The organism is Corynebacterium sp. HMSC14H10, from assembly GCF_001807105.1.
GTDB classification, from domain to species: Bacteria; Actinomycetota; Actinomycetes; order Mycobacteriales; family Mycobacteriaceae; genus Corynebacterium; species Corynebacterium jeikeium_D.
Genome location: NZ_KV787441.1, coordinates 89645 through 139518, shown reverse-complemented (window position 1 = coordinate 139518; position 49874 = coordinate 89645). Strand labels below are relative to the sequence as shown.

The window sequence follows — 49874 nt, the reverse complement described above, 5'->3', positions numbered from 1 at the left end:
TTTGCCACGAAAGTGTCATAAACCTAGTCAGTAACTTGGGCACTAGCTCGGCCTCAAGCTCAGAAGGACCGTGGGGCACGGTCACACGGGTCCCGTAAACCACGCAAACTACAAAAACCACGCAAGGCCCAAAAGTTTTCCCCCGACTGGGTGCTCAGCCGAAAAGGAATGGAACCGCGAGGGCAATTTCCGCGCCTTATTAAATAGGGGCCACAAAACAGTGCCACAAGCCAAGGCCACGAAATAGAGCCACAAAACAGCGCCACAAAAATAAGGACGAAATAACTACCACGGGGCAACAGCCACAGGACAACAACCACGGGGCGGGGGAGAAATGGTCAACAAGAAACGCAAGCAACTGGTGGCGGACCAGTTTGGAATCATTAGGCCGGATGACCAGCCGGGGAATGGATACCGCGAGGTCGCAAGGCAAGCGCGGGCCGGTTATCTGGAGCGGCTTTGCCGAGGTCACTATGTAGTCGCGCATGCCTGGGAGGGGCTCCACCGCGAGAAACGCCTGGCTATTACTGCTTTGGCGGTGGTCTCCGAGACGTCGTCAGGCGTCATTTCGGGAGCTGCAGCGCTGGCCTTGCACGGTTCGTGGGTGCTGGTGCGCGATGCGAAGATTGTGGTCGTGGGCGGGAGTCAGGAGTTCCACGGCATCGACTATTGCATGCGCCTGCGCTCGGAGATCCATCTGGATCACACGCAGGGGCTCGCGGACCGGCGGGTCGCGGTGCTCGCGCGTGCGGCCTTCGATGAGTGTCGCGTCCGGTTCAGGCAGAAGGGGCCGGAGTCCGTGTCGTGGCGGGCGGCGGTGTTGGCTGTCGAAGGTGCGCTGCGGCATGGCGCCACGCGCGATCAGCTTGAGGAGCTCCCGGCGCATTATCCCAGCGTGCGGGGCCAAGAGCTGTTTCATCGTGCGCTCGCGGTCTGTCATGGTCGTTGCGAAACGCCCGGTGAGGCGCTGACTAAAGCCGCTCTTCTCGAACTCGGCCTGAAGTTCCACGAGCAAGCCGAAATCTGGACTCGCGGCACCAGCCACGATCCGCCGCACTTTCTCGCCCGCGTGGATTTTTATATCCCTGAACTGCTGCTTGTCGTGGAGTTCGACGGCCACATCAAGTATTCGGCGAGCGAGGTCGCGCCGACGCCCGCGGCTCAGTCCAAGCTGCTCACGCGGGAGACTTACCGCGAGCGTTCGCTGCGCGCAACGGGGCTGGATGTCGCGCGGGTGGTGTGGAAAGAGGTGGAATTGCACGCAGTTCGCTTATCGACGCTCCGTTCAATCCTGATCGAGCGCGAACGCGTGGTAGCCGCAGGTGGGGTGACTTTCCGTGCGGATGTGCGCAATGCCGGCCCGTTGATTGGGTAGTTGGGTAATTGGGTAGCGGGGCCGAGGGGCCGCTGGATAGTTTGCCTCAAAAAGAAAGTGACTAGGTTTATGACACTTTGAGCACAAATTTTGCCACGAAAGTGTCATAAACCTAGTCAGTAACTATGTGGAGTTTAAGCCAGTGCGCGGTTGACCGCGCTGGTGACTGCCTTCAGCGACGCGTAGGTGATGGAACCAGCGATGCCGGAGCCCCAGACCTTGGTGCCGTTGACATCTGCGAGGACGTAGGCCGCAGCCTCGGCGTCGTCACCTGCGGTGCGAGCGTGCTGGACGTATTCCTGAACCTCGACGTTGATGCCGAGCTTCTCCAGGGCGTTGGCGTAAGCGGCCAGCGGGCCGTTGCCGACACCCTCGACGGTCTGCTCCTTGCCCTCGTAGACGATGTGAGCCTTGATCTTGGTGGCGTCCGACTCGTTCTGAGGGGCATCAACAGTCAGGGCAATCTGCTCGAGTGGAGCCTCGCGGTCCAGGTACTCACCTGCGAAGATGTCCCAAATCGCCTTGGAGTTGACCTCGCCGCCCTCGGCGTCGGTGACTGCCTGCACGACGGAGGAGAACTCGACCTGCATGGAGCGCGGCAGGTTCATGCCGTGGTCCGTCTTCATGATGTAGGCCACGCCGCCCTTGCCGGACTGGGAGTTCACGCGAATAACGGCCTCGTAAGAACGACCGACGTCCTTCGGGTCGATGGGCAGGTAAGGAACCTCCCAGGTCACCGCGCGCAGGTCCTCGTCGGAAAGCTCCTTGACGGCAGCGCCCGGGCGGACCTTGTCTGCCATTGCGTCGAGGCCCTTGTTCACGGCGTCCTGGTGGGAACCGGAGAAAGCGGTGAAGACCAGGTCGCCGCCGTACGGGTGGCGCTCCGGCACGCGCAGCTGGTTGCAGTACTCGACGGTGCGGCGGATCATATCGATGTCGGAAAAGTCGATTTGCGGGTCGACGCCCTGGGTCAGCATGTTCAGGCCCAGGGTGACCAGGCAGACGTTACCGGTGCGCTCGCCGTTGCCGAAGAGGCAGCCCTCGATGCGGTCAGCGCCGGCCATGTAGCCCAGCTCGGCGGTGGCGATGCCGGTGCCGCGGTCGTTGTGCGGGTGCAGCGACAGAATGATGGAGTCGCGGCGGTTGAGGTTGCGGTGCATCCACTCGATGGAGTCTGCGTAGACGTTCGGAGTGATCATCTCCACGGTCGACGGCAGGTTGATGATGATTGGGTTGTCCGGAGTCGGGTCGATGACATCCACCACGGCGTCGACAACTTCCTTGGCGTACTCAACCTCGGTGCCGGTGTAGGACTCCGGCGAGTACTCCCAACGCCAGTTGGTGTCCGGGTAGTCCTTCGCGATGGTCTTAATCAGCTCCGCGGCGTCGGTGGCAATCTTCTTGATTGCGTCCTTGTCCTTACGGAACACAACATCGCGCTGCAGGATCGAGGTGGAGTTGTAGAAGTGAACGATGACGTTCTTTGCTCCGGCACATGCCTCGAAGGTGCGGCGGATCAGGTGCTCGCGAGCCTGAACCAGAACCTGGATGGTGACATCGTCCGGGATCATGTTCTTCTCAATGATCTCGCGCACGAAGTTGTAGTCAGTCTGGGAAGCGGACGGGAATCCGACCTCAATTTCCTTGTATCCCATCTGGACCAGCAGCTCGAACATGCGGCGCTTGCGCTCCGGGCTCATCGGATCAATCAGCGCCTGGTTGCCGTCGCGCAGGTCGACGGCACACCAAACCGGTGCCTTAGTAATGCGCTTGTCCGGCCAGGTGCGGTCCTTCAGCTGGAAGTCCTGAACTTCCTGGTCGTAAGGCAGGTAGCGGTTGGTTGCCATCTGGGAGTTGCGCTGCTTATTCCAAGCAGGCTGTCCTTCCGGAATCTCGCCAGCAGGAGTGGAGATTACAGAAGGAGCGGAAATAAAAGCGTCGGAAGGAGACATGTTGTGGGCCTTTCTAATTCGGACTTTTCTTGTAGGCCGGCACAACTTACCCCGCGACGGGGAGCCGGCCTTAAACCCAAGCCCCGCCGCGGCATAGAAGCAGTAGTCCGCGTTGCATGTGATGTACCTTACCCCGATGGTTATATGAATTTCATCATTCGGGGGTTTTAGTGGGGGAAATGTGCTCAGCCATCCACACGCCACCCACCCCACCCATCGATAGTTGTAAAACTAGTACCAATGTATTTAGCGGATTAAAGATGATAGCGTCCTTAAGGTGCAAACTAGCTGGTCTATTCTTAAGCGAGACTTGCGCCGTCTCCGCAATAGCCCAAGAGTGTGGGTAATCATCATCGGCGTGATGATCACCCCTGCCTTGTACTCCTGGTTCAACATCCCGGGCTTCTGGGATCCGTACGAGCACACCGAGAACATCGGTGTGGCAATTGTGAATGAGGACAAGGGCGCGAGTTCCTCGGTTACCGGAAGCCTCAATATCGGTAACCAGGTGGTCAAACAACTAAAACAAAATCATGAACTGGGCTGGCAGTTCCCCGATGCCGAGAAGGCAGACCGGGACCTAAAGCGCGGCAGGGTCTATGCCGAAATCACCATTCCGCCGAATTTCTCGCAGGAAATGGTTGACCTGATTCAAGGGCAGGGGCATCCAGCAAAGCTGAAATACCGCGCTAACCAGAAGATCAACGCGATCTCGCCGCACATCACGGCGCAGGGCGCGTCCGGTATTGATGGTCAGATTTCCGCTTCCTTTAATAAGGAGATTGCGAAGGCGGTCACCGAGGAGGTTAAGGAAGCTGGCGGCCTGCTGCAGGGGCGGTTCGATGCGGCTCGTCTCAATTCCGCTGACGCTTTCCAGGATGTCGCCGATGCGGTTGCCAATAGCCGCGATGAAGTCGGTGCTATCCAGGAGCAGATTGGCGATCTGCAGCCGACGATTGCGCAGATCAAGAAGACTCTCGGCAGCGTGGACACGGCCCTCGATGACGCCCAGGATGCGTTGACCCAGGTGCAGGCGATTACTGGTGAGCTCAGTAATGAGGTCCTGAATTTCTCCGCAGATCTCAACGACGCCTACTTGCAGGGCAGCACCGCTCTGGTGGAGGGCACCGGCAACGCCAACGCCGCGATTGGTGCGATGACTGGCAATCTGCAGGGCGCAATTTCCCGTTCGGATTCTGCGACGGCTGCGGCGGAGGACATCGTCAACCAGGCGGATCAGGTCATTGGTGGGCTGAATTCCCTGCTGGAGGCCAACCCGCTCAACGGCCCGGATAAACAGGCAATCCAGCGCACAATCGATGCGCTCGACGAGAGCAACGCCACCAATAAAGAGCTGGTGGAGGGCCTGAAGAATGTCTCCGGCTCGGCGCAGGGAACTCTCGACTCCCTCAACGCCACCAGCGAGGCGTTGGCGCAGGCCACTAAGGACGGCAAGGCTGCCTCGGATCAGATCCGCCAGGCGTCCCAGGACGCACTCCCGCAGTTGAGCAGGGCCCTTAATCAGCTCAACGCGCGCGTGGGTTCGTACGCGGCGGCGCTTGGCGCGCAAAAGGACACCGTCCGGGAAACGTCCGCGCTTCTCGACGCTACGAGTGGGCAGCTTTCCGCTGCGACTCAGGTCCTCGAGAGCTTCAAGGCTGACCTTGATGGTGTGCGCGATGGTCTGGAAACTGCGCGTCTCGATGTCCTTACCCTGGGCACCACCGAAGAGCGCGAAGCCATGAACATGGTCAACGACCTCGATCCTGAGGGTATCTCGCAGTTCCTGAGCGATCCGGCTGAGGTTAAGACCGAGGCCGTGTTCCCGGTGGATCACTACGGCTCGGGTATGGCGGCGCTGTTTACCAACCTGTCGTTGTGGATTGGTGCGTTCATTCTGATTGTGATTTTCCGCGTGGAAGTCGACGCGGAAGGTTTCAAGGAAATCACGGTGGGCCAGGCGTACATGGGCCGCACATTGCTGCTGGGCATCATCGCTACTTTCCAGGCGCTGATTGTCTCTATCGGTGACATCGTCATTGGTGTGCAGCATGTCAGCGCGGTTGCGTTCGTCCTCACCTGTGTCGTGGTGGAGTTGTGTTATCTCGCCATTATTTACAGTTTGGTGGCGGCGTTTGGCCACGTGGGACGTGGTATTGCCGTAGTGCTCGCGTTTATTCAGATTCCTGGCGCCGCCGGTCTCTATCCAATTGAGATGACCCCGGACTTCTTCCAGGCGCTGAATCCGTTCTTGCCGTTGACCTACGGCATTGATGCTCTCCGCGAGACCATTGGTGGTTTCTACTCGAATTACTACCTGAAGAACATGCTCACCTTGATGGCCATGGCAGTGGTCGCCTACGTGGTCGGTTACTGGCTGCGCCGCAGCCTGTCCTCGGTCAATGTCTTGGTTAACCACCAGCTTGAAGAGGGCGGACTGGTCAACAACGAAGAAGTCCACCTGGTCGGTAGCGGATACAAGCTCAGTGACCTCGTCTTTGCGCTGCGTAACCGCGAGGAGTACCAATCGCGAGTCGACGAGCGGATGGAGAATCTGCGTGGCAGCTACACGCTGTTCATGCGCATGGCCATTGGCATCGCCGTGGCCGCCCTGGTGGTGCTGGGTATTTTGGCCCGTAACTACCCGGATCAGAAGGCCCTGTTCTTCGGTCTGGCTTGCCTGTTTGTGCTGCTCTGCCTCGCCTACATCGCGGTGCGCGAGTACGTCAAGCAGTCTGTGATTCACGCCCAGGAGCTCAGCGAGATGTCGGAGGAGGAGCTGCGCGCCTACATGGAGCACCAAACTTCCCATCCGCATGCGTACTCGCTGGAAAATGCTGGTGATTCGTTTGAGCCACAGGCGAAGGTGTCGTCGGCAAGCGTGAAGACTTCCCCAGAAGGTGAAGCCTAATGAGAAACGTTCTTGAAATTGTGCGGAATGACTTTCGGGTGATCCGCCAGAACACGATGACCGGCATCATGGTTTTCGGTCTGGTGCTGATTCCGCTGCTGTTCACCTGCTTTAATGTGCTGGCCAGCTGGGAGCCGTTTGAGAACACCGAAAAGCTGAAGATTGCGGTCGCCAGTAATGACCGTGGTCATCGCACGGATATCGGTGCGATTGACGTCAACTTGGGCAATGAGGTGCTGTCGAAGCTGAGCCGTAACCACGAAATTGACTGGCAGATTACGGATTCTGAGGACGCCATCGACGGCACTAAGTCCGGTGACTACTACGCGGCAATCGTGCTTCCGGAGAACTTCAGTACTGAACTGATGACCTTCTACGTCCGGGGCACCAAGGCGCCTAAGCTGACGCTCTATACGAATGAGAAGAAGAACGCGCTTTCGTCAATCATTACGAGTAAGGGCGCGAGTGGCGTTATTCAGGAGATTGACAAGAACTTCACGCAGGTCGTCGCCAGTGTTGGGCTGGGCGTGATCACCTCGCTGGATGAGTATCTAAACACCTCCGACTCCAAGCAGGCACTGACGCGCGTGCAAAACCGCGTTGATGACACCGCCGCGCGGCTGCGCTCCGGTGCGCAGACTGCTCGTTCGCTGTCCACGCTGGTGGAGACCACCGTGCCGCTGGTGGAGACCGCGGATTCCATTTTGGAAAACGCTGGTGCGCGGATGGACATTCTGCGCAATGGTTCGGGTGACGGCAACGTCGCAGGCGATCTGGAAGCCGCGGTCGGCAATGTTCGCGACTCGGTTAGCACGGCGCTCGACGCAACGCAGTCGAGCTACGAAGGCGTGCGCGACCGCGTCAACGAGCTTGTCGACGGCACCCAGGCCACCAGCGGCGCGACCGCAGATACCTTTGACGCGATGGCGGCCAAATTCGGCCAGCAGGCCGATGGCCTGACTGCGATGCGCGACCGCCTGGAGGACACCGTTGGGGCAGTGGTTCCGGGTGTCGCTAAGCCGGGCTATGACCGCGCGATTTCCGATCTGAACACCTCGATTGCTCGCACCCGTGGGCTGCAGGAGAGTTTCTCCGCCGTGGCGGCGGATTTGCGCGGTGGCCGGGATACGGGATCGTCGATAAGCCAGGCGAAGGACGCTTTCACGGCTGCGATTGCCGCTGTGGAAAATGCCAAAAACTCCTACGAGCAGAACCTGCGCCCGCAGATCGACGCACTGTCGGAGCCGGTGTCGCGTCTGAGCAACGACATCGAGGTCATTGGCGAGGACATTCGCGGCATCCGCGGTACGATTTCCGGCTCGCCGGTGGATACGCTTCGTAAGACTAGCGCCGCCACGATGGGCCTGAGCAACCGTTTTGATGATCTGGCGGCTCGCTTCGACGAGATTCACAACGCGCTGGAAGAGGCGAAGGACACCGGTGACCTCTCGCGAATTGCTGAGGCCGTCGGTGATGACCCAAGTGCCCTGGCAGCGCAGTTGGCCGCGCCGGTGCAGGTCGAGGAAGACCCCGTCTTCCCAGTCCAGAGCTTCGGTGCGGGTATGGCGCCGTTCTATGCGACCCTCGCGCTGTGGATCGGTGCGCTGCTGTCGTCGGTGCTGATCCGCACCACGGTCCGTAGCCGCGACGGACAGAAGGTCGGCGATGATGAGGCCGAGAATGTGGTCAGCGATGCAGTCGATGATGCGCAGGGCGATGCAGCCAGCGATGAAATCGACGAGCCGACCAGTGACGCACAAATCAACGCTGCGCAGGCCGATGACTACACCCGCGTCGAGAAATACTTCGGCCGGTTCGCCACCTTCGCCAGCGTAGGCCTGGTTCAGTCCACACTGATGGTGTTGGGACTCCAGGTGTACGTGGGCATCGATCCCGCACACCGATTCCTGATGCTGCTGGCCGGCTGGGTGATTTCGCTGGTGTTTATGATGATCGTCTTCTCGTTCGTCTTCACCTTCGACAACGCCGGCAAGGCCATCTGCGTGCTGTTGCTGGTGATGCAGGTCTCGGCCGCAGGTGGCGCGTATCCGCTGCCGCTGGTGCCACAGTGGGTCCAGAACATTAGCCCTTGGCTGCCGGGTACCTACGCGATCGATATGTTCCGCAGCTCCATCGCCGGTATCTATGAGGCAGACTACTGGAAGCTGATGTTCATGTTGGCGCTGTTCATCATCCCGTCGCTGATTCTGGCGCTGGGCCTTCAGCGCATCTTTGAAAAGGGAATCAACGAGATCAAGAACGCAATCGAGGAGACGAAGGTGATGGCGACTTCGTAAGGGGGCCTAATCCTCCGCCTCGTCATTCTCTGTCTCGTCGCTCTCGCGCTCGGCTTCCGGCTCGCCCTTGCCGTCGCGCGAGAGCTTCCGCAGCCACCAAATCAGCAGCGCAATGATCACCGCCGCTGCTGCCAGGATGGCCCACATCCACCACTGCCACTGCGAACCGCTGCCGTCGAACACGGACTCCTCGTCAGGATCCATCGGCACCTGATGCCCCGTCACCAGCAGTCGGTGCGTGTTAATGCCGTAAGGCGTGCACGTAATCAGGGTGATCAGGTCTTCTCCGGGGACGCGTCGTAAAGCATCGGTTTCATCCGGCTTTACGACGGCTACGTCGTGGACCTCATACTTCAACTTGTGACCCGCGACTGCGATGTAGAACGCGTCGCCCTTCTTGACCTTGTCGAGGTTGTCCCACAGCGTCGCATTCTGCAGACCCGTATGCGCCGACAGCGACGCGTGACGACCTTCACCCTCGCCCACGCCGCCGACCGGGAAGTCGGTGCCGTAGAGGTGACCGACACCGCGCGAAAGCGACTTTTCCGACGTGCCGTGGAAAATGGGCAGGTCAGAGTTGATGGACGGGATGACGATGCGACCGAGCGCGTCGGTCTCGCCAAGCACGTCGAGGTAGTGGCGGTAGCGCTGGTACTCCGGGGAAGACTCGTCATCGGAGGTGGTCCAGGCATCGCCGGGATTGACCTCGCCGAGGCTGGCGTTGTACTCGTGGGCCTCATTCCAGGCGGTGTCCAAGACCTCAGGAGGAGCGGATTTCTCCAGCTTGGAGTACTCATCTGCGGCGCGGGCCTGCAGGAAGTTGTTCCACTGCGTTGCGACAACCGGGTACAGCAGCACGCCCAAACCGCCAATGATCAGCAGCAGGGCGATGATGGTGTTCGAGTTGAGCTTCTTGCCCTTTTGGGGCTTTGCTTCGGTGTTGGTTGCCCGCTTGGAATGGGAATGACGCCCCATCGAGTCCTACCTTTGGTGACCTTGTGCATAGCGGCCACGGGTCTTTCTCACCAGGGACAGTTCCCGGGCAGGGATAGCCAGGCCGACAAATCGCTAACGACTTAATAAGTGCAAATACCAATTTATGTCATGCGGCCCGGGAGAGTTGAACTCTACTTACCGCGCGGCGGCATCGGTGGAGTCTGTGGTGGTGATTTCGGTGCTTGGGGCGTCGGTGCTTGGGGTGTCTGCGGTGCTTGGGGTGCTTGCGGCGGTGGAGGTGGCCTCTGCCGGCCGAGCCGCCAGGGCAATAGTGGCAGAAATCATGGTCACCAGTGCGATAAACAGCGCCACCCACTGCACACCAACTGCCTGGAAGCGCTCACCAAGAACGATGTATCCCAAGCTGAAGGCAACGATCGGCTCCACGACGGTCATAGCTGGTAGCGAAGCTTGCAACGGTCCCGCGTTAAAAGCCGCCTGCTGCAGGCCGACGCCAATAACCGCCAGTGCCACCAGCAGCCAGAGTTCCCAGGAGAGCAGGAGTTGGACGAGTCCGTCATTGACATAAGTATCGACCACCGACTTAGACAGCAGCGCGACGAAGCCGTACAGCCAGCCGGTTGCCGTGCCGAGCAGCAGGGCCTTCGGGTTCTGGCGCAGCACTCCGCGCTGTTTGGTGTCTGAGCCGCCACCGGCGCCGGTGCCGGTGTTGGGCCACTGAACTGCAGCGGCGTAAAGCCCGCAGGTGACCACGCCACCGACGGCAAGAGCCCATCCCCACAGGTAAGTGGGGATATCGGTGGAGCCGGCAGTCGGCTTGCCGAGCAACACCAGCGTCGCCACCGCAAAAGTAAGCGCCACGGACCAGATCATCTCTGACTGCGAAATCCGCCGACCGTTGACCTTCGCCGCCAGCGGGAGCGTGAGCATCAGCTTCATGACCAGCAACGGCTGCACCAGGAGCAACGTGCCAAATGCCAACGCCGCGACTTGAAATGCATACCCGGCAATCGCCAAGGTCGAGCCCAGCCACCAGCGCGGCAGCTTCAGGGTTTTCGCCACTCCGCGAAGTGTGCTGGTGCCCTCTTCCAGTGTTCCGGAGAGGTTGTGGCGGATGACGGTTCCCCACGCGATGCTGAGTGCGGACAGCAGTGCCAGTATCGCTGCGAGAAGGTCATTGTTCACGTAGGGAATGCTAGGCATGCAACACTTGTCATGTCCACTTCGCAGGGGTTGAGCGGGGCAGTGCTTGGTGTCTTCAGCGTCTCGGGAATCAGCTGGTTCGGCTAAGAAGCTGACTGAGCTCGGAGCCCGGGAGTTAGGGAGTGGAGCTGGCTGAGCCCGGGGTTACTGGCACAGTACCGAGAGTTACTGACTAGGTTTATGACAGTTTCGAGGTATTTTGAGGCATATTTTTGTCATAAACTTAGTCAGTTTCACATTTGCAGCCCGCAGCAGCGTCCGATCCACACCCAACCGACACCCCAAACACCCCAAACACCCAACCCACACCCGAATACCGGCCACGATACCCCACAACCCCCTACGCAACCCGATCCAAACCCTCCGCACAACCTCCGCAAGCTACGTTTTGGTAACCCACTATGTAATTACGAATGCGACTCAAGTAAATTGAGTCAATAATAGTTACGTGCATATAGTTGCCTAGTTTTTGGAGGTTGCCGACCATGGCACTGGTTGTGCAGAAGTACGGTGGTTCATCCCTGGAGAGCGCCGAACGCATTCGTCGTGTTGCAGAACGAATTGTGGAAACCAAAAAGCAGGGCAATGACGTCGTGGTTGTCTGCTCGGCAATGGGCGACACCACCGATGAGCTTCTGGACCTCGCTGAGCAGGTCAACCCGGTCCCGCCGGGACGCGAGATGGACATGCTCCTGACCGCCGGTGAGCGTATTTCCAATGCGCTGGTCGCTATGGCAATCGCAAGCCTCGGCGCCTCGGCCCGTTCTTTTACCGGTTCGCAGGCCGGCGTAATTACCACGGAGCGCCACGGTAACGCCCGCATTGTCGAGGTCACTCCGGGCCGTGTCCGTGAGGCTCTCGATGAGGGCCATATCTGCCTAGTGGCCGGTTTCCAGGGTGTAAACCGCGAGACCAAGGACGTCACTACGCTGGGCCGTGGTGGCTCGGATACCACTGCGGTTGCCCTCGCGGCAGCCCTAGAGGCGGACGTCTGCGAGATTTACTCCGACGTGGACGGCGTGTACACCGCGGATCCGCGCATTGTGCCGGACGCACAGCGTTTGGACAACATTTCCTTCGAGGAGATGTTGGAGATGGCCGCGGTTGGCGCGAAGATTTTGCAGCTGCGAAGTGTCGAATACGCCCGCGCGTTTAATGTTCCGTTGCGTGTGCGTTCGTCGTATAGCAATGAACTTGGCACCCTTGTTGATGGATCGATGGAGGATATCCCTATGGAAGAAGCAGTGTTGACCGGTGTGGCGCATGACCGCTCCGAGGCGAAGGTGACCGTGCTGGGCATTCCGGATGATCCGGGCCAGGCGGCGAAGATGTTCCGTGCTGTTGCGGATGCGGAGATCAATATCGATATGGTGCTGCAGAACGTCTCTACCATCGCGGATAACCGCACTGACATTACTTTCACCTGCCCGCGCGAGGACGCTCCGAAGGCGATGGCGTTGCTGAAGAAGCTGCAGGCTGACAATGACTGGAAGGACGTGCTTTACGACGATCACGTGGGCAAGGTCTCCTTGGTCGGTGCTGGCATGAAGTCCCACCCGGGTGTGACTGCGACGTTCTGTGAGGCGCTCGCTGATGAGGGTGTGAATATCGACCTGATTTCCACTTCTGAGATTCGTATCTCGGTGCTGGTTAATGACCAGGATGTCGATAAGTCTGTGAAGGCTCTGCACGACGCTTTCAATCTCGGTGGCGACACCGAGGCTGTTGTTTACGCTGGTACGGGACGTTAAGGAGTTCTTATGACCACGATTGCTGTTGTTGGTGCCACTGGTCAGGTTGGCCGTGTGATGCGCACCCTGTTGGCGGAGCGTAATTTCCCGGCCGATAAGGTTCGTTTCTTCGCTTCTGCTCGTAGTGCGGGCAAGGAGTTGGAGTTCCGCGGCGAGAAGATTGTTGTCGAGGATGTCGCGGCTACTTCGGATGAGGATCTGAAGGGCATTGATGTCGCGGTGTTCTCCGCTGGCGGCACGCTGTCGAAGGAGCAGGCGCCGCGTTTTGCGGCTGCTGGCGCTGTTGTTGTTGATAACTCGTCGGCGTGGCGTAAGGATCCGGAGGTCCCGTTGGTGGTCTCCGAGGTCAACCCGGATGCTTTGCAGGACATCCCGAAGGGCATTGTCGCGAATCCGAATTGCACCACCATGGCCGCGATGCCGGTTCTCAAGCCGCTTCACGACGAGGCCGGGTTGCAGCGTCTGCGTGTGTCCTCCTATCAGGCGGTCTCGGGTTCGGGCCTTGCTGGTGTGAATACTCTGGCTGGCCAGGTGCGCGAGAACATCGACAACCTGGAGAAGCTGACCACTGATGGTTCGGCTCTGGTTGCGGAGGACTTTGGTCCGTATGTCGCACCGATTGCTTTCAACGCGCTGCCGGTGGCTGGAAACTTTGTTGATGATGGTTCGCTGGAGACTGATGAGGAGCAGAAGCTCCGCAATGAGTCCCGCAAGATTCTGTCTATCCCCGAGCTGGCTGTTGCTGGTACTTGTGTGCGCGTTCCGGTGTTCACTGGCCACACGCTGGTGATTCACGCTGAGTTTGAGAATGCTCTGTCCGTAGAGAAGGCAACCGAACTGCTGGAGTCCGCGCCGGGCGTGAAGGTCGTCGACGTTCCGAATCCGCTTGCCGCCGCTGGTGTGGATGAGTCCCTGGTGGGTCGTATCCGTGTCGATCAGTCGGTTCCGGAGGGGCGTGGCCTGGTGCTGGTTGTCTCTGGCGACAATCTGCGTAAGGGCGCTGCTCTGAATACCATCCAGATTGCGGAGTTGTTGGTCGCTGACCAGTAGTTGAGCGCAGTACTTAAAAGCGCAAAAAGTTAAGCCTCGGCACTTAGCGAACTTCGTGCTCTCAATGACAACTACTCCCCACTAGTCGGTAACTGATTTCTCAGTCCAACTAATGGGGAGTAGTTCACATTGTTGCGGTAGGGGGCCTATTTTTTCTTATTGACGCCCACGCTTTCCGCTTGGCTGCAGCGCCAGCGGAATGTGAGATTGTGCGAGCGCAGTGCTGGGGGGGATTGCGTCACGGGAGGCGCCGGCGCCCTATTTGGCGGCGTGAGGATGTGCAGATGTCGCTAGACCGGGGATGCGTGGCCTACGGCGCCGTATTTGGGGCGCTAGCAGGGGTGAATGTCGCTAGAACGGGAATGCGTTAAAGACACTGATTTGCAGCTCCGCAAAACTGCAGGTCAGGGAATTGTCGCAAAATTCGGAGGCGCGCCTGTGCTGACAGATTCCCGTTCTAGCGACATTTCGACCTTCGAAGTGCAACTTTTCCGACAGTTGGTGCCACGAGTTGCAATAGCGCGAGCATCTCGGCATTGAGAGCCAGGGTGGCTAGGGTGGCCAGGGCGGTGACAGTGGCCAGGGTGGCTAGGGTGGCCAGCGTGGCGACGGTGGCCAGGGCGGCGATGGAGTCGGTAGCGGCCGAGCAGGAAGCGGACTAATTTAGGGTAGCCTGTTGTGTGGTTAGCCTTACCTGTGTAATATAGGCTCGATTGCTGTGTTGGCCGTAGCCGAAAGAGGCCATCAGTCTCTTGGGGCTACGGGTACTTTACAGCGTTTCAAAGAGTTCCTTACGCGTTAGGTTTTCACATGTTTCGAAACAATTCGCTGACCCGTCGAGCGGCGCTGAAGACCGCCGCTGTCTTGGCAGCATCCACTCTTGTTCTGTCTGGTTGCTCCCGAGGCGACGACGCGGCGGCGTCAAAAAATGAGGGCACCGGGGACGAGCGCATCGCCGCAGTTGGCCTGGGAGACAGCGATACCTTGCTCGCTCTAGGCATCCAACCAGTCCTCGTAGCGCCCTGGGGTGCTGAGGGAGATGTTGATGCATCTGGCGTCGGCCCATGGGCTACCGAAAAGCTCGGCGACAACAAGCCTGAAGTGGTTTACGGTACTGCCAACGGATTCACTGCTGAAATCCTGGAGAAGATCTCCGCCGCTGATCCGGACAAGATCATTGCGGTGAACTCTGCCGTAGACGCGCAGGCGAAGAAGGCGCTTAATGACATCGCCCCAACCACCGTTAAGCCAGACGGTGCCACGGACTGGCAGATCCCCTGGCGGGATCAGGTCAACCAGATCGCCGGCGCTGTAGACAAGCAAGAAGAAGGCGACAAACTCGTCGAAGAAACGCAGAAGGCCTTCGATGATTTCCAACAGCAGCACCCTGAGCTCAAAGGCAAGCGTGCGGCTATCGTCATGCCTTATCAGGGAAAGATCGGCCTGTACACCTCCGGTGACGGTCGCGGGCAGTTTATCAAGAGTCTGGGCTTCGAGATCCCGAAGGAGCTCGAAGGTAACGGGGGCGAGTTCTACCGCGACATCGCACCTGAGAACTACAGCGACCTCAACAACGTCGATTACCTCTTCATCCTTGATTACCAGGGTGCCGCCGATACCTTGAAGAAGGATCCAACATTCAGCAAGCTGGACGTTGTTCGCGAAGGCAAGGTCCGCTGGATGGACGAAAACGTGGGCAATGCAATGAGTATGCCGAACCCATTGACCATCCCCTGGGCAGTCGACAAGTTCTCTGACGCAATTTAATTGAAAGTGTCCGTTTCAAGAACTCGACATTCTTTGGTGTTTTCCCGGCGTTTGCTTACTTCGGCCGCACTCGTTGGCTTGGCTTTGCTGCTGCTTGCCTCCCTGTACTTGGGTTCCAAAGATCTTTCCATTGGCGAAGTGACCAGCATCCTCATGCATGGTCCGCACCCATCTACGCAATCCGGCATCATTTGGGACTTGCGCGTTCCGCGCACCCTCTTGGCTGTGATCACAGGCGCAGCCCTGGCTATGGCGGGTGCCATTGCTCAGAGCTGGACCCGCAACCCCCTGGCAGATCCCGGCATTATCGGCGTGAACGCTGGAGCAAGTTTCGCAGTCGCTGCGGCACTGACCTTGGGCTGGGCAACGACGGTCGGGGAGCGGACACTTGTAGGGCTCGTCGGGGCGGCCGTCGCTGCCTCAATCGTGCTGTTGATTTCCCGCGTATCGCGTAACCCGCTAACTCTGGTACTCGTGGGCGTGGGAGTTACCTTCGCCCTGCAAGCGGCCACGAATATGCTGAGCCTCTATTCTTCCGACACCCTGGAAGGGCTCCGCCGCTGGACCGTTGGCTCTACAGCTGGGCGGGGTATGGAAGACGTGGCCTTAGCTGCTTTAGGTCTAGCACTAGGTGCTCTATGTGGTGCGCTTGCAGCACGCCCGCTGGATCTACTTGCGATGGGAGAGGACTCCGCCCGTTCCCTTGGCAGCTCGCCCACGAGAACCCGCTTGTTGGCTGCCGCAGCGGTGATCATCCTCGCCGGCTCGGCGACAGCCACTGTGGGGCTTGTGACATTCGTGGGCTTCGCCGTGCCACACCTACTACGCCCGTTTACCGGCCCGTCCCTGACTCGCCTCTTGCTGCCGACCGGCATTGTTGGTGGCGCGGCTGTGTTGCTAGCCGATATTGTGGGCCGCTTCGTCCTGCAGCCTAACGAGCTGGAAATGTCCATTGTCTTAGCTATTGTCGGTGCCCCAGTGATGATTCTGGCGGTGCGACGTAAGAAGAGTTCACCGACCTCGAATGACTCGGAGCTGACGATATGAGCGATATGACGTCTATCCGTAGTATTAAGCGTTCACGAAGCAGACGCGTCCTGGCGGCTTCGGCAGGGTTCGCCCTCATAGCGGCTCTTTGTTACTGCTTAATCCTGGGGCAAGGAGCGGTGAAGCTCAGCCCGATGGAAGTCATCGAGGTTCTCACCGGTGGGGGCACACAGCAAGCAATCAACGTGGTGTGGGATCTCCGCCTGCCTGTAGCAATCGCTACCGTTCTGGTCGGCGCGGCTCTAGGGCTGGCAGGTGCGTGGACTCAGACCATGGCCCGCAATCCGCTGGCCAGCCCGGACATTCTCGGTGTATCCGGCGGCGCGGCGGTTTTGGTTGTGGCGGGCACCGTAGTTACCCGCCCTGCATGGAGTGAGGGGGTGCCGACGTTCTGGTGGCGTGCTGCACTCGCTTTGCTTGGCGCACTAGTGATCGTTGGTTTGCTCGTTCTACTCGGTGGCTTCGGGACGTCGCAGCGCGTAGTGGTCATCGGCCTGGCACTGTCTTTCCTCACGCAGTCTTTAGTGCAGTATCTCCTGCTCCGGGCTGACTTAACTCGTGCCACGGATGCCCAAACTTGGCTCGCTGGGTCTACCGGCTTTGTGCGTATGGAAGCTTTGTTTCCTATGGTGTTGGGCCTGTTGCCCTTCGTAGTTTTAGGCCTTTGTGTTACGCGCGATGTCCCTCTTCTTTCTCATGATGACGCCACCGCGTCCACACTTGGGGTAAATGTCACGAGGGTGCGCGCTATTTTGCTCATTGCCGCAACGGGCATTGTCGCGGTGGTGGTTTCCTTTGTCGGCCCAATTGGATTCGTGGCACTATTGGCTCCTCAGCTGGCCAAGCTGGTGGCCGGAACGCCCACGCCCCATCCGTTGTGCTCTACTTTTGCAGGCGCTGCTCTATTAGCTGCGTGCGCCGTCGTGGCGGGCGCACTGCCATTTACATCCCCTGTGGGTTTGGTTACCGCCATCATCGGTGGCCCCGCGTTGGTGTTGCTTGTGTGGTTGGCGGCCCGTCGCGGAACTCTGAAAGGAATGGTTCAATGAACGTTCAAGTTGATCACGTCACCGTGGGCTACAACGACGGCCCAAGCATTGTTAAGGACGTGTCTTTCACTGCAGAGCCCGGGAAGGTCACCACGCTCTTAGGCCCCAATGGTTGTGGCAAGTCGACGTTGCTCAAGACGCTTTCTCGGCTGCTTGCTCCCGCCGAAGGACGGGTTCTTGTAGAGAAAAAGGACGTGCATAGTTTGCGGTCGCGCGAAGCCGCCCAACTAATTGCGCTTTTGCCACAACACCCGCTGTGTCCGGCGGGATTGACCGTTGGAGAACTTGTGGAGCGCGGACGGCACCCTTATCGTCGATCGCTCTGGGGTGGGGGAGCGACGGCGTCAGAAGATAAAGAAAAAGTGCGCGAGGCGCTGAAGAAGACGAAGGTTGACCATCTTGTTGCCCGCGACGTGGCGGAGCTTTCTGGCGGCCAGCGGCAGCGGGTCTGGATGGCGATGGTGTTGGCGCAGGATACGCCAATTGTGCTGTTGGACGAACCGACTACCTACCTAGATCCGGCACATGCGATAGAGATTCTAAGTATCGTGCGGGAGCTCGCTCAAGAGGGCAAGACGGTGATTACCGTACTTCATGATCTTGGCCTGGCGGGAGCTTTTAGCGACGAGATGATCGTCATGAAGGAAGGGGAAAAGATCGCCGAGGGTTCTCCAAAGGAGGCTCTGACGGTGGATGTGTTGCGCGAGGCATATGGCCTGAATGCCGAGGTGTGGGAAGATCCCCGCGGTATGGCTCCGATTATTGTGCCGCGAGGGATTGTGGCTAATTAAGGCCGTGCCCTGCCTAGGAACCAATAGGGGCACCACTGCACGGATTCGCTATTGAGGCCCCAGGTGTGAATTGCGTGGCGCCGTACTTCCTTGCAGAGCTGTCCTTCACCCGCGACCCAGACGTACTTCGACTGTGTTGCGGGGTGTTCGGCACGGTCCAGTTGCTGTAGGTGGGACATCACTGCCGTGCTGAAGTCCGTTGTAGCGCTAAACAGCACTTCTAGGCTGCCCAGCTTGCTCTCCCAGTCGGCGACGAGGGATGGCTCGAGGTCACCATGGTTCTCGGCGACCACTACGAGGTGTATGTCGCGCAACTGTTCCGGGGCAAACGCATCCGCGTAATCCAAAATGGCGCGAACGGAAGGTACGGCAGATGGGTCTGCGATAAGTGTTTGTGAACTTTGCGCGCGGTGCCAGAGGCCCTGGCATGTCCAGATGCCTACCTGGTCGCCAACACGAGTTGCAAGAGCCCAGGCGAGCCCTGGTCCGACGTGCTCATCCTTTGGATTTTTGACGCCATGTGTCGCCACGTCGAAAGTTATCTGTCCGCACTCGGGATCGAGTGAGCGTACGGTGTACCAACGTAAATTTGGGCGTTGGGTCTCCGGCATGGCTGTAACGCTTGCGCGGATATTGGCGCCACCTCCGTGGAGGGGTAAATGGAGATTCTCGCCGGGCTTAGCCGGCATAAAGAGGCCAAAGAATTCGTCCGGGCCGGAAAGCTGAAAGCCGACTAGCTCGGGGGAGCGGATGACAATCCTCTGCAGGTTTTCTGCCGGGGCGCTGACGTCATAAACAGTGGCGCGGATGATTCGATGGTGCGGTTCAGAAGGGGCGGCCAAGAGTAGGTGGTCAGAAAAGGCCGCGCGGTAGGCGGAAGTGTTCGTCGGAGTGTTCAGGGTAACTGGGTTCGAGGTCATAGTGGGAGTTAACTTACCCTTACCTAAAGCAAAAGTGAAAGGGTGAGGGGCAGAAAAAGCCCCGCGGGGATCCGAGGTGAACTGGTCCCCGAAAGTTGGACTGGTTTAACTCTAGGCGGTTAGGGCTTCAAGGGTCTGATTTCGATATTGCATCGGGGTCAGGCCCTTGAGTCGTTGTTGGACGCGTTCGGTGTTGTACCACCCGATGTACTCATCGATCGCCTGGTTGAACTCTGCGACCGTGTCGAAGACTTCACCGTGGTACATCTCGGTTTTCACGTGCCCGAAGAAGTTCTCCATGACCGCGTTGTCGTAACAGTTGGCTTTACGCGACATCGACTGAACACCACCGTTGTCGCCAATCAGGTCACGCCACGAGGCATGCTGGTACTGGAAACCTTGATCGGTGTGCATCATCCACCCGGGTTCAGGTGCCCACGCCGCGATCGCCTTGGACAAAGAATCGGTGGTCAACGCTGTCGACGGCGATGTAGCCACAGTGTGGGCAACGATTGAACGGTCGAACAAGTCCATCACCGGTGACAGGTAGACCTTGCGGCCTGCAACCCTGAACTCGGTGACGTCGCTGACAAAGACGGTATTTGGCTGATCCGGGGTGAATTTGCGGTCAAGCTTGTTGTCGGCAATGTGGCTGATCGTCCCGGTGTAGGAAACATAAGGTCTACGTTGGCGGATCTTAGCTCGAAGCCCCATCTCGCACATGAGTTTGTAGACGAGTTTGTGGTTGACCACCCAGCCCTGGTTACGCAGGTCAAGTAGCACTCGTCGGTAGCCGTAGCGATGCTTGTTACGCTCGAAGCTTTCCCGAATCGCTTGCTTGAGAACGGCGTGGTTATCTGGCTTACTGAGTCGTTGTTGGTGGTAGAAGAACGTCGACCGTGGGATACCTGCTGCCTCTAGGAGGTACTCCAAGCGGTGGTGCGACTTGAGGATGACAATCGCCTGGACTTTCAGGCGCGTCCCTGATTCCTCAAGTCCCGCAATTTTTTTTAGATAGGCATTTTCGGCCCGCAACCGTTCGTTTTCGCCACGCAGCTTGTCTTCCTCCGACAGCGGCTTCGGCGTGACCGATCCTTTGGGCCTGCCCTTCGGCTTCGGTTTCAACGCGTCATCGCCGTCTTTGCGCCATTTCCACGACCACCCGCGGACCAGCTGCTGTGATGACAGGCCAAATTCACGCGCAAGATCCATCGCTGTCTAGCCAGCAAGGTGGCGTTGGACAACTTCCTTCTTAATCTCAAACGAATACTGCTGCTTAGTCGGTTTCTCCACAAGACATAGCCTGCCATGCAGCACAAACCGACAATAGAGCCGGCGCACAGCGTGTTTGGAGACACCCAGAGCATTAGCAGCGGCTGTATAACCCATGCCCTGCTCAAATAGTTCAACCAACTGCTCGCGCTGATATTCACTTAGCGAACTTCGTGCTCTCAATGACAACTACTCCCCACTAGTCGGTAACTGATTTCTCAGTCCAACTAATGGGGAGCAGTTCATTAGGTGCCGAGGCTTTTCTGCTGGAAAAGGCGAGCCTGGCTTGGGGTGACCAAACGGCTAGCAATGTGACCCGTGACATGCGACGTTTGGGCATAAGTGCAGGTTAAATTTTGCCGTTATTCTGTTTCCAATTTCCTGGCTGAAGTGGGTCGAATTTCTATATTGTGACCGTTTTTCATCACCGGTACGGTTTTCGTGTGAGCACGGCAGTGGCCGCAAAGGAGAAGGCGAGAAGCCCTTTACCTTCAGCTCTGGGCATCGCGCCACACCATTTATCTACACTTCATTTTTCTAAAGGATCATCATGGATAACCTGTGCAATATCTGCGAACTGATTTCCTCCTTGCCAGCACCGGCTCCGCTGCCGGTACCTGAGTTCAACGTGAACTTCCCGGAGGGCCCACTGGTTCAGGTCGACTCACTGTTCCCGAACTTCCACTCTCTGACTGAGGGCGGCAACCTGGGTCTGCAGAACGTCGGTGGCGATCAGGACAACGCTCTGCAGAACGTTGGCGGCAACCAGGGTCTCCAGAACGCTGGCGGCGATCAGCTGAACGGCGGAGACCAGATTGGCGGCGACAAGCTGGACAAGGGCGACAAGGTCGGCGGCGACCAGGTTAACGACAAGGGCCAGATTGGTGAGCGTCAGTCCGGTTTCCAGACCGGTGGCCAGGACCAGAGCCTGCAAAACGTCGGTGGCGACCAGGGTCTGCAGAACGGTGGCCAGGAGCAGGGTCTCCAGACTGGCGGTAAGAACCAGAACGGCCTTCAGACTGGCGGCCAGGAGCAGGGCCTGCAGACCGGTGGTAAGAACCAGGGTGGCCTCCAGACTGGCGGCCAGGAGCAGGGTGCCCAGACCGGCGGCAACAACCAGGGTGGCCTGCTGGCCGAGGACGGTGCGGGTGACAACCTGCCAGTCGACCTGGACCTCACCGGTGCAAAGGCTATCTAAGGCCGTTTAAGCTGACTTAGGCACTGCACTACAATGACACTGCGCAGCTATTAGCTCTCGCGGCTATTAATACGTAACAGCGCACGAGCGCCTTCTCACTCCTTGCGGAGTGGGGAGGCGCTTTTTTGTGTTTATAGCTGGCGACGTTGGGCCGATCCGAGTTACTGACTGCGTTTATGTCAAAAATGGCCCGAAAAATGGCCTGAAAGTGTCATAAACTCGCACAGTTTCACATTTGCAGTCCCCTATTCAGTCGCGTTTTACATAACGTGATCTGTTGGAATGCCGTGAATCAGACCCATTTTTGTCTATTAACCGCGGATGGAGAGGTTGGGGCGGAGAGGCGATTATTTATGCAGCCGCAATTAGCACACAATTATGTGGCTTATTAAATGATGTCCGGGGATTCTTTTGTAAATAGTCTTGAGACATCATTTTTGCTCTTAGAGATTTATTGGCTTGCATTTTCATCAGGTGGGGGTGGGGTGTCATTTGTGCCGTAACTCACAATTATGAAAATCGTGACATGGGAGACATTCTAACCCAAATTAATGGGCGGGGATTCATTGAAAAAACTTCATATGCGCAGGTTAATCGTGATTTTATGGGTTGAATGGCTAGGTGTCGTGGCGAAAGGTGGAACTTCGGCATGTGTGTGGTGTCCAAATGTCCACCCCAGAAAAAATATGCAAACAACAATTATTGACATTGAAATAAAAGACAATAGGGGTGGCAATTAAATGGCTCAACAAACATAAAATGTATTTGTTATATTCGGGGACGGCCAACGCTATAAATGAGAATTAGAAGGCGATGTCAACTGGGCTACCTGTGATGGGGGCTGGAGACGCTTATGCGTGGTCATTGATTGTTAATTGAAGGCTGGAAAGGTAGCGAAAGGTGTATAACGCACTGAAATCGAAGGAAGGGGGAGGGCTCATGTTCGGTCGTTTTACAAACGAGAAGCGCTGGTTGGCGCTTTTTAGCTTCGTGGCTGTGCTCGCTCTTTTCTTCGCTAAATCTCCAATAATTGCGCATGCGCAGGAGGCAGAAGACACTGGCGAAACCCTGACGATCCAGAAGATTTTGAGTGTTCCTGGAACAGTTAAGGGTGTTGAAGCCAATGGAAATGTCCGTGATTTTGGGCCACTCATTGCGGCATTTGACGAGGCGGCAACTCCATTTGGTAGCCACAAAATGGGTTACTGCATTGAGGCCAGCGTCGCCGGTGATCTTTATGACACCGGTCGTGTACAGAACTTCAGTCAGTTCTCGCGCAGTACAGATACCAATAACAAGCTGCGGAACGACTTTGACCGATACCGGAAGCTCAACTGGATTGCGCACCACGGTTCTCCAGCTGTTGGTTTGGATGAACTGGGGAAGGCGGCTGGAGTTAAAGGACGTCTGAAAGTGCTGGACGCCAATAACGCAACTCAATTCGCTCTGTGGCACTTCTCCGATGGCATTGACTTCTCCCAGGGCATTCACAACCCATCGACGAAGGCTGTCTACGACTACCTCACTGGTCCGGCTAACGTCGGTCAGGGCACTGTCGATGGCACGAACCGCACTGGCTACATTTTCAACAATGGTAAGAAACAAGACATCATTGTGATTGACAATGTCACTCCGTCTTCCGGTGAAGTTCCGGCAGAGCCGACGAAGCCGTCTGAACCGGAGCAGCCAACCGAACCGGAAAAGCCGACTACTCCGACCACGCCTGCGGAGACCACGACCCCGTCCGAGTCGACCAAGCCGTCCGAGCCGGAGAAGCCGACCACGCGTAAGCCGTCGATCTCCACTCAGGCTCGCCTGAACGGCAACAAGATTGTTGCGGGCGCTGTGGTTAAGGACATCGTGAAGTTCACCGACCTGGTTCCGGGTAAGAACTACCGCCTGGACGCCACCCTGGTGGACAAGACCAATGCTGATCGCATCTTGGGGACCGGCAGCGTGGAATTCACTCCGGAGACCTCTTCGGGTGAGCAGGCTGTCATGATTACCGTCTCCGATGATGTAGATGAGCCGGTTACCGCTGCTGTTGCATTTGAAAAGCTGACCTCGACAGAGGTCACCGCCGATAGCCAGGACAACACCGATGGTCAGCGGGTAGAAATCGCTACCCACGAGGACATCAACGACGCAGCTCAGACCGTTCACGGCGAAAAGCCGGAGCAGCCGTCGACCTCCGAAGAGACCCCGACGAGCGAAGAGACAACCGAGGAGACGACCGAAGAGACAACGGAGCCGTCGTCCAGCGAGACCACTACTTCTGAGACCAGTGAGTCTGAGACTCCGACGACGTCGGAAAGCGAAGAGCAGCCGAGCTCATCGACGACTACTCCTAACACCTCCGAGTCCACGAAGCCGGCCGCTCCGACGGAACCGACCGAGCCGACTGACAGCACTGAGTCGCAGACCACGGAACCGACGGAGCCGACTGAGACTACCGAACCGTCTAAGCCGAGCGAACCCGCTGATACGCCGCTGGAGCCGGAGCTGCGCACGGTAGCCGAGCTTCAGGGCAACCGCATTGAGGCTAATGCCAAGGTTGTCGACACCGTGCATTTCGAGGGCCTGGTGCCTGGTAAGAACTACACCCTCTCCGGTGAACTGGTTAATAAGGCTGATGGCTCTGTGATTGGTCATGGCGAGGCGACGTTCAAGCCGACGTCGGCAAGCGGTACTGTGACTGTCACTCTTGAGGTGTCTGACTCTGTTAAGACTCCTGTTGCTGAGGCTGTCGTGTTCGAGCACCTGACCTCTGATGAGGTCGACTCGACTGGTAAGGAAAGCGCTGGTCAGGTCAATGAGATCGCTGACCACGCAGATATCAATGACGCAAGCCAGACCGTGACTGGAGAGGTTCCGGAGAAGCCGGAAGACACCCCGACTGAGGAAAGCGAAACTCCGTCCGAGGAGACGACCGCACCGGAGACCAGCTCGACTGAGCCGACCACGTCCACCGTTCCGGTAACTCCGAGCGAGGATGAGCCGTCCGAGCAGCCGGAGACGACACAGCCGGAAGAGCCGTCTGAGACGACAACTCCGTCTACGTCCGAGTCCGAAAAGCCGAGCAAGCCGACTAAGCCCGCTCAGCCGAGCAAGCCGAGCAAGCCGACTAAGCCTGCCCAGCCGGAAAAGCCGAGCAAGCCGAGCAAGCCGACCAAGCCTGCTCAGCCAGAGAAGCCGAGCAAGCCGACTAAGCCTGCCCAGCCGGAAAAGCCGAGCAAGCCGATCAAGCCTGCCCAGCCGGAGAAGCCGAGCAAGCCAAACCACCCAAGCACCCCAGCGCAGTCTGAGGACAACCCAGCCATCACGACTACTGCCGGTATTGCCGGCAAGGGTCTGGTTGAAAAGGGCGCTGTCGTCATCGACACCGTGCACTTCACCGGTCTGAAGCCGGGTACGAAGTACACCCTGACCGGTGAGCTGATGTGCAAGGAGACGGGCAAGTCCACTGGCGCTAGGAGCCGCCTGCACTTTGTGCCAACGGCATCCGCAGGCACGGTTGATGTTCCGATCATCATCACTGACGCCGACTGCGCTTCTCAGGTTGTCTTCGAGACTCTGACCGATGCCAATGGCAAGGAAGTTGCTGTTCACAAGGACATCAACTCTGCTGAGCAGACTGTCTCGAATGGCAAGACCCCAGAGAACACGCCATCTGAGCAGCCGAAGGATGAGGGCGAGCAGAACACGCCTAACGACGATTCCTCCGCACCGACCAGCGACACTGCCACCCCGAACACTGTGATTAATCAGCACTCGGAGCAGAACAACACCAACGTCACCATCATCGGAGGCACTGGCCAGGATAAGCAGAAGAACCACGGAAAGCCGTTGGCTCCGAACTCGGAACGACGTGCAATTAGTTCGGTTCCGTCTGGCCCGACCGGTTTGGCTACGCACGCTCTGCCGACGGTAGCCACGAACTAAGGAGATTCCATGACCGATCAGTTTGGCTCGGACGAGACCGGAAAGGAACCTGGAAATGCTCCAGGTTACGAGCCCGGCATCGATCCGGAGGCCGAAACCGGCGCACTCAACCACGTTGATCCGTTTGGCCAGGACGAAGACCAGGCCGACGGCCAAGCCGGAGACCTGCAGGACGTGCCTTGGTGGAAGCAGCCAAGGGTGTATATCGCCGCTATCGCATTGATCGGCGTTATCGCTCTGCTGGTGATTGGCCAGATCAATCGCAATGATTCGACGCTCGATGGTGCGCAGGAGAATCTGCCCACTCCAGCACAGGGTTCTCGGGGAGCTGTGCACGAGATGGAGATGCTCATTGATGGTAAGTCGGCTCCGATTGATTTCGTTCAGCTGACTGATCAAGGATCTCTGATTCCACCGACCGATGTTTCGCGCCTTGGCTGGTACTCGGCTTCCGCAATCCCGGGTGAGAAAGGTGCAGCTGGATCGTCCGTCATTACCGGTCACGTCAATGAGGTGGACCAGGGCGATGGCTACGCTGCACGTTTCGCTGACCTGAAAGCTGGTGACACTGTCACGGTGAAGGTAGATGGCGAAAGCCGAGACTTCACCGTCAGCAAGGATCCAATCCAGGTGGTCAAGGGCGCTCAGATGCCCGAGGCTGTCAACGATGCAGTTGGTGAGAACCGCTTGGTCCTCATTACCTGCGGAGGCGAGTTCGTCGGCGGCACGTTGGGATACACCGACAACATCATCGTCGAGGCCACTCCAGTGCGCTAATCCAGTGCGCTAGGGCACTAGGGCACTGGGGCGCAGCCTCAATTCATTGACCAATTTCATTGGCTGCGGCTGTTGAACGCCGTCGAACAACAGCGGCGCCGACAGTCGCAGAAAACACAAATCAAATCTGCAGAAACACTGCAGAAACACTGAAGATAAGGAAGTACCTATGAGCATGTTGAAGAAAATCGGTGTCTGGGGTGTGGGCGCACTCGTGCTTGCCGCTCCGGTTGCTACTGCCGCACAGGCGGTAGCTGCACCTGCAACCTCCGCTGACACTGCAGTTGTCGCTCCGGGCAAGGGCGGGTTCCTGCACTCGGGCAAGCTGGCCGTCAATCGCTACGTCTTCGAGCTTGAGCATCGCGATGGCAAGGACTACGTCAACATCACCTTCACCGGTGACCACAGCGCTGACGTGCAGATCATGCCGGATGGTATGACCCCCGAGGGCAAGAAGAAGGTCGATCAGGTTGGTGACGTCCTCAAGCTCAACGGCTACAACGATGTTCACTACTGGGCGGTTCTCTAAACGCCTCTTGTGACGCCACAGCGCGCCCCGTGTCGCTTACTGTCTCTGTGCTTTTACAGGTCCTAGCACAAGGCGGTGGGTCGCGGGGCGTTACTTGGTTTTTGAGGGTGTCCTTTTGCTTTCGCTTGACGACGTTGTCGTGACAGCAAATACGAGAAGGTTGATGAGCCCTCATTTGCCCGGCGTGCGCTGCGACGATAGCGGTAGGGGGTAAAAGCTATTGATACAAACCAACTGGTTAGCCCTGATTGGGGGAAGGGGGATAAATCGAGGAAATCTTGACGCTTTTTTGGGTGAATGGGCAAAAGCCCGTCGCGAACAGTGCAAAGAGCTATCGCGGAGGTAGTACGAAGTGTGAATGCGAAGGGTTTTCATGCCCAGGTGTCGCGGCCCGTTCTCCTTGGGGTATCGGTCAGATGCTTAAGCGGTTAGGTTATATATAAGCGGTTCACTGAGCGCTGTTAACCGAGCGGGCAATGGGCTTGAGCTGGAATGTTTCAACATACAAACATAAAAGTTCATGACGCTGAAGCTTAGAAGGTTAGACAGGCTGGTCTTTTCTTAAGGAAAATATCAGTTTTGTGCGGTCGGAGAATATCGATGTCGCCGTCTGAAGTGAATCGCGAGACGTATTGAAGCGTGCCGCTTCATTTTGGACCGTTGTAAAGGACCTGTTTCCGTGAATAAGTTCTCTCGTACCGCTCGTTCGGTAACGTTCGCCGCAATCGTCGGCCTGTCTATGGGTATCTCTGCTCCTGCTGTTATTGCTCAGCCTGAAGGACCTGCTGTTGAGCAGGGGGCTGTGAACAAGGCAAACATCGATTTCAGCAAGAAGGGTTCGATCACCCTCTACAAGAAGAAGGGTAATGAGTCGGGTACTGCGGCTACCGGCCAGGAGATGGAAGGCGTACCGGGCGAGCCGCTCGCTGGCGTGACCTACAAGATCACCAAGCTGAACTACGACCTGCAGAATGGTGACTGGTCAACCTTCCCGAAGTCGGCTGCAGACGTCAAGGATGAGAATAAGACTGGTGACGTCAAGGAACAGACCACAGGTGCCGATGGCAAGGCTGCCTTCGATGACCTGGATCTGGGCATCTACCTGGTCGAGGAAACAGACGCTCCGGCCGGCATCGTTACTGGTGCTCCGTTCATCGTTTCCGTTCCGATGGTCAATGAGGCATCTGACGCGTGGAACTACAACGTCGTTGCTTACCCGAAGAACACGGAGACCAAGACTGAGAAGACCGTCAAGGATGCGGATAAGCACATCCAGGATGGTTACACCTACACCATTAACGCCGACGCTCCGACCTGGGGCGAGGGCAAGAGCCTGAAGGCTTTCCGCTTCGAGGATCAGCTGGATCAGCGCCTGGACTTCCAGCAGGTTACCGAGGTCAAGGCTGGTGACACGGTTCTGGGCGCCGGTGACTACGATGTCAACAATCCGGCTGAGAACGGAAACAAGCTCGTCGTTAAGCTGACCGATCAGGGTCTGGCCAAGGTTCAGCCCGGTGCCAAGATGTCGCTGACTTTCGAGGTTAAGCGCAAGGAGGTTGGCGACACCACTGTGCTGAAGAACAAGGGTGAAGTTTTCTTCAATAACCCGAATACCGGTAACGAGGTCAAGAACGAGACCAATGAGGTCGAGACCTACCACGGCAAGCTGAAGGTCGTGAAGAAGGACGGCGAGGAAAAGGGCAAGGTCCTGGAAGGCGCTGAGTTCGAGCTCTACCAGTGCACCTCGGCATCTGACCTGGGTGCACAGGTAACTGTCAAGGACGAGAAGACCTGGACCACCGGTGAGGACGGCACAATCACCATTGATGGTCTGCACCTGACCGACTTCGAGGATGGCAAGGAAGCCCCGGCAACCAAGAAGTTCTGCCTGAAGGAGACCAAGGCTCCTGCTGGCTACGCACTGCCGGAAAAGGATGTCACTGAGATTGAGTTCACTCGAGCCAACGTATCTGCAACCGGTGAGCGCGAGGGTGACGATGAGGTCACTTTGGTTTCTGAGATTGAGAACATCAAGCAGGACACTCCAAACCTGCCGATGACTGGTGGCGCCGGTGTCGGCATCCTGGCTGCCATCGGTGCAGCTATCGTCGCAGCTGGTGCATGGTTCGCTCGCCGCGGATCGAAGAACTAAATCCGAGTTTGTACTCGGTGCCTTAGAGCGAAAGCCGCTCTAAGGACGGTGAAGCAGGGTACGCGTTGTGTACCCTGCTTTGCCTAGCGCACTGTGGTCAGTGCGCTGCTGTTGTGATTGATTTTGGTTGTCTGCGCAGTGGCAATTGGCGGCGGGTTTGGTGTATCTGGCTGTTGAAGGCTGTGCGTATTTAGGAATCTTTGGGGAGTTGTCCCGTGGAACAGTCGTCTGCTTCGGTAGTCGAGCTGGATGCTAGCCAGCAATCAGAAAAGCCGGCCCGTAAAAGCCTTACGCTGCCCGCAATTATTGTTGTAATCGGCTTGTTGGTCATGCTGTACCCGGTGGTGTCGACAGCATGGAACAACATGAATGCGTCGCGTGCCGCGCGAGCGTATGCGCAATTGGATAAAGACATTCCACAAGATGTGAAGAACACACAGTGGGAACGGGCGCATGCGTACAACGAGGGTCGCGATACCGGCCCAATCCTGGATCCGTGGTTGAACCGCATCCATGCGGATAATCCCGAGTACGCAGAGTACTTAAATCAACTAAATGAGACCGAAGCGATGGCTCGGTTCATTTTCCCATCCATCAATGTAGATTTGCCTGTACTGCATGGAACCTCGGATGAGACCCTGCAACGTGGTTTAGGTCATTTGTATGGATCCGATTTACCGGTCGGCGGCGTCGGAACGCATTCGATTATCACTGGGCACACTGGTCTGTCGAACTCAACAATGTTCGACCATTTAGCCAAAGCCCGTGAAGGTGACGCCTTTTATATTCAGGTGTCCGGTCATCGGCTCAAGTATGTAGTCGATCAAATTAAGGTCGTTCTGCCACACGAAACTGACGATTTGAGGCCTGTGCCCAATCAGGACTACGTCACGCTTATTACGTGTACGCCCTATGGCATTAACACCCACAGGCTTTTGGTGCGTGGCCATCAAGTGCCGCTGAATGAAGCGGATGATGAAGTTTTCAGTCAGACCCACGGTGCGGGTTGGCAGTGGTGGATGTACACCTTGCTTGTAGTCGTGCTAGTGCTTGGCACCGCTTTTGCCTGGTGGGTATGGCGTCAACGCCAGCTGGAAGATATTGACGACACCTTCGATGAAGACAATCACGACGGCGATATGGCCGAAGATTCCTTTGATAACTATGACGGCGATCAGGCCGACGAAAGCGTTACCAGCCATCGCGCTGGCGGTCGCCACAGGCGCACGAGAAAGCGAGCTGAAAAATCGGATCCGTCGCAACCGCAATCAGCTTCCGAGCAAGACGGAGACGATGAAGACCGCTGGTGGGAGCATGACAATGATTAATAACCGTGATAACCGGCTGAACAGCGTAGTTGCAGGAACCATTGCGCTTGCTTTCACCTGCGCTGGCCTTGGGGCAGGTGCGGATATCGCGCAGGCTGTCCCTGTCGCAGGACGTGACGGCGTGGCGGGAGTCGAGCAGTCTGTTGGCACGAATGTGCTGAAGATTCGTTTGACCAAGGGAAACCCCGATGATGACGGTCAGACTGTCGCAGGTTCCGTTGAGGGAGTGACCATTCACCTAGATCGGTTGGAGGGGATTGACCCCAAAAATCCAGCGGATATGAAGCGAGTGGAATCGGCCCGCCTTGACGAAATCCAAAAATGGAACAAGGACTTAAACCTTTCCAAGGTGACAGATGCCAACGGCGAGGTTCAGTTTTCCGGGCTTGTCGACGGTATCTACCTTGTGACCTCAAGTGCGCCGGACGGTAACTACCGTGAAATCAACGCTTTCCTGGTCGCGGTACCTTTCCACACAGTGACGGAAGACCCCAACCCGGTCGAAGGCGTCATCGTAGCGAAGTCGCATACGCCAGGTAAAACTCCACCACCGACAACACCTCCGACAACTCCACCTAAGACACCTCCGACGACGCCACCTAAGGCACCGCCGACGACTCCGCCGGACACACCTCCGACGCCGCCGGAGGATGGTACGACTACTCCGGCGACAACGCCCACTACTACGCCCACCAAACCTCCGAAGAAACCGGTCGGCGAATCGGCGTCAGGTTCAAGTCAAGGTCAGTCTTCATCGTCAGGGACATCAGGTTCTCTGGCGCTGACAGGTGTGCAGGTTGCTGGATTGGTGGCGGCAGCTGCCGCATTAATTGGTGCGGGCTTCATCATTATTGCGGTGAGCAGGAAGAAAGATAAAGGAAGTGAGGGACGCTAATGTCCTGGACAATGTTTAGCAAGCCGAAATCCGCGCGGCGAAATGTGCGCGTGATGGCGTCGGTCGCTGCGGCGCTGACCCTCACTTTTGGTGTTGTCATGCCGGCAGGTATGCCAGAGGTGGCTGGTGTTGTGGCGGAAGCGCAGACCACTGATATCGGTGTGGCGTTGACGTCAGGCGACCAGTTAACGGTTACCAGCGGTGATACCGCGAAGTTTGAAGGAAAGTTTGCCAGTGATGCAACTCTCAACGGAATGGAGATCACTGCAGATAGCGCCTCTGATTTGGAGTTTGCCGACGGCAAGTATTCGTTGACCGTCAACGGTAAAAAGATTGCTCTCCGTGAGGGAGACAATCTAGGGGTCGATGTTTCTTCGAATCCCGTGAAGTTCAGCATTACGGGGTTGAACGCTAAGGTCGTCGATGGGGCAACGTTCGTTTTTGAGACCCCCGAAATTTCGAGTGGCGCTATCTTCAGCGATACGTCGGTAGCAGCATCAGGCGAGATTGCTCAGACTTCTGAAACCCCTAAGCCAGATAATTCGGAGTCCGCTGAACCAGCTGAGTCTTCTAGCGGGGTCGAGCGGGAAGACGACTCTGTTGCGGCTGATGCACCAGATGTTCCGGGAGTGGAGGCCGGTGAGCCACCGCTTGAGGTGTCAGAGCCCTCTGCTAATGATCCGGTAGCGGCACCTCGTGCTGCACAACCGCAGCGTGCGCCACAGAGGATGGCGGCACCTGCGGCAGCCGATGCCGCCTATAGCTTTAGGATTGCAAAGAATAACGGAGATACGAACGGTACTGGGTATGTGCTCAAAGGCAGTCGCTACATTCCCACCTTCGTAATTCCCGCAGACCAGTTGTCGAATGGGACGATTACTCTCCCCAAAGACACGGAAGTCATTCTTGAAACGAACATTGATAGTTACATGTCTAAGGACTCGGCAGACATGATTGTTTACTACACGGGTACGAATGGAGGATGGTACGAGACCAAAGCTACGTACAAAAGAATCAGCAATAAGAAGTACCAGGTAATCCTGCCACAGATCTCGATTGGCGGTCCTGCGCAGATTCAGTTTATGGGGCTGCATCGAGGCGGAACCAACACCGTATATTCGGCGACGTTCAACCTTCCCACGCCGCCGCCGATTCCGAAGTGTGAAAATCCGACTCCAGAGACGGAAGTGGTGCGCAAGGCTGCACCGCGTCAGCTGACGGCAGAAGAGTTTGCCTACGGCAGCCCGGTGTACGTTGTCACTGGTACGCCGAAGGATCTTAAGCGCGATACCTCGATTTTGAGCCGACAAGTTGATCAAGGTAAGGCCTACCATGAGGTCGGTCGTTCGCCGTGGGTGTATAACTCCCTAATGTATGACCCCAATGACAACTGGCTCTACGCAGTAAGTCAGAAGCGCGGTCTGAATGGTGACAACTGCTATCCGGCAGGTAATCTGCTTCAAATCGATCCCGGAACCGGTGAAGTACACAACCTAGGTCCGATTAAGAAGCCAGGAACGCAAACTACCGCATTTGAAACTGAAGGCGACCGCGACTTCTCGAATGCGGGTGTCTGGACCGAAAATGGTTACTTTGTGGCAAATGCGTCAACATCCGGTAGTCGTAAGTTCTACCGTGTGAACACGGACAATTCCACAGCAGAGCGGGTATTCGGTAACCAAATCTCATTTGCCGAGGACTGGGCAGTACTCCCGGACGCACCACGGTACATGTGGGGCTTCCAGAGTAAGGCCGGTTCAAAGGATAGGGTGATTCTGGAGCGCATCGACACTGCAACAGGACAAATTTCTACCTGGGATTTGTCCAATTTGACCACACTCGATGGTCGCCGAATTGTGTTTTCGTCGGCATCGTGGGGTAAGGCTTGGACTTACTCGAACGGAAACCTAGGTTTCGGTGCGGGTAGTGACCAGGCTGGTCAAAATGGTTTTGAGCTAAAGATTGATAATCCTTCCTCCAGCCAGCCGACCTTTGAGTTGGTTAACATTCTGAATAATCTTCCGGATTCGTTCAATACTGATGCTGCCTCTAGCCTGGTGGCACCACCGCCAGAGTTTCAATCAAACCTCGCTGTGAAGAAGCTCCGCTCGAAGACGGAGATAATCAATGGTGAACCTAGGACTTTCTGGACGATTACGGTAGAAAACACAAGCGATCACCCGAGCTCTGGTGGCACTTTCTACGAGTACCTTCCAACAGATACTCATTTCGGTATTAATAGGAGCGGCCCAACCGCAAAGTTCGAGGGCTTTGGTCCCGGTTCTTCGTTGGTCAACGGGCGTAAGCCTGGACCGGACCAGATTGGTGCCGGCAGTGGCATTTTGGCAGGTATGAATGCGGAAGCACCATCCGGCGGCGAAGGAAAATACATGACCGGCTATGTCGGTACGATTCCTCCCCATGCAAAGGTTGAATTCGTTGTATCCGCTCCAGTGCGTACAGATGAACACGGCAACCTTAAGACGGTATGTAGCCCTAACCGTGTGAAGCTCGTCGCAACAGACTCCGAGTCGGGTCCGGGTGACGCGGACAATGTCTCCACCGAAGCTTGCGTAGACAAGGTTGCGGTAGATACAGAACCTCAGCCGGTACCGGGCACGCAAAACGAATTTACTGCAAGGTACAACGTGGTCGTGGAGTACCCCAAGACTCCGGGATACGAGTCGAACGAAGTCGTCTATGGACAATTGCTAGACACGCCGAAGTTTGTCGGTGCGGCGGCCGTCACCGGGGCAACGGTAGTGTTCCGCGACGAATTTAACCGCCTAAGTGAGCCTAGGGATTTCCGTGGCCCAGGTCCGTATGCATTAAATGGCAACAACACTCCGAAGATTACGAAACCAGAAGGTGTTGACGGTAGTACCGGCAAGCATGTCTATGAGGTCACTGTTCGTTTCACTCTCGACGCATCGAAGTTGGATGAAACATCTGTGCCTGAAGGGCACCCATCAGAGCCGTCCGGTAACTACCGTTGCTATGAGGAGAATGGTCTCTACGAACCCAACTTTGGCCTTATGAATGAGGCAGAAATGGGTGGTTGGAAGGATACCGACTGCATCCCGTTGACCCCTCCAGAAAAGAAGATGGGAATCTTCTTGGAGAAGGTCAGCTACAACCCGGATGCGCCGGATCAGATTCAAACCGGCGGACTGCTCGACGGTGCAGAGTTTGCAGTTCACCGTGCCGACCCCAATGGCGCGCTGAACTTGAATTCTGACGGAAGTGTCAACCTTGATACGAACCCAGTAGTGCGACAGTCTCAGACAAACACTGCGGGCCGTGTTGGACTCCAGGGCCTGGATGCGCCGGGTGTTTACTACCTGATTGAAACTAAGGCACCGCAGGGTTACAACTTGCTCGTTGAGCCCATTAAGTTCTCCACGGCGTGGGATGAAAAGGGCAATGCGATTATCGAAGTTCTCTCCGGTGGCGGTGTCGCGGTGTCTGGAAATCAGTGCGATAAGACTGGCATTCCAGAGTGTGATTCGAAGGTGGGCATTTTGCAGATTGCCGATGTGACCAAGGGCGAAATGCCTAAGACTGGTGGCAACGGTGTGGCACTGTGGGCGATGGCTGGTGCTGCTTTGGCAGCTGCCGGAGTCTTCGCAATGCGACGCCGTAACGCTTAAGAGCTAGGGATTCGGAGGGAGCCAATTCCCTCTGACGAATCAAGCCCGCCTCTCCTACTGAGTAATCGGTAGGAGAGGCGGGCTTTCGCCTTTGGCTATCGGTGATGGCTTGTTTTCCTCGGTCGGGTGACGTGACCTCAGAGGATGACAAGCCCTACGTAAACAAAGCGCTCTTACCAGGGTGAATTAGCGGTGATATAGGAACCAAGCTTCTGTCCGTTCCCATCGATGATGTTCCAGGTAGTTGAAACAACACCGACAGCACCTTTCTCCGGAACCCATACAGGCCCTCCGGAATCGCCGCGTTGAGCCTGTACGTTTTGAACCTGTAGAGCGTTGTCCTCGATTTGGTATGCCTCGCGATCAGCGGCTAAACCGCAGGAAACTTTCCCCGTAGTATTTCCGTATATGCAGACTGTCTCGCCAGTTTGAACATCGGTGGGGGATAGCATTGAGTCGCCTGAATACGAATTCACGCCTGCAGTAGCGGGGTCGTCAAGCGAGACAACGCCAATATCGTTCCCCGTATCTAGTGAATGGTCATATGTGGGAGACGGTTGGAAAACTCCAATTTTCTGAAATGTCCCATCCGTCACTGTGTCTCCCTCTTGTCCACAATGACCTGCTGTGTAGATTTGCGAATTGGTTTTGTCGACATAGCCAGCTGTACAGACACTAGCTTGTGGGCCATTAGCGTGAATGATGACTACTGGATCACCTTGGTTAATGGTGGCGGCGTAGGCGGGTAGTCCGGTTGTAGCGGTGATAACGGCAGTGACAGTGAAAATCCATGAAGGTCTATTCATGGGGAAATCTGCTCCTCAGTGAGTTGGTCGGTGGTGGCCCAAAACAAAGCTAATCTCGTCGGAAAAGATGGAACGTATGCGTACTGGGGCAGTTCATATACCCGTTTCGTATCGCGAATATAAGGAAATGTATAAAACTATCAGTTAAGGCAGAACCTACGCTCAACTGAGCAATCATGCGCGATAGTGTTCCAAAAATGGGGTAGAAGAAAGATCAACGTCCATTGGGGGAGCGGGTTTACACAGCTGCAGAGTCGCCGCTGGCACTGTCGCCGTCGTCAAGCGCGGCAACCAAATCGCGGCGCGCACGGGCGACGCGTGAGCGAATAGTGCCCACACGACAACCTGCGATTTCCGCGGCCTCCGCGTAGGAGTAACCCAGCACCTGCGTCAGAATGAGTGCCTCGCGGCGTTCCTCCGGCAGCTGCTCCAGCAGCACGCGGGCGTCAGCGAGCTCTGACCACGATTCGCCGGTCGTGAACTGCTCGGCAGCGTTTTCCACTTCCATCGCAGACTTCTTTGGGCGTGCCGAATCATGGCGGACCGAATCCACCCACACGCGCCGAGCCAGCGACAACAGCCACGTGCGGGCAGAAGAACGCGCCGCAAAGCGGGGAAGTGCCCCCATCACGCGCAGATACGTCTCCTGCGTTAAATCATCCGCGGCATCAACGCCGCCCAGATGTGCGACCAGACGCCACACGTCCTTCTGGGTCAGCCGCACGAACTCCGTCAGCGCAGCCTGATCACCGCGGCCGGCCTTCAGCGCCAGCTGCGTGATGTATTCGTCATTAGAGACGAGGCGTGCGGGAGTCATGGACATAGCTTAGCAACTTAAAACCTAAAGATAATTCGCCTGGCTGCACGTGGCCTCACCTGCAAAAGCAGGAGGCGACGCAGCCAGGCGAACTAGGGGCTGAAATGCTAGAAGCGGATGGCGTCGATGGGCTTGACGCGGACGGCAATAGTGGCGGGGATGATGCCCGCCAAGGCACCCACTAATGTTGCGACCAGCACGCCAATCACAGCGGCCGTGACGGGGTAGGCCACGGCACCGGTCTCCAGCGGCAACGCCAGCATCTTATCCAGCGGCAGCTGCTTGACCGTGATGATCGAGACAATCACGCCAACCACACCCGCCACCGTCGTGGCGACAATCGACTCCAGGAACACAGAGATAAAGATCCTGCCTGCCGACGCGCCCATTGCGCGACGAATACCAATCTCACGGACGCGGTGGCCAATGGTGACAATCGAGACCGTGAGCAGCCCCAATGCACCAAGCGCAATCACAATGCCGCCGATAATGCCGAGCGCAGTGGTGATGGTGTTATTCATCTCCTGGGAAATCTGCGTGTCCTTCTCCGACAGGGAGGTATTCACCTTCCAGCTGGGGCCAAGCTCCGCCTGGAAAATGTTGTGCAGCGCTTTCTGGTTCTCCTTCGCGGATTCTTCAGGCGTTGCGACGAGAAGTTGCGGCTCACCCACCTGTCCCTCGTAGCCGGCGTTGAGGAAGGAATCATAGTGCGTGACAATGCTCGGGGCGTCCCACGATCCGAGGGATTTATACACTCCCACCACGGTGAAGGTGGTGTTGCCGGTTTCCTTCAAGGTGAAGGTTGGGTGGTCGGCTAGCGCTGGGTTTCCCAGGCTCTCGTAGAACTGGTCGTTGACCACCACGGGGTTCATCAAGCGCTGGCCATCGGCATCTTCCAAACGGCGTCCCTGCACGATGGTGCGGGCGTAGATATCGAACCAGCCCGGGTCAGCGGCGATCAGCTCGGGAGTACCTGGCGAAAAACACTCGTAATCATCCGGGGCGCAGTCATCCATATTTTGCTCGGGAGTCGCTGGCTGCATTCGAACTCGCGACCACAAGTTGGCGTGAGTGGTCTCCACCAGGCGGTGGGTGGCAGCGGAAAAGGCGTCGTTGATAGACCCGTCTGGGTTGATGACGCTCAAATCGTCCGGGCCGTTTCCACCGGTGCCCTCGCCGCCGAAGTCGCCAAAGCTATCGGCCATCGTGCCGTCGCTGAAATCGCCGCCGAAGCCGCCATCGCCGAAGTTGCCACCATCTTCAGAATCGGAACTACCCGCTCCGGCAGTCAACGTAACCGTGCCGGCGATACCCGTACTCTGTGCGGTGACCGCATCCTGAGAGCTGGTGAGAATATTGCCAAGTGCAATCACTGTGGTCATCGCCCACACTGCGGCAGCCACACTGACCAGCGACAGCATGATGCGGCCACGGTTAATGCGCAGCTCATGCCACGCTTCCAGCAGAGCGCCGAGATAAGGCGTTGCTGCATAGAGGAAGGAAGGCCGTGACTTCGACTCTGTTTCTTTATTCGTCGTCATCAGCAACCTCCTCGGAGCCGTGCATGGCGTTGGCAGCAGATAGCAGGACGGAGTCGGCGTGCAACTGACCGTCGCGAAGCTCAAGCACACGATCGCCGCGCTCGGCGACCTCTAAATCGTGTGTGATCAGAATCAATGCGGCGTTGTTTTCCGCCGCGACTTCTTCGAGCAAATTCATGACGATCTTGCCGGTGTCGACATCGAGCGCACCGGTGGGCTCATCGGCAAGAATGAGTTGCGGTTGGCGCACGAGCGCGCGGGCAATAGCCACACGCTGCTGTTCACCACCGGAAAGCTGGGAAGGCGTGGCCTCTAGGCGATCGCCCAGGCCGACGCGCTCCAGCATCGCGGCGGCGAGCTCGGTGCGATTCCAAAACTTCTCGCCCCGGTCGTACATCAGCGGAACCTCGACGTTTTCCAGCGTGGTGCGGGAGGGGAAGAGGTTGAATTGCTGGAAGACGAATCCCAAATTATCGCCCCGGAGCGCAGCGCGTTTCCTGTCCGACAAGGTGGAAATATCGGTGCCGTCGAACGTGTACGTGCCGGAATCCGGCAAATCGAGCATGCCAATGATGTTCAGTAGCGTTGACTTACCCGAACCGGACTGGCCGACAATGCTGAGGTGCTCGCCGCGTGGCACGTCGAGGTCGATGCCTTTCAAAATAGGCAGCTCCTCGCCGTTGGGGAGCGTCACTGTTCGAGTGACTGCGGTCAAACTAAGCATGGCGCGGGCCTACTTTTCAGAGCCAGCGTCATCGCCGGACTCATCGAAGCCAGTGTCACTGCCATCACCAGCGCCGGTGCCAGTGCCGGCGGACTCATCCTTGTAGGACGGCACGTACTCCAAAACCTGCTGGCCTTCCTTCAGGCCGCGCTTGATCTCAATGAAAGTGCCATCGTTGGCGCCGAGCTCAACCTTGATTTTGGTGGGCTTGCCGCCATCCTTAGCCGGAGCGTAGACGACACCTTCGCGGAAGCGTCCCTCCACCGCGGTCACCGGCAGTGCCGGGACCTCCGAGGTGGTGCCGCTGCCAAGAATCAGCGTGGCAGGAACACCTTCGTAGACGGTCTGATCTGCGGGAATGTCACAGCGCAGCTGTGGGCCGCCCGAGGAATTTCCAGCAGCGGCGGCGCCCATGCCAGCACCATCTCCGGCGCCAGTGTTCTGCGAGCCCGCGCTACTTCCAGTGACAGTCTTCACCGAATCACACAAAAACGGTGCCGGGCCATCGTTGATGGCGAGGCGGCCATTGTTAATCGAGTCTCCCAGCGTGTACAGCTGGCTCGGCTTAATAGGTGCTACGGCGTGGAAGCTGTTCGGAGAAATCGTGCCAATCTCCTGGCCGATCTCAACCGTCTGGCCAATGACGATATCCCACTGCACAGTGCCAGAAGCCTTAGCGGTGATGTTTCCCCAGGTCACGGTAGTTTCGGGTGCGGCGGCTGCGGCGCCTTCTTCATCGGAATCCGCGCCGCCGGAGGTGCTGGCAGTCTCAGATACCGAGGTCTTCTTCACCTGAAGCAGGTTCTGCCCCTCTACGGCGTTGCCGCCGCTGTTGACATAGGCGTCAGTGATTTCACCGGAAGCGTTGGCGCGGATCACGGTGGGCTCGTCCGGGACGATGGTGGCAGACAGCTTCTGCGTGTTATTGATCCGCTGAGGGGATAGCTCCGTGGTGGGTTGGGAGAAATCACCGGTTGCTTGCGCAAAGTCCTCGTCGTTAGCGGGGAAGAATGCGATCTTGAGAAGCGCAATGGTCGCCAGCAACGCCAGCGTGTACTTGAAGATTGTGAGCGCTTTTGCGCCCCTCCCTTGTTTTTTCATGTCTGCAGAAGTATCCGATCAAAATCCAAATTGACAGCGTGGTACGCGAAAAATCCTACCCTCAACGCCTGCGGGCAGTGGTAGTGCTGGCTATACCTTTTATTCACTGCTGATAGGTATTGCTTGAAAGCGCAGTAAGTGCTTTTCGACGGTCATTGTGTGTGGTTTTCCTTGGGGGAAATCTGTCCTTTTGGGGTCGGTTGTTTGTCGCCGATACAGCGAACCTAATCGGACTAATAATTAAGGCCACATATCAATCATGGTCGACTAATAGGCAGAATATGAAACTTCGTGTAGGGTGGAAAACGTCAGGGCATGTTGTGACTGTTATCTAGCCCTTGTCTTTAGGAGGAAACGCCCCCATGTCGAATCTCTATGAAGGCTCCAATGGTCCGACCACTCGTCTCAACGGTGCGCCGGTTCCTACAGAGCAGCACTCGCAAACCAATGGCCTACAGGGAGGTATTAACCTCCACGACGTCCACCTGCTGGAAAAACTCGCGCACTTCAACCGTGAGCGCATTCCGGAGCGCGTTGTTCACGCTAAGGGCGCAGGTGCTTTCGGTGAGCTGACCGTCACCGAGGATGTCTCCAAGTACACCAAGGCTGCCGTCTTCCAGCCGAACACTGTCACTCCGATGCTGGCGCGATTCTCCACTGTCGCTGGTGAGCAGGGCTCCCCGGATGGTTGGCGTGACGTGCGTGGCTTTTCGCTGAAGTTCTATACCGAAGAGGGCAACCTCGACATCGTGGGCAACAACACTCCAGTGTTCTTCATCCGCGATGGCATTAAGTTCCCGGACTTCATCCACTCTCAGAAGCGCCTGCCGGATACGGGCCTGCGCGATGCCAATATGCAGTGGGATTTCTGGACTGCCTCTCCGGAGTCCGCTCACCAGGTCACCTACTTGATGGGTGACCGTGGTATTCCGAAGGACTTCCGTCATATGGACGGCTTCGGTTCCCACACCTACCAGTGGATTAACGCTGAAGGTGAGCGTTTCTGGGTTAAGTACCACTTTAAGACTCGCCAGGGCTGGGACTTCCTGACGGATGATGAGGCCGCTGAGCTGGTAGGCGAAAACACCGACCATGCTCGCCAGGATCTCTTCGAGGCAATTGAGCGCGGCGACTACCCAACCTGGGACGTCAAGGTGCAGATCATGCCTTACGACGAGGCTGCCAGCTACAAGGTGAACCCGTTCGACCTGACCAAGACCTGGTCGCAGAAGGACTACCCTCTGATTCCAGTCGGCCACTTCACCCTGAACCGCAATCCGGGCAACTTCTTTGCCGAGATTGAGCAGGCTGCTTTCGCGCCGTCGAATACCGTGCCGGGTGTTGGCTTCTCGCCGGACAAGATGCTGCTGGCGCGTGTGTTCTCCTACGCTGATGCGCACCGCTACCGCCTTGGCGTCAACAGCGATCAGCTGCCGGTGAACCAGTCTCGCTGCCCAGTGAATTCCTTCTCGCAGGATGGTGCGGCCACGTACTACTACTCGGATCCGAAGCTGCCGGTTCACGGCTCCAACGCCACCGCTCGCGGCCCGGAGGCCGATACTGAGGCTGCGGCTAAGGCCGCTGGTTGCCCAGTGCGCTCCGGTCACGCCGGCCAGGTCGATGCTGGTGCCTTTGGTCAGTGGGAGAGCGTGGGCGAAGAGTTCTACGCTGGCGCCTACGTGCAGCACCCTGAGGATGATGACTTCTCGCAGCCAGGCGACCTTGTTCGCAACGTGATGGACGATGCCGAGCGCGATCGCTTGGCAAACAACATCGTCGGTGCCATGCAGGGTGTTTCCCCAGAGGTGGAGCAGCGTGTCTACCAGTACTGGACCAACGTTGATTCCTGGCTCGGTGCCGAGGTGGAAAAGCGCTTTAAGGCAACGAAGTAAAGCAACCGCGTAGGGCTGTGCAGTAAAACCGCAGAGTAGAGCTGCACAGTCACGCGGTAGATCAAAGTAAATAGAAAAGCGTTAGCCCTGCAAATGGTTGAACCATCTGCAGGGCTAACGCTTTATTTAAAACTTCTGTCTGTGCATGACAGCCACGGCTTTGTGGTTGCCTGCACGCCGGCCCGGTTTGGGCGGCTAAGGAACAACCCTAAGTGTGAGCTGTTTTAGGCACCGATGCCCGGCAGGCTCGGGGAGCCGTTGAAAAGCGACTTCGGAGCAGCTGCAGCCTCGTCGGCTTCTTCGGCGGACTCGGACACCTCTCGACCCTGTTCGGCAGCGTCGGAGACACTATCAGCCTCAACGCCGGAGACGTGGGTGGAGTTGTCGTTGTGGGTGGACTGATCGTTCGTGATGTTGATGTCCATGAAGTCGCGGCCGAACGGAGCGTTCCAGTCACCGGTTTCCAGGAGGGTCAGGTCACCATCGATGGTCGGGTTAATCTCGAAGGTGACGTTGACGGTCGGGCCGGAAGGCATTGCTTCCAGAACCTCAACGATAGGAGTGACGTCCATTTTTGGTGTTCCTTTTAGACAGTAACGAAATGAAGAATATCGGTTTTAACTGAACAATAAACCGCAGTCTTTTTTAGAGACTGGCGGTTTATTGTGTCAAGGATTGGCGGAGCTATTGTCCTGCCATGAAGCCCAGGAGCTTACTTGGCGCCGATGCCAGAGATGCTCGGGTTCAGGAAGTCGAACTTACGCTGGTCGGACTTGTCGACGGTGGTCTCCGGGTTCAGGAAGTCGGAAACCTCGACGTCGTGGGAGTCGTGGGTGGAGTGGTCGTCGGTGACGGAGATGTCCAGGAAGTCGTTACCGAACGGCAGGTTCAGGTCGCCACCGACGTTAGCGAAGTTGACGTCGTTGCCAGCCAGCTGCTCGAAAGCCGGCAGCGGGCTCTCAACGGTGACGGCCGGAAGGGCTTCGAGGATGGTTGCGATATCTTCTGCGGGGCAGGACATGAGAAAATCCTTAGGTTCTCGGGGATAAAGATTTTGAGTCGCTCTTGGCTGACTCACAGAAATTAAGTTAACCGATGGGGCAAGGGGCTGCAATGAAAAAATAAGTGCTTCGGCCCGCTTCTGGTCGGTTGTGTCCCTTGAATCTCGCTCAAATCCGCCTAAAAATATTGGAAAGAGGGCGGTTTGGTGGTGTCTGTGACGACTCCGGTATCTGCCTGAATATCGGATGACAAGAGTGTTGTTTTCTTAAAATTTACCGGAATTGCATTGATTGTTTTGTTCTTGGTGTCACAAAGGTGCAGGCAAACGGCAAATTCATCAAAAATGATGATTAAGGGTTCCCTAAGTAAAGGTAGCCAAACTTTAGTAAATGGCAAAAACTGCCACTCAATTTAGGGGCATAAACGGAGTTAACGAGCGGGTCATAGCCTATGAGATGTACATCACATTGTGGGAGGCCAAAAGTGTGGGGAAATATACCCCCTTTTGGGTAGGCCGGGTGGCCTAAAGGGGGTGTCGGAGCGCGCTGAGGGGTCGCTGTGAAACTGGCCGCTAACGGTGTGTTCAGGACGTTTCCCGCGCCACTAGCTACCGCTCCGGGACGTAGTCCTCAGCGGAGCCGTCACGGGCACCCAGGACCGCGCGTCCAAGTACCTCGGAGGCGACAGTAGCGACGACCAGGACAGCAACAATGGCCAGAATGGCGGTGAGGGTTTTGCCCCACGTCAAATCGCCCTGGTCGGCCTCTAGGACTAAGTTGGCAATCACCAGTGCGGGGATGCCCACCATGATTCCGGCTGAAAGCTGGTTCAACCGGCTCAAGGCATCTTTAGAGCGCCACATGGCCACGCCCGCCAGGAGCAGGTACAAAGATCCGCCAATGACCAGCACGGCAAACAATATAGTTACAAGAATTGAAGCGATACTCATATTGCGATTCGTCCTTAATCGGTCTTAGCGGCGGCCACGGGAAATAACTCGGGCCAGGCCCACGGTCGACAAAATGCCAAGCAGACCCGCCAGCATTGCAATATCGAAAGTGATGGCCGTAGTCCGCAGCATGGCAGTTGTGAGGAACACTCCCACCATGGGGTAGAAGGCGGCGTCGGAAAGCACTGCGCGTGAGACATTGCCCTTGACCCGGAAGATCAGCACCACTCCCACAAGCAGCGCCACTGAACATAGAGCAATGCCAATGCCACTGATTACCTGTACTGCGGTGGGATCGATCAATGTGTCATTCATGAGTGTGCTCCTTTGTCTTCGCCTTTGGAGGCAATGCCATCCGGCAGCGGCAGACCATGGTCGACCTCAGCGGCAACGCCGACGACGGCATCCGGGTCAATGAACTTGCCCGCGCTGTACTCCTCGAAGACGAACGCCTTCGGGCGGGGGACATCGCGGAGGCTGGGAACGAGGTGCTCCTCCATGTCGTAGAGGGAGTCGTACAGCGCGTCCAGGTCGGCACCGAAGATTGCGTGGATGATGAACAACCGTCCCACATCGGTCTCACGGACACCGCAGACCAGCGTGCCCGGGGTCATGGTGATGGACTCGGCAAAGAGAGTGACCTCAAGGTCAGACTTCACACGCAGCGGCAGCCCAATGAGCACCGGCTGCTGCTTCTGGTGCGGGCGCAGCGTATCACGCACCACGTCCGTCGCAGCCACAACAACCTGCCAGACCAGCCAGAGGGAATAGCGGATAACATGCAGGAACTTCATCAGTAAATACCTCCGATGGCGTTTTCAACCCCGCCGAGAGTGGCCTCGCGGTAGCCATCAATATTCAGCAGCGCATCAGCCGCACCGGTAGTTGCCCAAGTGACGGCACCGACCGCGACGAACATCGCCACAGAAACAATTGCCAGCATGGCGGACGGCGCAACCAGCGCGCCCGGAACGCGAACGGAATCGTCCACGCCCTGCATGGGGCGGCCCCAGAAGACCGCGCGCCACAGCCGAATCATGGCCAGCAGCGAGCCCAGCGAGGCCACGATGATTGCGGTGATTGCAACAATCGAACGGGCATCGCCAGTAGCGGCAGAGGCGAAGACAATGCCCACCTTGCCCCACACACCGGAAAATGGCGGGAAGCCAACAATGGAGAAGCTCATCGCCGCCATCACCCAGGCGATTGCTTGGTCGCGGCGGGCAAGCCCAGAAAGCCTGGAGAGCGTACCCGTACCGTAGGTCTCTTCCACCGCACCGGAGCCCAGAATGAGGGCGCCGACAGTCACCATGTGGTGGATCGCGTAGAAAATACCCGCAGCCAGTGCCGCCTTGGCGCCGCCGCCGTCGTTAGCATCCGTGAACGCCAGCACAATCAGAATGAATGGCATACCCGTGACCATCTGGTATGCGAGCACCTCACGCATGGTGTTCTCGGCGAGACCAGCAAACGCGCCGACCAGCATCGAGATTGCCATGATGATAATAATCGGCCAGTGCCAGGAGGGGTTCATGCCCACAATCACGACGTAGATGCGGAACAGCATGTACACCGCAACCTTCGTATGCACCGCAGAGAACAGCGCCATCACCGCAGGGCTTGTCGACGGGTACGTCCTAGGCAACCACGTGTGCGCCGGAACCAAACCAGCCTTCACACATAGTGCGATGATGACAATGCCCAGCGCGACCACACCCGTGCCGCCAGGGCCGCCCTCGCTGGCCATGTCGGCCAGCATTGCGATGTTCACATTGCCCGCCGAGCCGTAGATCAGCGCGACGCCAATCAGCAGCACCGTGGAGGTCAAGAGGTTGACCAGCACGAAGTTACGACCAGCAGCCAGGCGGTGCCAGGTACCGGTTACTGCAATCAGGCCGTAGGAGGGCAGCAGCATGACCTCCATGAACACGAAGAAGTTGAACAGGTCGGCAGTCAGGAACGCACCCGACATGCCGGCCAACATCATCAGCGTCAGGGAGGGGAAGAACCGCGAGGTGTTTTCACCCGCGACGTGGGCGAACCAGTTACCGATGGCGACCACAGCTGCGGCCACGCCCAGCATCAGCATGGAGAACGTGTCCGCCAAGAAAGGAATCGAGATACCACCGGGGAACGCGCCCACACCATGGCCGACCGGGCCGTTTTCAGTGACGTAGAACATCACCCAAAACGCAGCCAGCGACGATAGGGCCGGAACGGCGATGCCCATCGTCGCTCGCATCCACAGCTTCGGCAGGATGGCTGTGACTGCCGACAAAATCAGCGGCAGTGCCGCAAACAGTGGCAGTAGTGAAGACAGAGTTGAAGGAGACATTGCAGAGGTCATTGCAGAGGCTTCTACCATTTCTCGTCACCGCCGAAAGGAGTCTCGCGCGGGAACTTATCCGGAGCCGAAGAGACCCCTGGGGTACCGGTGACCGTGGAGTCCGAGTCCGCCGGAACATTCTTACCCGCACGACGACCAGCCGTCGACAGCTGCCGCATAGCCTCGCGGTCCTCATGAATACGAGTGTCGTCATCGCGGCCCAAACCAGCCAGTGCCAGCATGAAGGCGGTCACAGCCATGGTGATCACGATGGCCGTCAGCACGAATGCCTGCGGCAACGGGTCAGCCATCTGCTCGGCAGCGCCAGCGCCCGCAGTGGCTTCGTTGCCCAGCAGTGGCTCGCCGCGCCAGGCACCGACACCCGTGGACAAAATAATCAGGTTGGCGGCATGCGAAATCAGAGTCATACCGATAATGGTGCGCAGCATGCCGCGCTGTAGCACCAGGTACGTGCCACCGCCTGCGAGTACGGCAGCCATGATGGCGATAATCACTTCTTGGCCTCCTCGACGGTGGCATGAGCTGGGGCGGGGGCGGAGGTGCTCTCCGTTTCTGAGGCGAACACGCCCATCTCCGGTGGCACCCGCAAGCTCGAGCGGTCTGAGTAGAGATCCTGCAGCACATCGTCCGACCCAGTCATACCAGGACGGTTCGGGCCGCCCAGGAGATTCAGCGCGGTTGCCACAATGCCGATGACGGCCAGGTACACGCCGACGTCGAAAAGCAATGCCGTGGTGAGGTGCTGGCCCAGGAACTCGCCGTACAGCGGTGCCAAGAACGACCCCTTGGCGAAACCGATGAAGCCCGTGACGATTGCCGTGATGACACCCGCAGCGCTGAGCGCCACTGGGGTCTTCTTGCCGAAGACCAGCTCGTCGCGGTCCTTGGACAGGTAAATCAGCATGACGGCAGCGGCGCCAATCAGCGCCGCGTTGAAGCCGCCGCCCGGAGCGGTACCGCCGCGGTAGAGAACCACAGCAGACAGAGCGAACAGGACCGGCGACAGCCAGCGGACCAGCCAGCGCATCATGATGGAGTTCAGAGCGGGCTCCGCAAGCGGGGAGGGCTGATCGAGCAGGTGCGGGAAGCGAGGCATCGACGTGACAACCGCCGCCATCGCGACGCCCGCCATACCGAGAACCGCCAGCTCACCCATGGTATCGAAAGCACGGAACTCAACCAGGATCACGTTGACAATATTGGTTTCGCCCGTGACCTTCTCAGTGTTGTCGATGTACCACTGCGCAACCTCAGGCAACTGACGACGGCCAGTGAGGAACCACACCGCGCCGAACGTAGCCAAGCCCACGGCAACTGCCACGACCGCGGCGGAAGCCTGGCGGTTCTTTGAGGTCTCAGAGAACGCGCGCGGCTGGAAGCGCAGCACCAGCATCATCAGCACGACAGTCAGGATTTCCACCATGAACTGCGTCAATGCCACATCTGGTGCGCCCAGCAGGAGAATCTGCAGCGTGACACCAACACCGGTGACGCCGAGCAGCACAGCCGCCTGCAAACGGTTCTTCGCCCGAAGCGTGGCCCACACGCCAATCACGACAACGACCAGCGGAATCAGGTCGGTCAGGTGGTCGATGCCGTCGATCTTCGGCAGCACCGGAGCGCCGCCGACACCCGGAGCGATCGCAATAACCAGGGCGTACACCGCGAGCAAACCAAGCAGCGGCAGCAGGTGACGCGATGGCTGATGTGAACGCGCCACCTTGCCCATCGCGCGTCCCACACGCTGCGAGACGCTCAGCGACGCGTTGATTGCCTCCACGCCAGTGAACGGGAAGAGCTTGCGGTCTGCCATAACGGCGCCTACGCGGGCACGAGTGAAGATGAAGCCCACGCCGACAGCCAGCACAATCACGGAGATAATCAGCGGCACGTTTACGCCGTGCCACAGGCTCAAGTGCGCTTCCTGAGTCGTGCCAGCCGGAAGCTGACCGACCGTATCCGCCACGCGGTCCAGCGGACGGTTCAAAATAGCGCCGGCAGCGAAGGCTGCAGGCAGGCTCAGCACGCCAGGGATGGCGGCCGGAAGCCACAGCGAAATCGGGGCCTCATTGATGTGGTCAACGTTGCGCGGACCATCCACGAACGCACCGAACACCAAGCGTGCCGAGTACGCGAAAGTACCAATTGCACCAATCGCCGCCACTGTCAGCAGGATGACGACACCGGTATTGGACAAAGGCGCGCCCTCGAATGCGGTCAGCATGCCCTCCTTCGACATGAAGCCGAAGAACGGCGGAATTGCCGCCATCGATGCCGCACCGAAAATCATCGAGCCAAAGCTCCACGGCATCTGCTTCCACAGCGGACCCAAGCGACGAATGTCGCGCGTGCCCGCCTGGTGATCAACCACGCCAGCCATCATGAACAGCGAAGACTTAAACATCGCGTGGGCAATGGTGTGCACAACCGCAGTCATAATCGCGAACTTCGTGCCCACACCAATCGTGGCGACAATCCAACCCAACTGCGAGACCGTCGAGTACGCAATCAGCTTCTTCAAGTCAGTCTGCTGCAGCGCAAAGTAGGCCGTGGCAACAGCCGTCCACATACCCATGACAATCAGCAGCAACTGCCACACGCGCACGTCCGCGAAGACCGTGGAAAAACGCATCAGCAGGTAAACGCCCGCTTTGACGACGGCCGCAGCGTGCAAGAAAGCTGAGACGGGAGTTGCTGCCGCCATGGCCTCTGGAAGCCAGGCGTGGAAGGGGAACTGAGCTGCCTTCGTGAAAGCACCCAGGGCCACCAGCGCGGCAATGAGGCTACGCGCTGTCGGGTTGGCCTCCCACTCAGGCGAGGCCAAAACCTCGGTGAGGTTCGTGGAACCCGTCAGCCACACAGCACCGCCGAGAGCGGCCAGCAGAAGCAGGCCACCGGTGAAGGTCAGCAGAAGTGTGCGCAACGAGCCCAGCTCGCCCGACGAGCCCGACCTTGCAATGAGCAGGAACGACGCCATCGAGACCAGCTCCCACCCGATGAAGAGGAGCATGATGTCGTCGGCAAGCACGAGGAGCAAAACCGCCAGCATGAACGCCGTCATCAGGACGTAGAAGCTCATCGCGGATTTCTTCGGCGGTAGATACGCGGTGGAGTAGATGAAGACTATCGAGCCCACCAACAGCGCCAAGAAACTGAACACCATGGAGAGAGGATCGAGCTTCAGCGCAAACGCCGCATTCAGTTCCAGGGACCAGACGCGGGACCAGGTGAAGGTGGTGCCGTTGAGAACATCGCCCGTTACACGCGAAAGCTGGACCACCGACGCGAGAAAAAACGCGACGATGGGCCAGCCTGCGTGACGACCAAGGATCTTCACAAACAGCGGGGTCAGCGCCAGGGCAACCGCGACCAACAGCGGGACCGAAAGGAGGGTCAGGCTGTCGGCGGAGGCTTGTGCTGCTTGGGTGGCTTGGGCGGCGAGCGTTGTTGCGTGCTCTGCGGTGCTGCTTGCTTGGGCGGTAATCGTTGCCGGGGCAGAAAGAACGGAATCTAAAGAATTCAATGTTGCCGATACGCCGCCGGACGCAAACTCAGAAGCCAATGTCTGGTCTGGTGGTGCGGTCGCCGACGGCGGACTGGCTGTAAAGGGGCTGGCTGATGCCAGAGCTGTTGCCAGGTGCGTCACTTGGGGGCTACTTTCACATTGCTGTTAAAAAGGTTCGTACTTCTACAGACTAACAGCCACGAAAATGCTCCACGCGGGGTGAAAGGGGCATTTGGGGGAGCGGGGAAAGGCTCTGCGGATCCAGTAGTGAAAATACATAGGTACGAGTGATGGACGGGGTGTCGAACCGAGTTACTGACTGCGTTTATGACAGGTGGTGTTGGATTGATGCGAGTTACTGACTGCGTTTATGACAA

General features: G+C 57.6%; 35 protein-coding genes and 1 pseudogene. 18 read left to right on the top strand and 18 right to left on the bottom strand.

All coding sequences use genetic code 11. The features are described from left to right. Positions 1 to 334 precede the first annotated feature (334 nt). On the top strand, positions 335 to 1375 hold the full coding sequence (locus tag HMPREF3135_RS08585) for a hypothetical protein (protein ID WP_049171181.1): 1041 nt from the start codon (positions 335 to 337) through the stop codon (positions 1373 to 1375). Between the two features lie 134 nt (positions 1376 to 1509). Here HMPREF3135_RS08585 and leuA read toward each other — a convergent pair whose 3' ends face one another. Further along, complete coding sequence (gene leuA / locus HMPREF3135_RS08580) at positions 1510 to 3327, bottom strand: 2-isopropylmalate synthase (protein WP_049193461.1); 1818 nt, start codon at positions 3325 to 3327, stop codon at positions 1510 to 1512. A gap of 277 nt (positions 3328 to 3604) precedes the next feature. Between leuA and HMPREF3135_RS08575 the strand changes: the two genes are divergently transcribed. Continuing rightward, a complete protein-coding gene (locus tag HMPREF3135_RS08575; protein WP_070439146.1) occupies positions 3605 to 6238 on the top strand; it encodes a YhgE/Pip domain-containing protein in 2634 nt (877 codons plus the stop codon). Beyond that, positions 6238 to 8535 carry a YhgE/Pip domain-containing protein gene (locus tag HMPREF3135_RS08570; protein ID WP_070429223.1) on the top strand — a complete coding sequence of 766 codons (2298 nt, stop codon included), beginning with the start codon at positions 6238 to 6240 and terminating at the stop codon, positions 8533 to 8535. Before HMPREF3135_RS08575 ends, HMPREF3135_RS08570 begins: the two co-directional genes overlap by 1 nt. Before the next feature lie 6 nt (positions 8536 to 8541). On the opposite strand, the gene HMPREF3135_RS08565 is transcribed toward HMPREF3135_RS08570, so the two are convergent. Together HMPREF3135_RS08565 and HMPREF3135_RS08560 are read right to left on the bottom strand one after the other, a co-directional pair. Further along, the gene (locus HMPREF3135_RS08565) at positions 8542 to 9510 is read right to left on the bottom strand and encodes a class C sortase (protein WP_070439143.1); all 969 of its coding nucleotides are present in this window, start codon (positions 9508 to 9510) and stop codon (positions 8542 to 8544) included. A gap of 156 nt (positions 9511 to 9666) precedes the next feature. Further along, positions 9667 to 10677 (bottom strand): DMT family transporter, encoded by a 1011-nt coding sequence (locus HMPREF3135_RS08560; protein WP_187400612.1) that lies wholly within the window; start codon positions 10675 to 10677, stop codon positions 9667 to 9669. A gap of 503 nt (positions 10678 to 11180) precedes the next feature. Between HMPREF3135_RS08560 and HMPREF3135_RS08555 the strand changes: the two genes are divergently transcribed. The 6 genes from HMPREF3135_RS08555 to HMPREF3135_RS08530 all read left to right on the top strand — a co-directional run bounded on the left by HMPREF3135_RS08555 (position 11181) and on the right by HMPREF3135_RS08530 (position 18150). Next, on the top strand, positions 11181 to 12446 hold the full coding sequence (locus HMPREF3135_RS08555) for an aspartate kinase (RefSeq protein WP_070429226.1): 1266 nt from the start codon (positions 11181 to 11183) through the stop codon (positions 12444 to 12446). Between the two features lie 9 nt (positions 12447 to 12455). Continuing rightward, positions 12456 to 13496: an aspartate-semialdehyde dehydrogenase gene (locus HMPREF3135_RS08550; protein ID WP_049171166.1), complete on the top strand. Its 1041-nt coding sequence runs from the start codon at positions 12456 to 12458 to the stop codon at positions 13494 to 13496. Between the two features lie 810 nt (positions 13497 to 14306). Next, complete coding sequence (locus HMPREF3135_RS08545) at positions 14307 to 15263, top strand: iron-siderophore ABC transporter substrate-binding protein (protein WP_016421885.1); 957 nt, start codon at positions 14307 to 14309, stop codon at positions 15261 to 15263. Between the two features lie 51 nt (positions 15264 to 15314). Beyond that, positions 15315 to 16310 (top strand): FecCD family ABC transporter permease, encoded by a 996-nt coding sequence (locus tag HMPREF3135_RS08540; RefSeq protein WP_167389319.1) that lies wholly within the window; start codon positions 15315 to 15317, stop codon positions 16308 to 16310. 5 nt (positions 16311 to 16315) lie between these two features. After that, a complete protein-coding gene (locus HMPREF3135_RS08535; protein WP_042389055.1) occupies positions 16316 to 17359 on the top strand; it encodes a FecCD family ABC transporter permease in 1044 nt (347 codons plus the stop codon). Then, the gene (locus HMPREF3135_RS08530; RefSeq protein WP_016421888.1) at positions 17356 to 18150 is read left to right on the top strand and encodes an ABC transporter ATP-binding protein; all 795 of its coding nucleotides are present in this window, start codon (positions 17356 to 17358) and stop codon (positions 18148 to 18150) included. Before HMPREF3135_RS08535 ends, HMPREF3135_RS08530 begins: the two co-directional genes overlap by 4 nt. Here the strand turns inward: HMPREF3135_RS08530 and HMPREF3135_RS08525 are convergent. After that, positions 18147 to 19070: a siderophore-interacting protein gene (locus HMPREF3135_RS08525; protein ID WP_016421889.1), complete on the bottom strand. Its 924-nt coding sequence runs from the start codon at positions 19068 to 19070 to the stop codon at positions 18147 to 18149. The genes HMPREF3135_RS08530 and HMPREF3135_RS08525 overlap by 4 nt on opposite strands. A gap of 111 nt (positions 19071 to 19181) precedes the next feature. Further along, positions 19182 to 20380, bottom strand: a pseudogene (locus HMPREF3135_RS11210) (IS3 family transposase); the annotation flags it as partial. Positions 20381 to 20892: 512 nt separating this feature from the next. Here HMPREF3135_RS11210 and HMPREF3135_RS08515 point away from each other — a divergent pair. The 8 genes from HMPREF3135_RS08515 (at position 20893) to HMPREF3135_RS08480 (ending at position 34813) form a co-directional block, all read left to right on the top strand. After that, positions 20893 to 21540, top strand: a complete 648-nt coding sequence (locus tag HMPREF3135_RS08515) for a hypothetical protein (RefSeq protein WP_049171148.1) — start codon at positions 20893 to 20895, stop codon at positions 21538 to 21540. A gap of 939 nt (positions 21541 to 22479) precedes the next feature. After that, a complete protein-coding gene (locus HMPREF3135_RS11640; RefSeq protein WP_070439135.1) occupies positions 22480 to 25482 on the top strand; it encodes a VaFE repeat-containing surface-anchored protein in 3003 nt (1000 codons plus the stop codon). Positions 25483 to 25491: 9 nt separating this feature from the next. After that, entirely contained in the window at positions 25492 to 26259 is a 768-nt protein-coding gene (locus HMPREF3135_RS08505) for a class F sortase (RefSeq protein WP_070429228.1), read from the top strand. A 169-nt stretch (positions 26260 to 26428) separates the two neighbouring features. Then, entirely contained in the window at positions 26429 to 26788 is a 360-nt protein-coding gene (locus HMPREF3135_RS08500; RefSeq protein ID WP_070429229.1) for a hypothetical protein, read from the top strand. A gap of 679 nt (positions 26789 to 27467) precedes the next feature. Next, the gene (locus HMPREF3135_RS08495) at positions 27468 to 28940 is read left to right on the top strand and encodes a SpaH/EbpB family LPXTG-anchored major pilin (RefSeq protein ID WP_070429230.1); all 1473 of its coding nucleotides are present in this window, start codon (positions 27468 to 27470) and stop codon (positions 28938 to 28940) included. Positions 28941 to 29155: 215 nt separating this feature from the next. Continuing rightward, positions 29156 to 30268, top strand: coding sequence for a class C sortase (locus tag HMPREF3135_RS08490; protein ID WP_083276315.1), 1113 nt, complete (start codon positions 29156 to 29158; stop codon positions 30266 to 30268). Beyond that, positions 30261 to 31163 carry an isopeptide-forming domain-containing protein gene (locus HMPREF3135_RS08485; RefSeq protein WP_083276316.1) on the top strand — a complete coding sequence of 301 codons (903 nt, stop codon included), beginning with the start codon at positions 30261 to 30263 and terminating at the stop codon, positions 31161 to 31163. The genes HMPREF3135_RS08490 and HMPREF3135_RS08485 overlap by 8 nt, the downstream gene beginning before the upstream one ends. After that, positions 31163 to 34813 (top strand): prealbumin-like fold domain-containing protein, encoded by a 3651-nt coding sequence (locus tag HMPREF3135_RS08480; protein WP_070429231.1) that lies wholly within the window; start codon positions 31163 to 31165, stop codon positions 34811 to 34813. The genes HMPREF3135_RS08485 and HMPREF3135_RS08480 overlap by 1 nt, the downstream gene beginning before the upstream one ends. A 173-nt stretch (positions 34814 to 34986) precedes the next feature. Here the strand turns inward: HMPREF3135_RS08480 and HMPREF3135_RS11205 are convergent, their stop codons facing one another. The 5 genes from HMPREF3135_RS11205 to HMPREF3135_RS08460 all read right to left on the bottom strand — a co-directional run bounded on the left by HMPREF3135_RS11205 (position 34987) and on the right by HMPREF3135_RS08460 (position 39802). Beyond that, positions 34987 to 35619, bottom strand: a complete 633-nt coding sequence (locus tag HMPREF3135_RS11205; protein ID WP_083276317.1) for a trypsin-like serine protease — start codon at positions 35617 to 35619, stop codon at positions 34987 to 34989. A 238-nt stretch (positions 35620 to 35857) separates the two neighbouring features. Beyond that, positions 35858 to 36442, bottom strand: coding sequence for an RNA polymerase sigma factor (locus HMPREF3135_RS08475; protein ID WP_176719103.1), 585 nt, complete (start codon positions 36440 to 36442; stop codon positions 35858 to 35860). A 101-nt stretch (positions 36443 to 36543) separates the two neighbouring features. Next, positions 36544 to 37977: an ABC transporter permease gene (locus tag HMPREF3135_RS08470; protein ID WP_070429232.1), complete on the bottom strand. Its 1434-nt coding sequence runs from the start codon at positions 37975 to 37977 to the stop codon at positions 36544 to 36546. Next, complete coding sequence (locus HMPREF3135_RS08465) at positions 37964 to 38701, bottom strand: ABC transporter ATP-binding protein (RefSeq protein WP_070429233.1); 738 nt, start codon at positions 38699 to 38701, stop codon at positions 37964 to 37966. Before HMPREF3135_RS08465 ends, HMPREF3135_RS08470 begins: the two co-directional genes overlap by 14 nt. 9 nt (positions 38702 to 38710) lie before the next feature. Then, on the bottom strand, positions 38711 to 39802 hold the full coding sequence (locus HMPREF3135_RS08460) for an efflux RND transporter periplasmic adaptor subunit (RefSeq protein WP_070429234.1): 1092 nt from the start codon (positions 39800 to 39802) through the stop codon (positions 38711 to 38713). Positions 39803 to 40164: 362 nt separating this feature from the next. Here HMPREF3135_RS08460 and HMPREF3135_RS08455 point away from each other — a divergent pair, with 362 nt between their 5' ends. After that, a complete protein-coding gene (locus HMPREF3135_RS08455; RefSeq protein ID WP_070429235.1) occupies positions 40165 to 41694 on the top strand; it encodes a catalase in 1530 nt (509 codons plus the stop codon). A gap of 224 nt (positions 41695 to 41918) precedes the next feature. Here HMPREF3135_RS08455 and HMPREF3135_RS08450 read toward each other — a convergent pair whose 3' ends face one another. The 8 genes from HMPREF3135_RS08450 to HMPREF3135_RS08415 form a co-directional block, all read right to left on the bottom strand. Continuing rightward, entirely contained in the window at positions 41919 to 42266 is a 348-nt protein-coding gene (locus HMPREF3135_RS08450) for a hypothetical protein (protein WP_016421912.1), read from the bottom strand. Positions 42267 to 42406: 140 nt separating this feature from the next. Continuing rightward, the gene (locus HMPREF3135_RS08445) at positions 42407 to 42715 is read right to left on the bottom strand and encodes a hypothetical protein (protein ID WP_070439132.1); all 309 of its coding nucleotides are present in this window, start codon (positions 42713 to 42715) and stop codon (positions 42407 to 42409) included. A gap of 588 nt (positions 42716 to 43303) precedes the next feature. Beyond that, the gene (locus tag HMPREF3135_RS08440) at positions 43304 to 43645 is read right to left on the bottom strand and encodes a monovalent cation/H(+) antiporter subunit G (RefSeq protein ID WP_016421914.1); all 342 of its coding nucleotides are present in this window, start codon (positions 43643 to 43645) and stop codon (positions 43304 to 43306) included. A gap of 24 nt (positions 43646 to 43669) precedes the next feature. Continuing rightward, a complete protein-coding gene (locus HMPREF3135_RS08435; RefSeq protein ID WP_005511667.1) occupies positions 43670 to 43960 on the bottom strand; it encodes a monovalent cation/H+ antiporter complex subunit F in 291 nt (96 codons plus the stop codon). Next, positions 43957 to 44439 (bottom strand): Na+/H+ antiporter subunit E, encoded by a 483-nt coding sequence (locus tag HMPREF3135_RS08430; RefSeq protein ID WP_070429236.1) that lies wholly within the window; start codon positions 44437 to 44439, stop codon positions 43957 to 43959. The genes HMPREF3135_RS08435 and HMPREF3135_RS08430 overlap by 4 nt, the downstream gene beginning before the upstream one ends. Continuing rightward, a complete protein-coding gene (locus tag HMPREF3135_RS08425) occupies positions 44439 to 45980 on the bottom strand; it encodes a monovalent cation/H+ antiporter subunit D family protein (RefSeq protein ID WP_246815094.1) in 1542 nt (513 codons plus the stop codon). The genes HMPREF3135_RS08430 and HMPREF3135_RS08425 overlap by 1 nt, the downstream gene beginning before the upstream one ends. 23 nt (positions 45981 to 46003) lie before the next feature. Continuing rightward, positions 46004 to 46486, bottom strand: coding sequence for a sodium:proton antiporter (locus HMPREF3135_RS08420; RefSeq protein WP_005511661.1), 483 nt, complete (start codon positions 46484 to 46486; stop codon positions 46004 to 46006). Then, positions 46483 to 49638: a DUF4040 family protein gene (locus HMPREF3135_RS08415; RefSeq protein ID WP_083280640.1), complete on the bottom strand. Its 3156-nt coding sequence runs from the start codon at positions 49636 to 49638 to the stop codon at positions 46483 to 46485. Before HMPREF3135_RS08415 ends, HMPREF3135_RS08420 begins: the two co-directional genes overlap by 4 nt. Positions 49639 to 49874 lie beyond the last annotated feature (236 nt).

Excerpts from the sequence above, each read along its gene's own strand:
- HMPREF3135_RS08585 (WP_049171181.1), top strand. The coding sequence starts at position 335 with ATGGTCAACAAGAAACGCAAGCAACTGGTGGCGGACCAGTTTGGAATC.
- leuA (WP_049193461.1), bottom strand. The coding sequence starts at position 3,327 with ATGTCTCCTTCCGACGCTTTTATTTCCGCTCCTTCTGTAATCTCCACT.
- HMPREF3135_RS08570 (WP_070429223.1), top strand. The coding sequence starts at position 6,238 with ATGAGAAACGTTCTTGAAATTGTGCGGAATGACTTTCGGGTGATCCGC.
- HMPREF3135_RS08565 (WP_070439143.1), bottom strand. The coding sequence starts at position 9,510 with ATGGGGCGTCATTCCCATTCCAAGCGGGCAACCAACACCGAAGCAAAG.
- HMPREF3135_RS08555 (WP_070429226.1), top strand. The coding sequence starts at position 11,181 with ATGGCACTGGTTGTGCAGAAGTACGGTGGTTCATCCCTGGAGAGCGCC.
- HMPREF3135_RS08550 (WP_049171166.1), top strand. The coding sequence starts at position 12,456 with ATGACCACGATTGCTGTTGTTGGTGCCACTGGTCAGGTTGGCCGTGTG.
- HMPREF3135_RS08545 (WP_016421885.1), top strand. The coding sequence starts at position 14,307 with ATGTTTCGAAACAATTCGCTGACCCGTCGAGCGGCGCTGAAGACCGCC.
- HMPREF3135_RS08535 (WP_042389055.1), top strand. The coding sequence starts at position 16,316 with ATGACGTCTATCCGTAGTATTAAGCGTTCACGAAGCAGACGCGTCCTG.
- HMPREF3135_RS08530 (WP_016421888.1), top strand. The coding sequence starts at position 17,356 with ATGAACGTTCAAGTTGATCACGTCACCGTGGGCTACAACGACGGCCCA.
- HMPREF3135_RS08525 (WP_016421889.1), bottom strand. The coding sequence starts at position 19,070 with ATGACCTCGAACCCAGTTACCCTGAACACTCCGACGAACACTTCCGCC.
- HMPREF3135_RS08515 (WP_049171148.1), top strand. The coding sequence starts at position 20,893 with ATGGATAACCTGTGCAATATCTGCGAACTGATTTCCTCCTTGCCAGCA.
- HMPREF3135_RS11640 (WP_070439135.1), top strand. The coding sequence starts at position 22,480 with ATGTTCGGTCGTTTTACAAACGAGAAGCGCTGGTTGGCGCTTTTTAGC.
- HMPREF3135_RS08505 (WP_070429228.1), top strand. The coding sequence starts at position 25,492 with ATGACCGATCAGTTTGGCTCGGACGAGACCGGAAAGGAACCTGGAAAT.
- HMPREF3135_RS08500 (WP_070429229.1), top strand. The coding sequence starts at position 26,429 with ATGAGCATGTTGAAGAAAATCGGTGTCTGGGGTGTGGGCGCACTCGTG.
- HMPREF3135_RS08485 (WP_083276316.1), top strand. The coding sequence starts at position 30,261 with ATGATTAATAACCGTGATAACCGGCTGAACAGCGTAGTTGCAGGAACC.
- HMPREF3135_RS08480 (WP_070429231.1), top strand. The coding sequence starts at position 31,163 with ATGTCCTGGACAATGTTTAGCAAGCCGAAATCCGCGCGGCGAAATGTG.
- HMPREF3135_RS11205 (WP_083276317.1), bottom strand. The coding sequence starts at position 35,619 with ATGAATAGACCTTCATGGATTTTCACTGTCACTGCCGTTATCACCGCT.
- HMPREF3135_RS08475 (WP_176719103.1), bottom strand. The coding sequence starts at position 36,442 with ATGTCCATGACTCCCGCACGCCTCGTCTCTAATGACGAATACATCACG.
- HMPREF3135_RS08470 (WP_070429232.1), bottom strand. The coding sequence starts at position 37,977 with ATGACGACGAATAAAGAAACAGAGTCGAAGTCACGGCCTTCCTTCCTC.
- HMPREF3135_RS08465 (WP_070429233.1), bottom strand. The coding sequence starts at position 38,701 with ATGCTTAGTTTGACCGCAGTCACTCGAACAGTGACGCTCCCCAACGGC.
- HMPREF3135_RS08460 (WP_070429234.1), bottom strand. The coding sequence starts at position 39,802 with ATGAAAAAACAAGGGAGGGGCGCAAAAGCGCTCACAATCTTCAAGTAC.
- HMPREF3135_RS08455 (WP_070429235.1), top strand. The coding sequence starts at position 40,165 with ATGTCGAATCTCTATGAAGGCTCCAATGGTCCGACCACTCGTCTCAAC.
- HMPREF3135_RS08450 (WP_016421912.1), bottom strand. The coding sequence starts at position 42,266 with ATGGACGTCACTCCTATCGTTGAGGTTCTGGAAGCAATGCCTTCCGGC.
- HMPREF3135_RS08445 (WP_070439132.1), bottom strand. The coding sequence starts at position 42,715 with ATGTCCTGCCCCGCAGAAGATATCGCAACCATCCTCGAAGCCCTTCCG.
- HMPREF3135_RS08440 (WP_016421914.1), bottom strand. The coding sequence starts at position 43,645 with ATGAGTATCGCTTCAATTCTTGTAACTATATTGTTTGCCGTGCTGGTC.
- HMPREF3135_RS08435 (WP_005511667.1), bottom strand. The coding sequence starts at position 43,960 with ATGAATGACACATTGATCGATCCCACCGCAGTACAGGTAATCAGTGGC.
- HMPREF3135_RS08430 (WP_070429236.1), bottom strand. The coding sequence starts at position 44,439 with ATGAAGTTCCTGCATGTTATCCGCTATTCCCTCTGGCTGGTCTGGCAG.
- HMPREF3135_RS08425 (WP_246815094.1), bottom strand. The coding sequence starts at position 45,980 with ATGTCTCCTTCAACTCTGTCTTCACTACTGCCACTGTTTGCGGCACTG.